This window comes from Microbulbifer elongatus (assembly GCF_020524885.1).
Classification (GTDB): Bacteria; Pseudomonadota; Gammaproteobacteria; order Pseudomonadales; family Cellvibrionaceae; genus Microbulbifer; species Microbulbifer elongatus_A.
Genome location: NZ_JAIVKJ010000004.1, coordinates 229,275 through 286,945, shown reverse-complemented (window position 1 = coordinate 286,945; position 57,671 = coordinate 229,275). Strand labels below are relative to the sequence as shown.

44 protein-coding genes (2 of these 44 cut by a window edge) are annotated in these 57,671 nt (G+C 57.8%); 30 read left to right on the top strand and 14 right to left on the bottom strand.

Annotation, left to right across the window (positions count from 1 at the left end; translation table 11 throughout):
- From LC059_RS15590 to LC059_RS15560, 7 genes are all read left to right on the top strand, one after another.
- Positions 1 to 474: the 3' portion of an RNA polymerase sigma factor gene (locus LC059_RS15590; RefSeq protein ID WP_226704795.1), read on the top strand. The gene continues 159 nt to the left of window position 1, outside the view; 474 of the gene's 633 nt are visible here — the last part of the coding sequence; its start codon lies beyond the left edge, outside the window; the stop codon is at positions 472 to 474.
- Complete coding sequence (locus tag LC059_RS15585) at positions 461 to 910, top strand: FecR/PupR family sigma factor regulator (RefSeq protein WP_226704794.1); 450 nt, start codon at positions 461 to 463, stop codon at positions 908 to 910. Before LC059_RS15590 ends, LC059_RS15585 begins: the two co-directional genes overlap by 14 nt.
- Positions 911 to 1,036: 126 nt before the next feature.
- Positions 1,037 to 3,943, top strand: coding sequence for a TonB-dependent receptor domain-containing protein (locus LC059_RS15580; RefSeq protein WP_226704793.1), 2,907 nt, complete (start codon positions 1,037 to 1,039; stop codon positions 3,941 to 3,943).
- A 105-nt stretch (positions 3,944 to 4,048) separates the two neighbouring features.
- On the top strand, positions 4,049 to 5,554 hold the full coding sequence (locus LC059_RS15575; protein ID WP_226704792.1) for an SLC13 family permease: 1,506 nt from the start codon (positions 4,049 to 4,051) through the stop codon (positions 5,552 to 5,554).
- A gap of 96 nt (positions 5,555 to 5,650) precedes the next feature.
- On the top strand, positions 5,651 to 7,069 hold the full coding sequence (locus LC059_RS15570) for a lyase family protein (protein ID WP_226704791.1): 1,419 nt from the start codon (positions 5,651 to 5,653) through the stop codon (positions 7,067 to 7,069).
- Positions 7,070 to 7,394: 325 nt separating this feature from the next.
- Positions 7,395 to 9,866 carry a TonB-dependent receptor gene (locus LC059_RS15565; RefSeq protein ID WP_226704790.1) on the top strand — a complete coding sequence of 824 codons (2,472 nt, stop codon included), beginning with the start codon at positions 7,395 to 7,397 and terminating at the stop codon, positions 9,864 to 9,866.
- 93 nt (positions 9,867 to 9,959) lie between these two features.
- Positions 9,960 to 11,534, top strand: coding sequence for a tetratricopeptide repeat-containing sulfotransferase family protein (locus LC059_RS15560; protein ID WP_226704789.1), 1,575 nt, complete (start codon positions 9,960 to 9,962; stop codon positions 11,532 to 11,534).
- 54 nt (positions 11,535 to 11,588) lie between these two features.
- Here the strand turns inward: LC059_RS15560 and LC059_RS15555 are convergent, their stop codons facing one another.
- The 9 genes from LC059_RS15555 to LC059_RS15515 all read right to left on the bottom strand — a co-directional run bounded on the left by LC059_RS15555 (position 11,589) and on the right by LC059_RS15515 (position 21,897).
- Entirely contained in the window at positions 11,589 to 13,772 is a 2,184-nt protein-coding gene (locus LC059_RS15555) for a M3 family metallopeptidase (RefSeq protein ID WP_226704788.1), read from the bottom strand.
- A gap of 225 nt (positions 13,773 to 13,997) precedes the next feature.
- Entirely contained in the window at positions 13,998 to 14,792 is a 795-nt protein-coding gene (gene trpC / locus LC059_RS15550) for an indole-3-glycerol phosphate synthase TrpC (protein WP_226704787.1), read from the bottom strand.
- Positions 14,793 to 14,796: 4 nt separating this feature from the next.
- Complete coding sequence (gene trpD / locus LC059_RS15545) at positions 14,797 to 15,831, bottom strand: anthranilate phosphoribosyltransferase (protein ID WP_226704786.1); 1,035 nt, start codon at positions 15,829 to 15,831, stop codon at positions 14,797 to 14,799.
- 205 nt (positions 15,832 to 16,036) lie between these two features.
- The gene (locus LC059_RS15540) at positions 16,037 to 16,615 is read right to left on the bottom strand and encodes an anthranilate synthase component II (protein ID WP_226704785.1); all 579 of its coding nucleotides are present in this window, start codon (positions 16,613 to 16,615) and stop codon (positions 16,037 to 16,039) included.
- Positions 16,612 to 17,466 (bottom strand): ion transporter, encoded by an 855-nt coding sequence (locus LC059_RS15535; protein WP_226704784.1) that lies wholly within the window; start codon positions 17,464 to 17,466, stop codon positions 16,612 to 16,614. The genes LC059_RS15540 and LC059_RS15535 overlap by 4 nt, the downstream gene beginning before the upstream one ends.
- A 36-nt stretch (positions 17,467 to 17,502) precedes the next feature.
- On the bottom strand, positions 17,503 to 18,984 hold the full coding sequence (trpE, locus tag LC059_RS15530) for an anthranilate synthase component I (protein ID WP_226704783.1): 1,482 nt from the start codon (positions 18,982 to 18,984) through the stop codon (positions 17,503 to 17,505).
- Positions 18,985 to 19,274: 290 nt separating this feature from the next.
- Positions 19,275 to 19,943: a ribulose-phosphate 3-epimerase gene (rpe, locus tag LC059_RS15525; protein ID WP_226704782.1), complete on the bottom strand. Its 669-nt coding sequence runs from the start codon at positions 19,941 to 19,943 to the stop codon at positions 19,275 to 19,277.
- Positions 19,944 to 20,071: 128 nt separating this feature from the next.
- Positions 20,072 to 20,779, bottom strand: coding sequence for an N-acetylmuramate alpha-1-phosphate uridylyltransferase MurU (murU, locus tag LC059_RS15520; RefSeq protein ID WP_226704781.1), 708 nt, complete (start codon positions 20,777 to 20,779; stop codon positions 20,072 to 20,074).
- A gap of 8 nt (positions 20,780 to 20,787) precedes the next feature.
- Positions 20,788 to 21,897 carry an aminoglycoside phosphotransferase family protein gene (locus tag LC059_RS15515; protein WP_226704780.1) on the bottom strand — a complete coding sequence of 370 codons (1,110 nt, stop codon included), beginning with the start codon at positions 21,895 to 21,897 and terminating at the stop codon, positions 20,788 to 20,790.
- A gap of 344 nt (positions 21,898 to 22,241) precedes the next feature.
- On the opposite strand from LC059_RS15515, the gene LC059_RS15510 reads away from it, so the two are divergent.
- The 6 genes from LC059_RS15510 to pulA all read left to right on the top strand — a co-directional run bounded on the left by LC059_RS15510 (position 22,242) and on the right by pulA (position 32,781).
- Positions 22,242 to 24,860, top strand: coding sequence for an LPS-assembly protein LptD (locus LC059_RS15510; RefSeq protein WP_226704779.1), 2,619 nt, complete (start codon positions 22,242 to 22,244; stop codon positions 24,858 to 24,860).
- A complete protein-coding gene (locus LC059_RS15505; protein WP_226704778.1) occupies positions 24,860 to 26,239 on the top strand; it encodes a peptidylprolyl isomerase in 1,380 nt (459 codons plus the stop codon). Before LC059_RS15510 ends, LC059_RS15505 begins: the two co-directional genes overlap by 1 nt.
- A 4-nt stretch (positions 26,240 to 26,243) precedes the next feature.
- Positions 26,244 to 27,245, top strand: a complete 1,002-nt coding sequence (pdxA, locus tag LC059_RS15500; RefSeq protein ID WP_226704777.1) for a 4-hydroxythreonine-4-phosphate dehydrogenase PdxA — start codon at positions 26,244 to 26,246, stop codon at positions 27,243 to 27,245.
- A 72-nt stretch (positions 27,246 to 27,317) separates the two neighbouring features.
- Positions 27,318 to 28,136, top strand: coding sequence for a 16S rRNA (adenine(1518)-N(6)/adenine(1519)-N(6))-dimethyltransferase RsmA (gene rsmA / locus LC059_RS15495; RefSeq protein ID WP_226704776.1), 819 nt, complete (start codon positions 27,318 to 27,320; stop codon positions 28,134 to 28,136).
- 12 nt (positions 28,137 to 28,148) lie between these two features.
- Complete coding sequence (locus LC059_RS15490) at positions 28,149 to 28,973, top strand: symmetrical bis(5'-nucleosyl)-tetraphosphatase (RefSeq protein ID WP_226704775.1); 825 nt, start codon at positions 28,149 to 28,151, stop codon at positions 28,971 to 28,973.
- Positions 28,974 to 29,316: 343 nt separating this feature from the next.
- Positions 29,317 to 32,781 carry a pullulanase-type alpha-1,6-glucosidase gene (gene pulA, locus LC059_RS15485; RefSeq protein WP_226704774.1) on the top strand — a complete coding sequence of 1,155 codons (3,465 nt, stop codon included), beginning with the start codon at positions 29,317 to 29,319 and terminating at the stop codon, positions 32,779 to 32,781.
- 81 nt (positions 32,782 to 32,862) lie between these two features.
- Here the strand turns inward: pulA and galE are convergent, their stop codons facing one another.
- Positions 32,863 to 33,891: a UDP-glucose 4-epimerase GalE gene (gene galE, locus LC059_RS15480; protein WP_226704773.1), complete on the bottom strand. Its 1,029-nt coding sequence runs from the start codon at positions 33,889 to 33,891 to the stop codon at positions 32,863 to 32,865.
- Between the two features lie 403 nt (positions 33,892 to 34,294).
- Here galE and LC059_RS15475 point away from each other — a divergent pair, with 403 nt between their 5' ends.
- The 3 genes from LC059_RS15475 to LC059_RS15465 all read left to right on the top strand — a co-directional run bounded on the left by LC059_RS15475 (position 34,295) and on the right by LC059_RS15465 (position 39,309).
- A complete protein-coding gene (locus tag LC059_RS15475; RefSeq protein WP_226704772.1) occupies positions 34,295 to 36,217 on the top strand; it encodes a PrkA family serine protein kinase in 1,923 nt (640 codons plus the stop codon).
- A 249-nt stretch (positions 36,218 to 36,466) separates the two neighbouring features.
- Positions 36,467 to 37,747: a YeaH/YhbH family protein gene (locus LC059_RS15470; RefSeq protein WP_226704771.1), complete on the top strand. Its 1,281-nt coding sequence runs from the start codon at positions 36,467 to 36,469 to the stop codon at positions 37,745 to 37,747.
- On the top strand, positions 37,747 to 39,309 hold the full coding sequence (locus LC059_RS15465; RefSeq protein WP_226704770.1) for a SpoVR family protein: 1,563 nt from the start codon (positions 37,747 to 37,749) through the stop codon (positions 39,307 to 39,309). Before LC059_RS15470 ends, LC059_RS15465 begins: the two co-directional genes overlap by 1 nt.
- A 75-nt stretch (positions 39,310 to 39,384) precedes the next feature.
- On the opposite strand, the gene LC059_RS15460 is transcribed toward LC059_RS15465, so the two are convergent.
- Complete coding sequence (locus LC059_RS15460; protein ID WP_226704769.1) at positions 39,385 to 39,948, bottom strand: helix-turn-helix domain-containing protein; 564 nt, start codon at positions 39,946 to 39,948, stop codon at positions 39,385 to 39,387.
- 496 nt (positions 39,949 to 40,444) lie between these two features.
- Between LC059_RS15460 and LC059_RS15455 the strand changes: the two genes are divergently transcribed.
- The 8 genes from LC059_RS15455 to LC059_RS15420 all read left to right on the top strand — a co-directional run bounded on the left by LC059_RS15455 (position 40,445) and on the right by LC059_RS15420 (position 48,811).
- On the top strand, positions 40,445 to 41,671 hold the full coding sequence (locus tag LC059_RS15455) for a multifunctional CCA addition/repair protein (RefSeq protein ID WP_226704768.1): 1,227 nt from the start codon (positions 40,445 to 40,447) through the stop codon (positions 41,669 to 41,671).
- Between the two features lie 55 nt (positions 41,672 to 41,726).
- Complete coding sequence (locus tag LC059_RS15450) at positions 41,727 to 42,452, top strand: pteridine reductase (RefSeq protein ID WP_226704767.1); 726 nt, start codon at positions 41,727 to 41,729, stop codon at positions 42,450 to 42,452.
- A gap of 34 nt (positions 42,453 to 42,486) precedes the next feature.
- Positions 42,487 to 43,062, top strand: coding sequence for a phosphoribosyltransferase (locus tag LC059_RS15445; protein ID WP_226704766.1), 576 nt, complete (start codon positions 42,487 to 42,489; stop codon positions 43,060 to 43,062).
- Positions 43,063 to 43,295: 233 nt separating this feature from the next.
- Positions 43,296 to 44,408: an NADH:flavin oxidoreductase gene (locus LC059_RS15440; protein WP_226704765.1), complete on the top strand. Its 1,113-nt coding sequence runs from the start codon at positions 43,296 to 43,298 to the stop codon at positions 44,406 to 44,408.
- A gap of 103 nt (positions 44,409 to 44,511) precedes the next feature.
- Positions 44,512 to 45,201, top strand: coding sequence for a response regulator transcription factor (locus tag LC059_RS15435; RefSeq protein ID WP_226704764.1), 690 nt, complete (start codon positions 44,512 to 44,514; stop codon positions 45,199 to 45,201).
- Positions 45,191 to 46,456: a sensor histidine kinase gene (locus tag LC059_RS15430; RefSeq protein WP_226704763.1), complete on the top strand. Its 1,266-nt coding sequence runs from the start codon at positions 45,191 to 45,193 to the stop codon at positions 46,454 to 46,456. Before LC059_RS15435 ends, LC059_RS15430 begins: the two co-directional genes overlap by 11 nt.
- Before the next feature lie 90 nt (positions 46,457 to 46,546).
- Positions 46,547 to 47,659: a type 1 glutamine amidotransferase domain-containing protein gene (locus LC059_RS15425; RefSeq protein ID WP_226704762.1), complete on the top strand. Its 1,113-nt coding sequence runs from the start codon at positions 46,547 to 46,549 to the stop codon at positions 47,657 to 47,659.
- Positions 47,660 to 47,896: 237 nt separating this feature from the next.
- The gene (locus LC059_RS15420; RefSeq protein WP_226704761.1) at positions 47,897 to 48,811 is read left to right on the top strand and encodes a dienelactone hydrolase family protein; all 915 of its coding nucleotides are present in this window, start codon (positions 47,897 to 47,899) and stop codon (positions 48,809 to 48,811) included.
- 16 nt (positions 48,812 to 48,827) lie between these two features.
- Here the strand turns inward: LC059_RS15420 and folK are convergent, their stop codons facing one another.
- Genes folK through tsaD form a run of 3 tightly spaced genes read right to left on the bottom strand, consistent with a single transcriptional unit; the run spans position 48,828 to position 50,772 of the window.
- Positions 48,828 to 49,325 (bottom strand): 2-amino-4-hydroxy-6-hydroxymethyldihydropteridine diphosphokinase, encoded by a 498-nt coding sequence (folK, locus tag LC059_RS15415; RefSeq protein ID WP_226704760.1) that lies wholly within the window; start codon positions 49,323 to 49,325, stop codon positions 48,828 to 48,830.
- A 3-nt stretch (positions 49,326 to 49,328) separates the two neighbouring features.
- Positions 49,329 to 49,697, bottom strand: coding sequence for a dihydroneopterin aldolase (gene folB, locus LC059_RS15410; protein WP_226704759.1), 369 nt, complete (start codon positions 49,695 to 49,697; stop codon positions 49,329 to 49,331).
- A 34-nt stretch (positions 49,698 to 49,731) separates the two neighbouring features.
- Complete coding sequence (gene tsaD, locus LC059_RS15405) at positions 49,732 to 50,772, bottom strand: tRNA (adenosine(37)-N6)-threonylcarbamoyltransferase complex transferase subunit TsaD (RefSeq protein WP_226704758.1); 1,041 nt, start codon at positions 50,770 to 50,772, stop codon at positions 49,732 to 49,734.
- 416 nt (positions 50,773 to 51,188) lie between these two features.
- Between tsaD and rpsU the strand changes: the two genes are divergently transcribed.
- The 6 genes from rpsU to LC059_RS15375 all read left to right on the top strand — a co-directional run.
- Positions 51,189 to 51,404, top strand: coding sequence for a 30S ribosomal protein S21 (rpsU, locus tag LC059_RS15400; protein ID WP_226704757.1), 216 nt, complete (start codon positions 51,189 to 51,191; stop codon positions 51,402 to 51,404).
- Between the two features lie 221 nt (positions 51,405 to 51,625).
- The gene (locus LC059_RS15395) at positions 51,626 to 52,069 is read left to right on the top strand and encodes a GatB/YqeY domain-containing protein (protein ID WP_226704756.1); all 444 of its coding nucleotides are present in this window, start codon (positions 51,626 to 51,628) and stop codon (positions 52,067 to 52,069) included.
- A 30-nt stretch (positions 52,070 to 52,099) separates the two neighbouring features.
- The gene (gene dnaG, locus LC059_RS15390; protein WP_226704755.1) at positions 52,100 to 54,151 is read left to right on the top strand and encodes a DNA primase; all 2,052 of its coding nucleotides are present in this window, start codon (positions 52,100 to 52,102) and stop codon (positions 54,149 to 54,151) included.
- Between the two features lie 243 nt (positions 54,152 to 54,394).
- On the top strand, positions 54,395 to 56,269 hold the full coding sequence (gene rpoD, locus LC059_RS15385) for an RNA polymerase sigma factor RpoD (protein WP_226704754.1): 1,875 nt from the start codon (positions 54,395 to 54,397) through the stop codon (positions 56,267 to 56,269).
- Positions 56,270 to 56,401: 132 nt separating this feature from the next.
- The gene (locus tag LC059_RS15380; protein ID WP_226704753.1) at positions 56,402 to 56,791 is read left to right on the top strand and encodes a diacylglycerol kinase; all 390 of its coding nucleotides are present in this window, start codon (positions 56,402 to 56,404) and stop codon (positions 56,789 to 56,791) included.
- A 206-nt stretch (positions 56,792 to 56,997) separates the two neighbouring features.
- Positions 56,998 to 57,671: the beginning of a hypothetical protein gene (locus tag LC059_RS15375; RefSeq protein ID WP_226704752.1), read on the top strand. It continues 1,126 nt past the right edge of the window; only the first 674 of its 1,800 coding nucleotides appear in the window; the start codon lies at positions 56,998 to 57,000; its stop codon lies off the right edge, out of view.

Below are 57,671 nucleotides of genomic sequence, written 5' to 3'. Positions count from 1 at the left end.
GAAGATGTTCTGCAGGAGGCCTACCTGAAGCTGTTTATCGCGCTGAAGGAAAAAAAGGCTCCAGAGCCACGGGCATTTTTGTTTCGTGTTGCCCGTAATATTGCCATCAGTCGACTCAGGCATCAGAAGGTAGTAGAGCAGCATGGCATTCGCGTGCAACTCTGCGCAACTTCCGCCACCTGCGAAGAGGCTCTTGAGAGCCGGGTGAGCCGAGAGCAGGAGCAGGCTGCGCTGCTGGCGGCAATCAATGCGCTTCCGCCGAAGTGCCGGCAAGTGTTTGTGATGCGCAAGATCGACGGCCAAACCCACGAAGAAATTGCCCAAGCTCTAGGCATCTCCAACAAAACCGTTGAAAACCACCTGGCCCGCGGCATGCGGCTGTGCCGTGCGCACCTGGTTGCCGGTATTACCGCTCAGCCCACCGGCAACAACGAGGCTGACCAGCAGGAGGGCACCCGACTTGCAGTTGGATGAATGGCTTTGCATCGGTATTCCTGACGACATCATGGAGCAAGCATCAGCTTGGCTCGCGCGTCTGGATGCCGACCATGTCAGCCTTGCTGAACGGCGGCAGCTCGCGGTGTGGCTGGACGAAGATCCCCTGCACCGCTGGGCCTTCGACGAGTTGTCGCAACTTAATGCCCGGGTAGCATCACTGTCCCATGTGCGAGGCCAAATCCATGCACCCAAGGTAATGCTGTTCCCGCAGGCCGTTACCCCGCAATATCAACCCGCTATTGAAACTGGTACCGCTTCCAGGACGCAAAACCGCTGGCAGTCTCTGGCCACCCTGCTGCTGATTGCGGTTGGCATCGGTCTCGCGCTGAATGCACCGACCAAGGCCCCCGGCGATACCCACCAATTTGAACACAGCCCGGCTGCTGAATACTTCCTGATCAACGGCGAATAAAGTTTTTGCCACCGTAGGGGATTTCTCTACCTCACGCGTTGAGATTGTTAGAAGTAAAACGGTAAACCCGACTCTAACAATAAAACCGCTCATAAAACGAGCAAATATGCGATAAGGGAGAGATCCATGAAGCGATCCATGATCATGCTGTCCAGCATGCTGTTAAGTCCGCTGGCGCTGGCGATTCAGGAACAGACTACTGCCGCTCCGGCAGATACCACCAAACAGGAATCCATCGAACAGGTGACCGTGGTCGGCACCCAGATCAAGGGTGCTGATATCAGTGAGGCCCTCGCCGTATCGGTCCTGAACGCGGAAACCATCGAGAGCATGGGCGTGGACTCCGGGGATGAGCTGATGGCCCTGATCCCGGAAAATGGCCAGAACTATTTCAACGAGGGCGGCACCATCAGCGGCGGTGTCAACGCGGCGCGCGGTGACGTGGGTGCGTTCAACCTGCGCAACCTGGGCACCGGCAACACACTGGTGCTGCTGAACGGACGCCGGGTCGTCAACTCTTCCACCTTTCAGACTGAGATCGTCGGCGGCAGCTTTGTGCCGGTGGTGACCGTGAACTCCAATGTGCTGCCCACCGCAGGTCTCGACCGGGTAGAAGTCCTGCGGGACGGCGCCTCGGCGATTTACGGTGCCGACGCGGTCGCCGGTGTGGTGAACAATGTACTGAAAACGGATTACGACGGTTTCAGCATTTCCGTGAAGCACAAGGAATTCGACAACTTCGACCGCGATGATCAGACACTGACCATCGAGTGGGGGGAAACCTTCAACGGCGGCCGCACCAATGTGAGCGCCTTCTTCAGCCACTACCAGCGCGATCGCCTGCCGGCCTCTGCAGACCCCCGCTGGGCAACGTCCGACCATTCTGAATTGCTGCCGGAAGACTCCCCCTGGTATGGCGACAGTGCCTTCCGTGGCGACAGCGCCAACTCCCTGTACCCGCAGCTGGATATGGTCTCTGGCAACCTGCAGGATGAAGGACTGACCGACAGCCGCGGTGAAATGGAGATTTACCCGTTTGGTGACGACCGTTGTACCTTCGCCATCAACCAGTATGTGTGCGGCGCTCCCGACGGCCAGGGCACCGAACGCTACAACCTGAACGAGTGGCGCGACGTCAGCTCCGAGCTGGACCGCAGCAACCTGTTCGTGTTCATCAACCACGAGCTGGCCAATGGCATGGAGAGCTTCTCCGAACTCGGCCTGTACCGCTCCACCACTACCGCGCGGCGCCACCCGTCCGCGTCTTTCTCGTCTTCCGAGCTGATCTTCTCCGCGGACAACCCCTACAACCCCTGGGGTGTGGATATGACGCTGGACAACTATCGCTTTGCGGAAGTGCCGCGGATCGTGGATAACGACGGCGAGAACTTCCGCCTGCTGCAGGGCCTGCGCGGCGACCTCGGCGACTGGAGCTGGGACGGTGCGCTGATCTGGTCCAAAGACAAGCGCGAGGACGTAACCCGCAACCGGGTCTCCAACATCCTGATGCAGGAAGCGCTGAACGACACCACCCTGGACGCCTACAACCCGCTGAGCGGCGGCGTGGACAGCAATATCGAGCGCGCCCTGATCGATGTGCGCCGGGATACCGAGAGCGAGCTGAAGAGCTTCGATATAAAGTTCTCCAACAACGGTATATTTGATCTGCCGGCCGGTCCGGTGGCAGCCCTGGCGGGCTTCGAGTACCGTGAGGAATCCTTTGTCGACGACCGCGATGACCGTCTCGACGGCACCATCCAGTTCACCGACGCCGATGGCGATACCTATCCCTTCGTTTCCGACGTGGTGAACTCCAGCCCGACTCCGGACAACCGCGGCGATCGCTCGGTGACCTCCCTGTTCGGCGAACTGCAGGTGCCAGTGTTCGACAACTTCGACATGCAGCTGGCGCTGCGCTACGAAGACTTTTCCGACTTTGGCGACACCACCGTGGGTAAAGTGGCCTTCGGCTACCGTCCGATCGACCAGCTGCTGCTGCGCGGCTCCTGGTCCGAGGCGTTCCGCGCGCCGAACATGGTTACTATCAACGAAGAAGTTGTCGCGCGCACCGGCAACAACATCGACTGGGTCTGTGAGTACGCCAATGACAACGGTCTGGCGCCCGGCCAGGAGCCCATCGACTGCGAATACTCCATGCAGCGTATTGCCCAGGGCAGCGAGGAACTGGAGGCTGAAGAATCTACCAATACCTCACTGGGACTGGTATTCACTCCCCTCGACGGCCTGACCGTGACACTGGACTACTGGACCATCGAGAAGGAAAACACGATCGGTCTGCTGGGTGAGGAAAACCACTCACTGCTGGACCTCTACTACCGCCTGCAGAACGGCACCGGCAACTGCGCCAGCGTGGGTAACAGTGCAGTGGTCCGCGACGAGGCCGATGCAGAGGCGGCAGCTATCTATGAGGCCGCAGGTATTTGTGCCGCTGGCGAAATCGCCTATGTGGATGATCGCTACACCAACCTCGACACTCGTACCCTGGCCGGCCACGACGTGGGCGTTTACTACGACCTGCCCACGGGAATTGGTGAGTTCAGCCTGCGTTACAACGGCTCCTTCACCACCAAGTTCGAGCAGGAAGCCGGTGGTCGTGCCGCATTGCTGGTGGAGGCACAGGAGAACGGTGACATCCCGGCCAACTACCCGGTGGAAGGCTTTGCCGACCTGATCCAGCGCGACGGCAACCAGAAGGAGCGCCATTCCATGACCGTGAGCTGGCGTTACGACCAGTTCGGCGCGTCTCTTGGGGGTTACAGCATCGGCAGTTTCTACCAGGATGAGCTCACCCTGGAAGACGGCCGCCGTTACGTGATTCCGTCCATGACCACCTACGACGCGACCGTCGATTACCGTTTCAACTACGCGGGCGCAGACAATCGCGTGCGTCTGGGTGTCAAGAACCTGACCGATGAGCGCGCACCGCTGGCCGCGGAAACCTACGGTTACTTCAACGATGCGCACAGCGACCTTGGGCGCTACTTCTACCTGAGCCTGAAGTCCAGCTTCTAAGATCTCGCCACTGGCTGGTCGGCATCCTGTAGTGCAATACTGCGGGCTGCCGACCCTGCCAGCCTCCCCAAATTCCGAGGCCTGCGCATATTAGAGGTAAGATAAATGAGCAATTCTCACAACCTGGCAGACGTCCCGACCGCAACGGTCAAGGAAGTTTCCAGTCCCGGGTATCAGACCATTGGCCTGCTCCTTGGTCCCGCGCTATTCGCGGTGATGATGGCGTTTGTCGACATCCAGACCACCATGAATCCGGTGGCCTGGAAAGTTGCCGCTATCGGCCTGTGGATGGCCGCCTGGTGGGCGACCGAAGCTGTACCCGTGCCGGTCACCGCACTGTTGCCGATCGCCACCTTCGAGCTGGTGGGCATCACCGACATGAAAGCGGCCACCGCGCCCTATGCCAACCCCATCATCTATCTGTTTATGGGGGCCTTCGTGCTCGCACTGGCGGTGGAGCGCTGGAACCTGCACAAGCGCATTGCGCTGTTGATCCTGAGCCGCACCGGTACCGATGGCCGCCGCATGATCGGTGGATTCATGCTGGTGTCGGCCCTGCTGTCCATGTGGATGACCAATACATCCACCACCATGATGCTGTTCCCCATTGCCATCTCGGTAACGGCGATCATCCTGGACAATGTTCAGGGCCTGTCGGAGCGCGCCAAGTCGCACTTCCAGATTGCCATGCTGCTGGCTCTCGCCTACGCCGCCACCATCGGCGGCCTCGCCACACTGGTGGGCACACCGACGAACGCCCTGCTGGCCGCCTTTATGGCGGAAAATTACGGCATCGAGATCGGCTTCGCGCGCTGGATGCTAGTGGGCGTTCCGGTCGCTCTGCTGCTGTTACCGGTCGGCTGGCTGTTACTCACTCGCTGGGTCTATAAAGTCGAGATCCCGGAAAGCGAGGAAGTGAAAACGCACCTGCAGCAACTCAAAGACGACCTCGGCCCGATGAGCAAGCCGGAAAGCCGGGTGGCCATCATCTTCGCGCTGGTGGTGCTGGCGTGGATGCTGCGCCGACCGGTTTCATCCGCACTAGGACTGGAAGGATTGTCCGATGCGGGTATCGCCATGGCTGCCGCACTGTTGCTGTTCCTGGTCCCCAGTGGAGACAACAAGCAGGAACAGCTGATGAGCTGGCACGATGTCGGCCGCCTGCCCTGGGGCGTACTGATCCTGTTCGGCGGCGGCCTTAGCCTGGCCGCGCAGGTCTCCGCCTCCGGTCTCGCCGACTGGCTCGGTCAGAGTCTGTCTCTGCTGACCGCGATCGGCGTGGTCGCCCTCGTCATTGCCGCAACGGCACTGGTGATTTTCCTCACCGAACTCACCAGTAACCTGGCCACCACCGCCACCTTCCTGCCGGCGGTCGCGGCGATCGCGGTACAGGCGGATATCTCGCCGCTGCTGCTGTGTGTCCCCGTCGCCCTTGCTGCCAGCTGCGCCTTTATGCTGCCGGTGGCGACCCCGCCGAATGCGATCGTCTATGCCTCGGGCATGCTGACGATCCCGCAGATGGTCCGGGCCGGTGTGGCACTGAACCTGTTCGGCCTGATCGTGCTGGCCGTCGTCGCCATCGTCTGGGTGCCGAGAGTTCTCGGCCAGTAGTGTCGAGTTGCGTTGCCGGGCCAGTCCAAACAGCGACTGGTCCGGTAAACCCTCAGCGCGACCCGCAACGTGCAAACACAGAGAACACACTTCACCATGTCAGCCATTCGTAAACTCGTCGCTACCACCATTCTGCTCTGCTTCAGTGGTACCTCCGCCCTCGCCAGTTCCAGCGATCCCGTACCGGCAATGAGCGCTATTTTCTCGCCGGAAAATGAAACCCAGAAGGTGCTCGATATCGAGGCCGCACTGGCGTCGGCACAGGCCGACCTGGGCATCATCCCCCGCTGGGCCGCCAGCGAGCTGAAGGCCAAGGCCAGCACACAGTATGTTTCCCAGGAAGATCTTGCCGCGGAATACAGCGTGGTCCGCCATCGCATGGTCGCGCTGTTAAATGTCTGGCAGCGCTCGCTAAAACCCGAAGCCGCCGAGTACATGCACTTCGGCGCGACCACAGTGGATATCTACGATACCGCGCTGGCCCTGCAACTGGCGGAGTCTTCCCACGCACTGATCATCCAGTTGCGCGCGCTGGAAGCGATCATGATACGGCTGGCGAACGAGCACAAAGGCACCGTGATGGTCGGCCGCACGCTGGGACAACATGCGCTGCCCATCACCTTCGGCAAGAAAGTAAGCACCTGGCTGGGAGAAAACCGCCGCAATATCGAACGGCTCAAAGAGGTGCGGGGACGGATTCTGCGCTCGGCCATCCTCAAAGGTGCCGTAGGCAGTTACGTGGGCCTCGGTGATAACGGCATCGAGCTAGAGCGCGCTTTCGCCAAGCATTTAGGGCTGCAGACTCCCTACCCCGACGACTGGCATGGAGCACGGGATGTGTTCGCCGAGTATGCCTACACCCTGGGGCTGATCAGCAAGTCCTACGGTCGTATCGGCAATGAGCTGTTCTTGTTGCAGATGACAGACATCGGCGAAACGGAAGAGGTACGCAGCCGGACTGCCGTGGGCAGCAGCACCATGCCACACAAGAAAAATCCCAGTAAATCCGAAGCGTTGATTTTTTATTCGCGCAGCATTCCCAGAACCGCCGAAATTATTGCCGATGACATGATCAATGTGTTCGAGCGGGACAACACCTCACGGACCAACCGGTTATTCGCAGACATCTCGATTGAAGCGGAAGACATGCTCAGGGACGCAGCAGGACTACTCGACAACCTCCAGGTCAACGCGGCCGCGATGAGCGACAACCTGGGAAAGACCCGCGGCATGATTCTTTCCCAGCGCGTCACTTTTGCGCTGGCAGACAAGATTGGCAAAACAACAGCAAACAGTCGAATGCATGATCTGGCAGTGGAGGCAACAGCAGAGGGCATCAGTCTTCGGCAGGCTATCGAACGCTCCGCCGAACTCGCGCAGTATTTCAGTGGCCGCGAGCTGAATGCGCTGTTTGACAGTTCAACCTATATTGGTCTTGCGCGGGAGCAGGTAGAAGCGGTCATTGCTTACTGCCAAAGTGCGCGCAAACACGACCTGCCCGTTAAACAGGATTAGCCATCGACACATCCGTTCTGGCTAAAGCCATGGTAGTTTACGGAACGCGAAAGCCTTCTCTTAAAACCGTCGAAGAAAACCGGGCAAGACGCCCGGTTTTTTTATGCCCATGCAAAATAACGAGACGGCCGTCCGATATTTTTCACTAGCCCCGCCTCATTTCGGTGCTTCAAACGCACAAAAATCAGCATCTCGCACCAAATAGGCTCAGCACCACAAAATTATCCGCTGCTTTGTCACGGTTTTTAGCGACATATTCTTCTCTTCACTGGTACGTTGGTTGCAGTCATCTCAACATAACCAAAACCAGTCTTAGGGAGAACACATGAGAGACAACAACAAGCACTATCGCAAACTCAAGAAATCCCACCTGGCTCTCGCCATTTCCTGCGCTGCACTGCCGCTACCGCAACTTGCCGCTGCTCAGGATGCGGAGACAAAGAACAAACCTGCATTTGAAGAAGTTGTGGTTACCGGCTCCCGCCGCGAAGAAAACGTGATGGACATCCCCATCAACATTTCTGCTGTGGGTGGTGAACAGATCGAGGACCTGCGTCTCGACAGTATCGCCAAGATTGCCTACTACACTCCGGGCCTGACCGTGGTGGACCGCGGCCCCCGAGATGAGGTTCCAGATATTATGGTGCGCGGCCTCAATACTGGCGGCCTGGGCCCGGGTTTCAGCAGCAGTACCGTTGCCATGTACCTTGGCGATATTCCGCTGCAGGTAGACCTGAAGCCCATCGACCTTGAGCGTGTGGAGGTCCTCATCGGCCCCCAGGGCACTCTTTATGGTCAGGGCACCATGGGCGGCGCCATTCGCTATATCCCCGCCAAAGCGGACCCATCTGGCTATAGCGCCACCTTCCGTGGCAGCGCCAGCAGCAACAGCGAAAGCTCCAGCCTCGGCCAGGAGTACGGCGCGACCCTGAACTTCGCGCTGACCGACACCCTGGCCGTGCGCGTCAACGCCGACAGCGTGCAGGACCCGGGCTTTATCGATTACAACTACGTGGTGCGCGAGTCCGGCGTATCCAACCCGGATCCCGACTTCAGCAACCCCGATGACGTGGCGGCAAACCTGCGCCGGGTGAAAGACGCCAACGGCGAAGACACCACGTCCGCTCGTATCAATGTGCGCTGGCTCGCCAATGACTGGCTCGAAGCCAACCTCTGGCACTACTACCAGGACACCAAAGCGGAAGGCCGCCAGCTGGCTCACCAGCTCTCGTTCGGCACCGGGCCCTACGAGTCAGGCATGCGCTACGAGGAACCCAACCACTACACCAACAAGCTCACCAGTATTGAGCTGATCGGTGATCTTGGCTTTGCGCAGGCCACCATGGTGTACGGCCAATCCGAGTACGAAGAACTTGGCCAGCGCGACCAGACCGACCTGCTGCTGGACCTGGACTACGGCTACGACTCTTTCCCCTCTTTCTCCGCCTACACGCGCGAAGAGGTAAAAGATAAGTCCGATACCTTTGAGTTGCGCATGTCGTCCCAGCACGAAGGGCCATTCAAGTGGGTCGCCGGCTACTTCCAGAACGAGTACGTTTCCGATGCCATCAGTGAAGAGTTCACGCCCTACTTCGACCAGTTTGTTGTGGATAACTGGGGCGGAGTACAACTGCGACCCGACAATCTGGAATATATCCAGCTCACGGATATCGACGAGAAAGAATCCGCGTTTTACGGTGAGCTGACCTACAACCTGACGGATACTCTTGCGGTTACCGGTGGCTACCGACGCTACAAGTTCGAGACCGATATCACCGGCGGCTTTGGTCTGCCGCTGTTTGAAACGGTGTTTCTCGGCGAGCCACAGGACGCCATCAATGTAGACCTGGGCCGCAACCAGGGCGAGGATGAAGGTGACCTGTTCAAATTCAACGTCGCCTGGGATGCTACCGAATCCGGCATGGTGTATTTCACCTACTCCCAGGGCTACCGCAACGGTGGTGTCAACTCGGTACCGGAATGTACCCCAGAGCAAATTGCCAGTGATAACCAGCAGTTGTGTGCACTGGCGAGTGAAGTGTTGATCGATCCAGATAAAATCGACAACTACGAGATCGGCTACAAGGGCCTTGTGGGCGATAGCGTGAGCATCAGTACTGCGCTGTACTACATCGACTGGACCGATCTTCAGGTAGCCACGACCACCACAAATGGCTCGCTGCCGATCACCGGTAACGGTAGCGCCGCGACCAGCCAGGGCGTCGAGTTGCAGGGTCGCTGGCTGATCACTGACAGCCTGGATCTGGCGTTCACCTATGCGTATACCGACGCGGAGCTGACCGATGACGCTCCAGGGCTGGTTGGACCCTTCGATGTTTACGCCGGCGCCCGCCTGCCGGGACATGCGGAGCATCAGGGCTCCCTGAACCTGAATTACGCGACTACGGTAATGGGCACTTACGATCTGGATCTGAACTACGGACTCGTATTCGCCAGTGATGTGTACAACATGGTTGGCGGCCCGGAAGACCCGCTTTATATGGTCGAGGAAGATGGCAGTATCACCGCCGGTGATCGCGGTGGTGAAGCCATACCGGGCTATGCGGTACACCATCTGTCCGCAACCCTGACCATGGAAAACTGGACGGTGCAGGCGTTTGCCGACAACCTGTGGGATAAGTACTACATCACCGGTACTCGCACCAGCCGTCGCAATCTGCAGGACGAAAACAACGGCCCGGGTATCGAGTGGGGCAATGGCTTCACCCAGCGCTCCTACGGTCAGTACGTAGGTACTCCGCGCACCATCGGCGCCCGCTTCACCTACAGCTTCTGATTTTTAGCTCGCTATAGAAGCTTCATATCAAGCCGGCCTGGGATACACTGTCCCGGCCGGCTTTTCTATTTGTTGACCCTTTCGTTGTTACCGATGCAGACACCTTCCATTTCGCAATTGCACAGTGCCGCAGAGCAGGCTCTCAACAGGGGGGACATGCGCGCGCTGCACCACTATTGCCGACAGATACTGCAAGTCGAGCCGGAGTACAGTGATGCCTGGTTTCTTGTAAGTATCGCCGCCGCAGCCGCCGGGCAAATGCACAAGGCCGTGCAGATGGTGGAACACGCATTGGAGGGTCATCCGAACAATGCAGAGTATTTAACACAGAAGGCGCGCTACTGCGCCCAGCTCAACCTCTACCCCGCGGCCATGCAGGCCGCAGAGGCGGCCATCGCACTAACGCCACAGTCGGCCCTTATTCTCGACACACTGGGCGTCGTCTACGCCAAGTTCGACGAGCATGAGAAAGCAATCAAGCCACTGCGCCTGGCCACTTCCAAGACGCCGGACAACGCCCAGTTCCAGTTCAACCTCGCCTCCACCGAGCAGTTTCTCGGCAATGTGAGTTCAGCGCGCGAGGCTTATAAAAAAGCCATAGCACTTCAGCCGCATTTTGCCCGTGCGCGCTGGGCTCTATCGGAACTTGGAAAAAACGACGAGGACGTTGTTAGTTCTGAAGAACTAAAACTGCAGCTGCAGCGACCAGGGCTAAACACCGAAGATCAGCTGTACTTGAGCCACGCGCTCGCGCGTGACTATGAGCGCGAGGGCGATTATACAAAGGCATTCGAATGCCTTGATGAAGCTAAACGCCGGCACCGGAAGAAAATCGGCTATTCCTTTGAGCAAGATGCAGAACTGTTCAACACCCTGAAATCCGCTTTCCGTGCCGACTCACAGGGCTGCGCGACAGATCTCGGCGAGGAATCCCTGTTTATTGTGGGAATGCCACGTTCTGGCACTACGCTGGTAGAACGTATCCTCGCCAGTCATTCTCAGGCCGAGTCGCTGGGAGAGCTGCACGAGTTCCCACTGGCCATTAAACGCCACTCCAAAACCGCGTCCTCGCGAACGCTGGATCCGCAGGTTATTACCGAAGCGCTCAAAGCGGCTCCGGAAATCATCGGGCAGGATTATGAGACCCACTGTCGCGCGCGCGGTAAGCATGCCAGGTACCTGATCGACAAGCTGCCGATGAATTTTCTTTATCTTGGATTCATTCTGCGCAGCCTGCCGAAGGCAAAAATCGTAGTGCTCGACCGGCACCCGCTAGATGTATGCCTGAGCAACTACCGCCAGCTTTTTTCCTTTAACTTCCGCTACTACCACTATCACTACAGTCTCGAAGATACCGCGCGCTATATCTGTGCCTATCGGGATTTGATGGATTACTGGAAAACACTCTTCGGAGACCGGATCCATACGGTAAATTACGAAAAGCTCACCGAAAATTCGCAGCAGGAAGCCCGCGACCTGGTGGACTATGTGGGATTACCCTGGGAAGAAGGGTGCCTTGAGTTCTACCGAACCGATGCGGTAGTTTCCACTGCAAGCAGCGTACAGGTGCGCCAGCCGATTTATCGGGACGCGGTACAGCGGTGGAAAAAGTATGAAAGGGAATTAACACCGGCCATCGAGATATTTCACGAGGCCGGAGTTATTTAACCGTAAACAGACAGTCCGCACGTCACCGCGCGAACCATCCATTGATTGGCTTGGTTATTCGCCGGCAACCGGCTGCAGGCCGCGACGGATAAGCAGCGCATCGGTGGTCGGCTCCTTGCCGCGGAACTTTACATAAGACTCCATGGGGGCGCGGGAGTTACCTACCTCCAGGATATTCTTTCGGTACAGGTCACCATTCTTGCGGGTCAGGCCGCCGCGTTCGCGCAGATAAGCAAACGCGTCTGCCGCCAGAATTTCACTCCACATATAGGCGTAGTAGCCGGCGGAATAACCACCACCGATGGAGTGGGCAAAGTAGGTGGACTTGTAGCGCGGCGGTACCGCAGCCAGGTCAACACCGTGCTTGGCCAGCGCCTCAGCTTCAAACTTCTGTACGTCCTGTTGTTCCGCATCCGCGGGCAGGGAGTGCCACTCCATATCCAGCAATGCGGCAGACATATACTCCAGAGTGTCGAAGCCCATGTTAAAGTTTTTTGCCTTCAGCACTTTTGCCAAAAGCTCTTCGGGAATGGCTTCACCAGTTTTGTAGTGGTAGGCGTAGTTTGCCAGCACTTCCGGATGGCTCGCCCAGTCCTCTTCAAAGGTGGACGGGAATTCCACGAAGTCGCGGGAAACCGCCGTGCCCGCCAGGCTCGGGTAGTGCACACTGGAGAGCATGCCGTGCAGACCGTGGCCCAGTTCGTGGAACATGGTAGTAACGTGGTCGAAGCTAACCAGAGTCGCTTCACCTTCCGGCCCTTTCGGGATGTTCATGACATTCACCACGACCGGCTTTTGCTCCAGCAGCCCGGACTGGCCAACAAAGGAACTCATCCAGGCACCGCCGCGCTTGCCTTCACGGGCAAAATAATCCGCGTAGAAAATGGCCAGGCTTTCGCCGTCGTGATCGAACAGCTCGAACGCCTGAACGTCCGGATGGTACACGGGCAGGTCCGGGCGCGGCTTGAAGGTGATGCCGTACAGACGGTTCATGGTGTAAAAGAGGCCGTCTTTCAGCACACGATTGAACTCGAAGTACTCACGCACTTCGCTCTCATCCAGCTCGTATTTTGCCTGACGCACTTTTTCCGCGTAGTAAGCCCAGTCCCAGGGCTGCACTTCGAAGTCGCCACCTTCAGCCTCAATCATGGCCTGGATATCGGCCTGCTCCGCCTTGGTGTTGTTTACCACCGCCGGCACCATGGAACTCAGCATGCTGAACACGTTTTCCGGCTTTTCCGCCATGGTGCTGGTGAGCTGATATTCTGCCCAGTTGCCGTAACCCAAGAGGTCGGCCTTCTGTGCGCGGATCTGTACCAGGCGTTTTACCAGGGGGCGGTTATCCAGCTCACCGGAGGTACCGCGGTTCGCGGAAGCTTCCCAGATACGCTGGCGCAGCTCGCGGTTTTTCAGGGAGGTCAGCACCGGCTGGCGGGTGGTATTGGTGATACTGATCAGATACTTGCCTTCGTGACCGGCAGCAGTGGCGGCCTCAGCAGCGGCCTTGATCTGGTTTTCCGTCAGGCCGTCCAGCTCGCTCTTCTCGTCCACCACAACGGCAATGTCCTTACTGAGCTTCAGCAAGTTCTGGCTGAACTGGGTGGTGAGGGTGGAGTGCTCTTCGTTCAGGGCACGCAGAGTAACTTTCTGCTCTTCCGACAGCTTGGCGCCGGCCTTGACGAACTTCTCGTAGGTGTTTTCCAGCAAACGCGCAGACTCCGCGTCCAGTTCCTTTTCAACGCGCTGGTTGTACAGCTGTTCCACACGGGCAAACAGGTCGCCGTTCAGGTAGATGCTGTCGGAGTGGGCCGCCAGTTTGGGGGCCAGCTTGCTCTGTAGGGCGCGACGCGCTTCGTTGCTGTCGCTGCCCACCAGGTTGAAGAAAATACGGGATACGCGGGTCAGCAGCTCGCCGGATTGCTCCATCGCCACGATGGTGTTGTTGAAGCTGGCGGGCTCCGGGTTGTTTGCGATGGCCTGAATTTCCTTCAGGTGCTCATGCATGCCCTGCTCAAACGCCGGCTCAAAGTGGACGTCCTTGATCTGGCTGAAGTCCGGCGCCTGGTATTGCAGACTGCTGGGCTTCAGCAGCGGATTGTCCTGCGCATTTGGGGTGGCCAGATCAGCCACTGACTGGGTCTTCCCCACATCCGCTGACTGTGCGGTCTTGTTCTCGTTGGGTGCCTCGGAACAGGCGGCAACCGCCACGATGGCTACGGCGAGCAGGGATTTGCGCATTTCGATCTCCGATAGATGTTCCAGGCCCGGATACCTCGCGGGTATCGGGCCAACAAAGATGTCTAACGCGCCAATATATCATCTTGTGCCTGACTGGGAATTCAGCGAAATGCCGCTTATCTTGCGAGCGTAACCAGTCATCCCAATTGGCTGCCAAGCGATCCCCAAATACGAAAAAACCGGGACATGCCCGGTTTCAGAGTCACCTTCGCCCCAATGGAGACGCTAGTTAAACAGCTCTATCAGACGGCGGCCCGGCTCTTCCTCGCGCATAAAGGCTTCACCCACCAGGAAGGTATCCACGTTGTGGCCGCGCATGGCCGCCACATCATCGGTGGTGTGAATGCCGCTTTCGGTGACCACGATGCGATCTTCGGGAATCAGGTCGAGGAGAGCGAAGGTGGTCTCCAGCTGTACCTCAAAGTTGTGCAGATTACGATTGTTGATTCCGATCAGGCGGTTTGGCAGTTTCAGCGCGCGCTCCAGCTCCTCGCGATCGTGCACTTCTACCAGGACGTCCAGCCCCAGCTCTATGGCCAGGTCATTCAGACTGGTGAGCTGTGCATCGTCCAGGCAGGCGGCAATCAGCAGGATACAGTCGGCACCGATGGCACGGGCTTCGTACACCTGGTAGGGATCGACAATAAAGTCCTTGCGGATCACCGGCAGGCGCACTGCATTACGGGCCTGCTGCAGGTACTCATCGGCGCCCTGGAAAAAGTCCACATCGGTGAGCACCGACAGGCAGGCGGCACCACCCTTCTCATAGCTGGTAGCAATTTCTGCAGGAATAAAATCCTCGCGGATAACGCCTTTGCTCGGGGAGGCTTTCTTGATTTCGGCAATGACCGCCGCTTCACCGGCGTTACGCTTGGCTTCGATGGCATTCACAAAACCGCGACAGGGTGGCTGCTGCAGGGCCCGCTGTTGCATTTCATCCTGACTGACCAGCTTCTTGCGCTCGGCCACTTCTTCCCATTTGCGCTCGACGATGGTTTTCAGAATTGTTGGCGTACTCATTACTTCACTCTCTGAATGCGCTGGTAAAGGCGGCCAGCTCGTTGATCTTCTCTCCGGCGAGGCCGCTGTAGATGGCGTCCTGCGCCATGCTTACCCCTTCCGCCCGGCTCGCGGCCACCCCGCTTACGTAGATGGCCAAGCCGGCATTCATGGCAATGATATCAGCTGCCTTGTCCCCTGCGGCGGTTTCGCGCTTGCCGAGGGCATCGCGTATCAGCGCCAGGGATTCTTCAGAACCCTCTACACACAATCCGTCCAGACTCTGCCGCTCAATACCGAAATCTTCCGGCGCAATGGTGACCTTTTTCAGCTCACCATTCTTCAGTTCCCAGCCGCGGGTATCCGCTGCCAGGCTCACTTCGTCCAGGCCGTCATCACTGTGCAGCACCAGTACATGTTCGGAACCAAGGGTCTGCAGCACCTCTGCCAGCATGCGGCAGTAGTGTGGGTCGAACACCCCGATGACCTGACGCTTTACCCCGGCGGGGTTGGTCAACGGCCCCAGCAGATTAAAAATCGTGCGCAGCCCCAGGGCCTTGCGCGGGCCAATGGCGTGGCGCATGGCGCTGTGATAACTGGGCGCAAACATAAAGCCCACCCCCACGCCGTCGATACAGCGGGCGACCTGCTCGGGTGTAAGGGGAAGATAGATACCGGCTTTTTCCAGCAGGTCTGCCGCACCGGAGGATGAGGACACGGAACGGTTGCCATGCTTGGCCACCCGCGCACCTGCAGCGGCGGCGACAAAACTGGAAGCACTGGACACGTTGAAGAGATTGGCACCATCACCGCCGGTACCAACGATATCCACCGCGTTGGTGTGGTCGATCTCAACCTTGGTGGCCAGCTCGCGCATTACCTCCACGGCACCGGTGATTTCCTCCACGGATTCACCAGCCATACGCAGGGCCACCAGAAACGCACCTATCTGCGCATCTTCCGCCTCCCCACGCATAATCTGGCCCATGGCCCCGCGCATTTCCTTGCGGGTGAGATGCTCACCCTCGACCAGTTTTCCGATGGCCTGCTGGATATTCATTATTCTTGCTCCCCCAAGACTGTTTCCTTGGTCTTTCGGTGGCTTTAAACAGGTTCCTTGGCGGCCCTGCTGCCGGTGACTGTTTGCGAGACACGCCGTAAACCCATCCCTGGGGGCTCTTCCGCGAGGTCCCTCTCGCGGAAGGTCTCGCAAACAGTCCCCGGCATCAGCGCCTTCGCATCAGGTATTCGAGCGCTGTTCCAGTTCAGCTCTCCAGAAAGTTTCTCAGCATATCGTGCCCGTGCTGAGTCAAAATCGACTCAGGGTGGAACTGCACCCCTTCGATCGGCAACTCGCGGTGGCGAATTCCCATAATCTCATCGATCTCGCCATCTTCCGTTTCGGTCCAGGCAGTAACTTCCAGGCAATCCGGCAGGCTGCCCTTCTCCACCACCAGGGAGTGGTAGCGGGTCGCCTCGAACGGATTGGACAGACCGTTAAACACGCCGAGATTGTTGTGGATGATCGGCGAGGTCTTGCCGTGCATCACCTCGCCGGCGCGTACCACGCGACCGCCAAATACCTGACCGATACTCTGGTGACCAAGGCAGATTCCAAGAATAGGCAGTTTGCCCGCATAAGCACGAATGGTATCCATGGAGATACCCGCTTCGTTCGGCGTGCACGGCCCCGGAGAGATCACGATCTTTTCCGGATTCAGCTTCTCAATATCCGCAACGGTAATTTCGTCATTGCGCTTGACCACAACCTCCGCGCCCAACTCCGCCAGGTACTGCACGATGTTGAAGGTGAAGGAGTCGTAGTTGTCGATCATCAGGATCATGATTCGCTTCCTTTCTCATCTCCCATGTCTCCAAGGCGCTTCTGCAAGCGTGCCAGGGATTCCTGAGTTGCGCGGAGTTCGCGCAGAATTTCGGTCTGGCTGGGCGGCATTGCCAGCTCATCCAGGCGGCGCAGTTTGGCCTCTTCCAGGTTGTTCAACACCACCCCGATAAACAGGTTGATCATCACAAACGCGCCCATGACCACAAAGCTGAGGAAATAAATCCAGCTATAGGGCATAGACTCCATCGCGGTGTACATAATGTCCGTCCAGTCCTCGAAGGTGACGATACGGAACAGGCTCAACAGTGCGATGGGCAGACTGCGCCAGTGGGTGGGATCGATCTCGTGGAACAGGAAGTAACCGGCCACCCCGTAAATGTAAAAAATAATCCCCATCAGCAGACTGATATGGAACATGCTGGGCAGGCTGCGCAGCAGTGTGTCCACCAGCAGGCGCAGCTCCGGGAATGCCGATACCAGGCGCAGAACCCGCAGTACGCGAACCAGGCGCGCCAACGTGGCCATCGGCCCCGCCGCCGGGATCAGGCTCAGCACAATGATGGAGAAGTCAAAGCAGTTCCAGCCGTTGGCGAAGTAACGCCAGGGGCGGTTGCCATGCGCTGCAATCTTGATCGCGGCCTCAACCATAAACGCCAGCAGGATCAGTTGGTTGATACCGTGCAGGGTACTGCTGAAACGCTCCAGCACCCAGGTGGAGGTCTCGAGTCCCACCACCACGGCATTCACCGAAATCAAGGCGATAATCACCTGGTTGAACACCGGTGCATCCACCAGGCGGCGACACTGCTCTGCGAAACCACGCTTTTGTGTTACTGAAATTTCACTCATCGGTCTTACTGCTTCCAATGGATCAAAATAATTTGGTTATTGCCCGGTAGCGATGGCCACAGCGCGGAACAGAGCCCGCGCCTTGTTCATGGTCTCGTCCCACTCGGATTGCGGATCGGAATCCGCTACCAGGCCGGCACCGGCCTGCACGTATACTTTCTCGTCCTTGATCACCGCGGTGCGAATTGCGATGGCGGTATCCATGTTGCCGTTCCACGCCAGATAACCCACAGCACCGCCGTAGACACCGCGCTTTTCCGGCTCCAGTTCATCAATAATTTCCATAGCGCGGATCTTTGGCGCTCCGGACAAGGTGCCCGCGGGGTGTGCCGCGCGCAGTGCATCGATGGCGTGCAGCTCCGGCTTAATCTTGCCGGTCACGTTTGAGACGATGTGCATCACGTGGGAGTAACGCTCAACCACCATCTTTTCCGTGACCTGTACGGTACCGGTCTGCGCTACACGGCCAACATCATTGCGACCGAGGTCGATCAGCATCAGGTGCTCGGCAATTTCCTTGGGATCCGCCAGCAGGTCTTTTTCCAGCGCCTGGTCCTGTTCTTCGGTGGCGCCGCGGCGACGGGTACCGGCGATCGGGCGTACGGTCATATCGCCATCTTCCAGATGTACCAGGATCTCGGGGCTGGAGCCCACTACCTGGTGGTCGCCCAGGTCAAGGAAGTACATATATGGCGACGGATTCAGACTGCGCAAGGCGCGGTACAAATTCAGAGGCGGCACGGTAAAGGGCGCGGACAGGCGCTGGGACGGCACCACCTGCATGACGTCGCCGGCCAGGATGTAGTCTTTGACTTTGTGCACGCCCTGCTTGAAGGCCTCTTCGCCAAAGTGCGAAGTGAAAGCTTCCTCTGCGGTGTGCTCACCGTCGATGCCCAGCGGCTCAACGCTGGCCAGCGGTTGAGACAACTGGCCCACCAGTTCATCGAGGCGGCGCTGGGCAGATTCAAAGGCGCTTGCCTGCTGCGGATCCGCGTGCACGATAAACAGCACCGCGCCGGCCAGATTGTCGAACACCACCAGCTCGTCGCTGACCATCAGCAGTATATCGGGGTTGCCCAGGGTATCCGGCGGGCAGCTATCGGCCAGTTTGGGCTCGATATAGCGCACCACGTCATAGCCGAAGTAGCCGACGAGGCCACCGTTGAAGCGAGGCAGTCCATCGATTTCCGGCACCTTGTAGCGGCTTCTAAATTGCTCAACAAATTCCAGCGGGTCTTCGACCGTCTTCTGCTCGACGATTTTGCCATCGCGCTCGACCACTACGTCATGACCGGTCACCTTCAGTACGGTGCGCGCAGGCAGCCCGATAATGGAATAGCGCCCCCACTTCTCCCCACCCTGTACCGATTCCAGCAGGTAGCTGTAGCGGCCGCCGTCGCGGGCTGCAAGCTTCATGTAGGTGGTAAGCGGGGTTTCAATGTCGGCCAGTACACGGCGGACAAGAGGTATGCGGTTGTATCCTGCAGACGCAAGCTGGGCGTATTCGCTGGGGGTCATGGCGACTCCGGTCTGTGCAATGCTTCGTTTTTTTGTTCGGGCCTGGATTGCGCATCGTTTGAGGAATCCTACCCGCGGGAAAGGCGCCCGTCGGACCTCATTTGTGGGTCTTCAGGCTTCAGCGGTTCAGTGGCGCCATCGCCAGCTGTTCATGTGGGGGGCAGTGCAGTTCAATTTCAGAATCTCGCAGCGTCGAGTTGCTTCCCTGTATTCCGGCGAGCAAGTGTACAAATCTCTGGTAGAGGCGGCAAGCGCCGGCATGCCAGCGCCTGCCTCCACGGTCATACGCTTCAGGCCTGCGCTAACTCCGCACGCATCACCTTGATAACTTCCGCATAGTCATCCGCATTGAAGATTGCGGAACCCGCGACGAAGCTGTCGGCACCGGCCTGGGCGATTTCACGGATGTTGTCTTTGGTTACACCGCCGTCGATCTCCAGGCGGATATCGAGGCCGGAATCGTCGATGAGTTTGCGGGCTTCCTTGAGTTTACCAAGGGTGGCGGGGATAAATTTCTGGCCGCCGAAGCCGGGGTTAACGGACATGAGGAGGATCATGTCGAGCTTATCCAGTACGTATTGGGCGGCATCGAGGCTGGAGGCGGGGTTAAAAACCAGGCCAGCTTTACAGCCGAGGGACTGGATCAGCTGCAGGGAGCGATCGACGTGTTTGCTGGCTTCCGGGTGGAAGGTGATGTAGGTAGCACCGGCGTCGGCAAACATGCGGATCATGTCATCGACGGGTTCGACCATAAGGTGAACGTCGATGGGCGCTGTTACACCGTGGTTGCGCAGAGCCTTGCAGACCATGGGTCCGATAGTGAGGTTGGGAACGTAATGATTATCCATTACGTCGAAGTGCACCCAGTCGGCGCCAGCGGCGAGGACGTTGTCGACTTCTTCCCCCAGGCGGGCGAAGTTGGCAGAGAGGATGGAGGGTGCAATTTTGTAATCCGGCATTTTCTCTTCTCGGTACTTGGAGGTTTTTGCCCTGGAGCATTATTTTCGCTCGGTGGAGGCCAGTCACCGGGCGGGGCCCGGCCTTCTATTTGGGCTGTTTTTGCTTCGCGCTTAGATGGATAAGCAAATTAATTCGTTGTTAATCTCTCTTCCAGCTTCTTCAGTCGCTCTGGCGTTCCCACATCACACCAGCCACCTCGGTAAACTTCCGCCTGCATGATGTCCTCATTGTGCGCGAAAACTTCCCCAAGTCCGTAGCGTTCACGAGCATTCGGGTAGCCGGTGAGGATCTGAGGGCGCAGGTAGCTGATACCGGCAAAGGTGTATCGCGGTTTGGCACTTCCGGATAGCAGGCCCTTGTCGATACCCCCCTCTATACCAAAGTCCCCCTCCGGGTTGTGCGGGGGATTGGGGACCATAAGTAGTCGGCCGGGGCAGCTTTCTGGTAGCGGGTTTTCTATCCAGGCGGTGAAATCGAAATCGCACCAGACATCGCTGTTCACGACGAGGAAAGGCTCACTTCCCAACAGCGGCAGAGCTTTGGTGATGCCACCCGCCGTTTCCAAAGGTTCGCTTTCTACCGAGTATTGAATGCTTAAGCCAAATCTTTCGCCACTGCCCAGACGCGCACGGATCTGCTCGCCGAGGTAGGCGGTATTGATAACCACCTGTTTGACGCCTGCTGCCGCCAGACGCTCGAGGGTGTATTCAATCAAAGGTTTTTCCAGCACCGGGACCAGCGGTTTGGGCATGCTGTCCGTAAGCGGGCGCATACGTTTGCCGAATCCGGCGGCAAGAACCATGGCAACGGGAGCGGGATTCTGTCTGGATGTCATCTTCGCGCTTATTCGGGGATATCGGTTTCTGTGGCCTGGCGCTCGCCTGCGGTGTGGTAGTCGCGGTACCAGTCTTGCTTTTCGACCAGCGGCAATATCTCTTTACGGAACCAGTCCGCAAAGGGCTGCAACTCCGGATATTTGTCACAGACCTCAAGAGTGTAACGGATCACCAGCGGCAGGTCCGGAAGGTAGCCGTGTTTTCCATCCCGCAGATACAGGCGAGGGAACAGACCGAGCACTTTGAAGTGGCGCTGCAGGCCAATCCAGTCAAACCAGCGCAAGAAGGTCTCCGGCTCGACTTCGGGGATGACACCCGCGTCCACGGCGATGGCGGCATAGGCCAGCGCCCAGTTTTCCACCTGCTCGCGGGGCCAACGGATGTAGCAGTCGCGCAGTAGCGATGCGAGGTCATAGGTGACCGGGCCCCACACAGCGTCCTGGAAGTCGACCACGCCAGGGCGCTCGCCCTCGAGGATCATCAGGTTGCGGCTGTGGTAGTCCCGGTGCACCAGCACTTGTGGTTGGCTGCTCGCGCTGTCCAGCAGATGGGCGAAGGTGCGCTCGATTAACTGGTTTTCTTCCTCGCTGACTTCCCGCTGCAGCAGTTTGCCAATCAGCCACTCCGGCAAGAGGCGCATTTCCATGTGCAGCAGCGCCCGATCGTAAGGCGGAAACATGCCTTCCGGTCGACTGATCTGTTGCAGGCACAGAAGTTCATTCATGACTTCGGCGTAAAGGCCGGACACGCTGTCGGAATTCAGCTCACGCAGTAGCTGCGTATCGCCCAGGTCTTCCAGCAACATAAAACCCTGCTCTATGTCGGCGGCAATCACCAGAGGAGTGTGAATGCCATTGCGGCGCAGGTAGTCGGCCAGGGCGACAAAGCGATTGACGTTGGTTTTGCTGGGGGGGGAATCCACGGCAATCAGTGCCGGGCTGGTGTCAGTGCGAAAGTAGCGACGGAAACCGGCGTCACCGGACAGGGGCAGTAGACCCAGCGTGCTCGCCAGGGGCGGCACCTGCAGCTCGTCGTGGCCAGACTCGAGGGCGCGGGCGGCCCACAGGCGCAGCTGTTCGCGTCGCTCGTCAGGGACCTGGGTTACACATTCGTTCATCCGCCACCTGTTTACATCGTCACATCATTAAGCAGACCCGGAGCCCGCCCGGCGCTCCGGGCGCCTAAAAACTGCGCATTGTAACTGCGCCAGCGCCCCGGTTCACCCGCTATTGTTTCCAAGGGTGCAGCCATTCAAGTAGAATCGACCGCTGATTTTTGCGCATCCGACTTTGCCTGCAGCCTGGCTCGCAGCTTAGTCCGCAGCCATTGATTTTGCGGACTTGGCCGCAAATTCTGTCAAACTGGCTGCAGATTGCCTCAAAACCGGGCTGCGCGCTGCGATCTGATCGCACATTCTCGCCAACGGAACAGACTCTAAAGATAGCTGGAACCATTCACTCGATGCTGGAAGCTTCCCGCTGGCGCCGCCTTGCGCTGGCTATTGGACAATTATCACGCCCGCGCTCTCTCGCTTTCGGCCTGCTCGCTGCTCAGCCACTTTGGGTTAGCGCGGCCGAGACCGATGCGCCCGAGGCAGCCGCTACAACGCACAGCTCCGTCTCGGGTAACCCCTACCTGTACCTGGACTGGTTCCCAAAAGCCCAGCTGGATCCTGCCTACAGGCACACATTGGCGCCGGTTTGTGGCGGCGCTTTCATTGAGCCGCCGCGGCTGTACCCCAACTCGGATCTGCTACCGGAGCAGGCGCCACTGCGCGCCACCGCTGACAGCTCCAACTGGCTGGAAGATGGCACGGCGCAATTGCGCGGCAATGTGCACATCACCCAGGGCTCTCGCCAGCTGTTTGCCGACCAGGTCGATGTGAACCGCGAAGAAAGCACCGCCTACCTGAGCGGCGCCATCGAGATGCGCGAGCCGAGCCTGCTGGTGCGTGGCAAGGCCGCCGAAGTGCACACCGACAGCAAGGCGGCCTCGATCGAAGACGCTACCTACGTGGTGCACGATGAGTTTGTACACGGCTCAGCGCGCTTTGCCTCCCGCGAGGCGAGCGGGGAGCTGATTCTGACGGAAGGCAACTACACCCGCTGTGAACCGGACGACGTTTTTTGGCGAATGAGTGGCGGCGAGATCGCTATCGACAACGTGGAACGTCAGGGAACCGCCCGCAATGTACGCCTCGAGATCGCCGATATACCGGTGTTCTACTTCCCCTATTTACGTTTTCCGGTGGGCGACGACCGCATGTCCGGCCTGCTATTTCCCAGTATCAGCAATAGCGACGAAAACGGCTGGGATATTGCTATTCCTTACTACTGGAATATCGCTCCCCAGCTGGACGCCACCATAGTGCCGCGCTACATACAGTACCGCGGCACCGGTCTGGAATTGGAAACCCGCCACCTGAGCAGATCATTCAGCACCGAAGCACGCGTTGCCGGGCTGCCCAATGACAAAGGTGGCGATGATGAAGACGCCCGCCGCCTTATTAACGACGGCTTCCCTGAAGATCTGGTACTCCCCGCCAAGGGTGAGGACCGCTGGTACCTAAACCTGGACCAGGTGGGGGGCAACGGGGGTGTCTGGCGCACTCGTATCGACTACTCCAAGGTCAGCGACCCGGACTACTTCCGCGACCTGGACAACGCCGAGCTCAAGGTTCCGCAAAACGTCAGCGCGCGTGCGCTCACCGACCTCAACCAGGCCGCGGAAGCGAGCCTGACCACGGAGCACTGGCGCGCCAGCATTCGCGCCCAGGAATACCAGCAACTGGCCAAGGACCGCTTCGACACCTACAGCCAGCTGCCCCGTCTGAACGTGGTTGGCAATTACAAATGGGGCGACTGGCAGCTGCTGATGAGCCACGAGGTAACCAGCTTCGACCACTCAGACACCCAGACCATCCGCTTTATTGCCGATGTGGACAACCCCAACAGCGTCACCACGAGCACCCGGAATTTTGTCAACGCCGAGCGTTCCCGTGTGGACTACAGCTTCGGCTGGGACAAGCAGTGGCTGTGGGGCTTTTTCAACCCGGAGATCCGCGGCATCTATCTGGGCTACGAGCTGGCGGACACCTTTCTGGCCGACACCGCCACGGATACCCCGGAGGCCTCCGCGGGCCAGCTCACCATCGACAGCGGCCTGGCTTTCGAGCGCTACGGAAACCTGTTCAACTACGAGTATGTGCAGACTCTGGAGCCGCGCCTGTTCCTGATGGCCAGCAGCGATGCAGACCAGACAGATTTCCTCAATGTGAGCACCAGTAACAGAGACGGTGGCAACGACCTGCTCTACGATACCTCGCTGTTTACGTTTAGCTACGACCAGCTGTTCCGCGACAGCCGCTTCAATGGCAACGACCGTATCGACGATGCCGACCGCGCCGCGCTCGGCCTCACCACGCGCTTCGTGGATCCGCGCAGCGGGCGGGATATTTTTTCCGCCAGTGTCGGACAGATTTTCTATTCCGAGGCCAGCCGTATCGAACTGGCGGAATTTATTCAGGACGTGCCAAGGTCCGAGTTTGCCGCGCGCCTGGAGAGCCGCCCGACGGACTCCCTGCGCATCAGCAGCGAGCTGATCTACCACGACACCGACAACACCATCAATCGCGGGAACTTTACCGTGCGCTACCTGGATGATGATTTCCGGCTGTTCAATGTCGGCTATCGGTACCTGCGCAAGGAAGAGGTCTTCGACGCCACCGATACCTATCTGATCCAGGGACCGGTGCGCCAGGCCGATATCTCCACCGCGTGGCCCATCAATGACCGGCTTTCCATCCTCGCCCGGGCCAACTACGATTTCACCTTCGACAGGGAACTGGAGTACCTTGCTGGACTCGAATATGACACTTGCTGCTACCGCACTCGCGTGCTGTGGCGGCGCGAGCTGGATAACGACCTGGCGGATGTAGTACCCCCGGAAGAGCTGGAGTTCGATGAAGGTATCTATATTGAACTGCAACTGAAGGGCCTGGCTGGCCTCGGCGGTTCGGTTACCCGTATCCTGAGCCAGGGCATTGCCAACTTTGAACAAAGAGAAGTACTGAAAAAGTGATGACAATAATGCAGATGTTCACCCCTTTGCGCCGCGGCCTGCTCGCTTGCGCGGCCCTGTGCGCGATTTGCGCCGTTACCCTTCCCGCCAGCGCGCAAGTACAGAAACTCGACCGGGTGGTGGCGGTTGTCGACGACGACGTGGTAATGGCCAGTGAGCTGCACCAGCGCATGAACACCATCACCCAGCAGATTGCCGCGCAGAATGTGCAGGCGCCCCCCGTAGATATCCTCCGCCGCCAGGTCCTTGAGCAGCTGATCGTCGAGCGCCTGCAACTGCAGATGGGCGCCCGTGCCGGTGTCACCGTTTCCGAGGAAGAACTGGACCAGGCTATCGCGCGGGTTCAGCAGAACATGGGCGCCTCCCCGGAGCAATTTCAGCAGAAACTGGAGGCGGACGGCATATCCAACAACGCCTTTCGCCAGCAGATCCGCCAGGAGCTGATTATCCGCCGGGTCGAGCAGGGCAGCGTCGGCCGCCGCATCCAGATCACCGACCAGGACATCAATAACTTCCTGCGCTCCAAAGAGGGCGAGTTCTGGAAGTCTCCCCAGTACCAGCTGGGTCATATCCTGATCCCGGTCAGCTCCAGCGCCCCTGCGGAAGAAGTGACCCAGGCTCGCGAAAAAGCAGAGTCCATCTATGAAAAGTCCAGTAATGGTGAGGACTTCCGCGCACTGGCGATCTCCAACTCCGCCGGCCAGAACGCCCTGCAGGGCGGCGACCTGGGTTGGCGCAAAACCGTAGAGCTTCCCACCCTGTTTGCCGATGCACTGGAAGGCCTGAGCGTGGGTGATACCACCAAGCCGTTCCGAAGCGACGCGGGCTTCCACCTGCTCAAGATCCACGAACAGCGCGGCGCCACCGAACAGGTGGTGGAGCAAACCAAGGTTCGCCACATTCTGGTGAAAACTTCCGCCATCCGCGACGATGATGCCGCCTACAAACTGCTGACCGAACTGCGCGAGAAAATCGCCTCCGGGGAACTCAAGTTTGAAGACGCCGCACGGGACAACTCCGAAGATATCGGCACCATGCTGCAGGGTGGCGACCTGGGCTGGTCCAACCCGGGCCAGTTCGTGCCGGAATTCACCCAGGCCATGAACAACACGCCAGTGGGTGAGATCACCATGCCGTTCCGCAGCCAGTTCGGCTGGCATATTTTGCAGGTGGAAGGCCGTCGCCAGCAGGACATGACCGATCAGTACATCCGCAATCAGGCCGCCAACCTGCTGCGCAACCGTCGCTACGAGGAAGAGCTACAGAACTGGCGTCAGGAAATCCGCGACCAGGCCTATGTGGAAATCAAACTGCCGGAACTGAAAGACCCGTCTGCGAACTCTCCTGAAAACACTGAGAGCGAGAGCGAAAGCCAGTAAACGGATGACTCCACGCATTGCTTTCACCCCCGGCGAGCCCGCCGGGATAGGCCCGGAACTGGCAGTGAAACTGGCCTGCTCCGGGCGCTCACCGGATATCGCCCGGGCGCAAATTGTCGCCATCGCCGATCCCGAACTTTTGCAACAGGAAGCTGCCCGGCAGGGAAAACAGTTGCAACTGCTGCCGTTTGACCCGGCACAACCTGCCGAAGCCACCCCAACCGGGGCACTGCACCTGCTGCCGGTTTCCCTGACCGCCCCTGCCACTCCCGGCCAGCTCAATACCGCTAACGGCGCCTATGTGCTGGAAACCCTGCAACGAGCGGCCGACGGCTGCAGAGACCGCACCTTCGACGCGTTAGTGACTGGACCGGTCCACAAGGGGGTGATTAACCAATCCGGCGTGCCGTTCAGCGGCCACACGGAATTCTTTGCCGAACAGGCAGGCGTGGAAAAAGTGGTGATGATGCTCGCCGCCGACGACCTGCGTGTGGCGCTCGCGACTACCCATATCCCACTCAAGGAAGTGAGCAGTGCCATTTCTGCGGAGTCCCTACAGCAGATACTGACCATCCTGTACCGCAGCCTGCAAACCCAGTTCCGCATCGAGAATCCCCGCATCGGTGTCTGCGGCCTCAATCCCCACGCCGGAGAGGGTGGCCACCTTGGGCGGGAAGAGATCGAGGTGATCGAACCTGCGCTCGATACTCTGCGTGCCCTCGGCATGCATCTGATTGGCCCCCTGCCCGCAGATACCCTGTTTACGCCGCCGCAACTGGCACGCTGTGACGCCGTTTTGGCCATGTACCACGACCAGGGCCTGCCGGTGTTAAAATTCAAGGGATTCGGGCGCGCGATCAATATCACCCTCGGGCTGCCGTTTATCCGCACATCCGTGGATCACGGCACCGCGCTCAACATTGCCGGCCAGGGCATAGCCGATACCGGCAGCCTGATCGCCGCCATGCACCAAGCCATCGAACTGGTTCAGCTGCGTCACTGTTAACTGAACCAATGGTAACTGCGCCAAATTTAACTGAACGTGGCGCGCGCTAATCCAATTCAAACGAACATATTCATGGACAATTTTTTCCAACACAAAGCGCGCAAGCGTTTCGGCCAGAACTTTCTTGTCGACGAAAATATTATCGAGCGCATCGTACGTGCGATTGGCCCTAAAGATACCGATAAGCTGGTAGAGATCGGCCCTGGCCAAGGAGCGATTACCGCCCTGCTGCTGGACAAGTGCCCCTCACTCACTGCGGTAGAGCTGGACCGCGATTTGATCCCCATGCTGGAATTCAAATTCCGTAGCTACCCCGATTTCACCATCATCGAAAAAGACGCACTGAAGTTCGATTTTGGCAGTCTGGCAGGTGACGGCGAACAGCTACGCATCGTCGGCAACCTTCCGTATAACATCTCCACGCCACTGCTTTTTCACCTGCTGAGCTTTCGCGGCAAAATTCAGGACATGCACTTTATGCTGCAGAAAGAAGTGGTGGACCGCCTGAGCGCGGTGCCCGGAGTCAAATCTTTTGGCCGGTTGAGTGTAATGGCTCAGTACTTTTGCCGCGTACAAGGGTTGTTCCCGGTACCGCCGCAGTCCTTCCGTCCGGCCCCGAAAGTTGACTCCGCCATCGTGCGTTTGGTGCCTCACCAGACGCTGCCGTATCCGGCAGAGGACGAACACCTGCTGGAGCGTATTGTTAGCGTTGCCTTCCAACAGCGCCGCAAGACCCTGCGCAACGCACTGAAACCCCTGTTCCCGGATCTCGATCCTGAGCAGTTACCGGTAGACACCAGTCGTCGCCCGGAAACTCTGAGCGTCAAAGAGTATGTGGAACTCGCCAATTTCTGCAGCACACTTGCGCCGCAGCAACAAAAGTCGCAGTAAACGGGGAACGCTTTGGCCACCTACGCAATCGGCGATATCCAGGGCTGTCTGGAACCACTGCAAAAATTGCTGGAGAAAGTCCGCTTCAAATCGGACAAGGACAAACTGTGGCTGGCGGGTGACATGGTGCACCGCGGCCCCGACAGCCTCGGAACCCTGCGCTTTCTCTACGAGCACCGCAGCCAGGTGACCGCCGTACTCGGCAACCACGACCTGCACCTGCTGGCCATCGCCCACGGCGCCAAACGCCTGACCGACAAGGAATATGACCTCGCCGAAGTACTGCGCGCAAAAGATGCCGACAAACTACTCAGCTGGCTGCAAAAACAGCCACTGATGGTGCACAAAAAGGTAAACAACAAATACTTTTCCATGGTGCATGCGGGCATCCCCCCAATTTGGAGCATGAGCAAGGCACTGGAGCTGGCGGGAGAGGTCCACCACGCCCTCCAAGACCCGTCTATGGCGGAGGCGTATTTCTTCGGCATGTACGGCAACGAACCGCACAAGTGGAGCGATCATCTGATTGGCGTAGAGCGACTGCGCTCCATCACCAACTATTTCACACGCATGCGCTTCTGCAAGGAGGACGGCACCCTCGATCTCGTCACCAAGCAGGGACCGCTGGCCGCACACCACGATTACAAACCCTGGTTCAGTTACAAAAGCCGCAAGACAAAAGATGACCGGATTATCTTCGGGCATTGGGCAGCACTGGAAGGAGAGGCGAACACCAAAAACGTGTACGCGCTGGATACGGGCTGTGTGTGGGGTGGTTACCTCACCGCGATGAAACTCGAGGACGAATCTTTTTATTGCACAGACTGCACGCTATAAACTCGAATGCCTGCGCGGTTCACGCGCAGGTTAATGAACCCTGCCAACCGATTGCCGCAAAATAGCTCGGCCGGCCAATCTGTCTATCGACCAATATCGCCCCATATCGGTAGCGTATCGCGCCCTCCTCCCCCGACTACTCCCCTTTACTTTTTTCTCCTCCCCCAGTGGGTGGGATGCTGTTTGTCAGCCCCTGACCTCTAATCAAGACTCCGTTTTTGTACATGCACTAAGCCACCCGTCGGTTTGAGGGGGGCGCATGTAACGATGGTGATCCAGCCCGCTACAAATCAAAAAACGGGCTGATAGAGAATCGATAATAGAAACAATAAGGTCTTCGAGCATGCAAGCATCCTCTCATACGCGGGAGCACGCCGGCCGTGCCCGCCGCGCTCAAATCACTTCGTTTTTGGCGCTGGCCATCGCCGCCGCTACCCACAGCGCCGCTCACGCAAGTACTAACTCCGAGCTTTCCATGGCCAATATTCCCGGCACCATCCAGCCTGCAATCGGTTGCGGTGGAGAATGGGATCCAGCCTGCGAAGCGTCACAACTGACCTATGACGCCAACGATGATCTCTGGCAGGGTTCCTACACGCTGCCCGCGGGCGACTACGAATATAAAGTCGCGATCAACGGTAACTGGGATGAGAACTATGGCGCATATGCAGACGCAAATGGCGGCAACATTTCACTGAATGTAGCCGCCGAGCAAGTGGTTAAGTTTATTTACGACCACGAATCTAACTGGATTGCAGATAACTTACGGCACACCATCGTTACCGCAGCGGGAGATTTCCAGAGCGAACTGGGGTGTCCAGGTGACTGGCAGCCGGACTGCCTGCAAAGCTGGCTGCAAGATGTGGACGGCGATGGTGTCTACACCTTTATCACCAGTGAAATCCCGGCTGGCACCTATCAAATGAAAGCCGCACTGAATGAGGGGTGGGACGAAAGCTACGGTCAAAACGGCAACAATATCGAGTTCACTGTTGAAGCAGGTAAAGATGTTTACTTTGCGTTTGACAGCAATTCCAAAAGTGTTGTGGTCAGCACCGATGGCGTGCCGCGCGGCGACCTGAGCACCGACAAGGCGCACTGGGTGGATGGCAGCACCATTTTATGGCCGGTTTCCCTGCCTGAAGGTGGCAGCGCAAAACTGGTAGCGAGCGAAAGCGCCGCGCTCACCCTTGGGCCAGAGGGAGTAGGCGGCGATGTTGAAGTAGCGCTGACGCTAAACGCAAGTGGCGCCTCCGCAGCCACCCTCGGCAAATTTCCACACCTGGCCAATGCCACCGCATTTACTGTACCTGCAAGCGCGGACATAGCCGCCCTGGTGAAAGGCCAGCTGGCGATTGCCATTTTTGATGCCGAAGGTGCAATCGTCGACGCCACCGGTATTCAGATGCCTGGCCTGCTGGATGCGGCTTTCGCATACGACGGCACCCTCGGCGCAACTGTTGCCGAAGATGCCATCGAATTTGCGCTGTGGGCGCCGACCGCCAAATCAGTCAAGGTGCACCTGTTCAACACTGGCGACCAGTACGAACCCACCACACACGTGGAGATGACCGAAGACAACGGCGTCTGGACCGCCTCCACCAGCATCGACTGGGATCGCAAGTTCTATATGTACGAGGTGGAGGTCTACTCTTATGCAACGCGGGAGATCGAGAACAACTGGGTTTCTGACCCCTACTCTCTCAGCCTTTCTACCAATTCCTACAAGAGTCAAATCGTAGACCTGAATGATGAGGACCTGAAGCCAGAGGGCTGGGACTCGGTAACGAAACCATCGCTGTCGGCCGCCGAAGACATCTCCATTTACGAGCTGCACGTGCGCGACTTCAGCATTGCGGATGATATGGTCAGTGAAGCGGCGCGTGGCACTTTCGCGGCGTTTGCCGAAGACGGTCGCGGCAGCCTGCACCTCGCAGAGCTAGCGGCAGCCGGCCTCACCCATGTACACCTGTTACCGGCGTTCGACTTCGCCACCGTGAATGAGGATCGCTCCGCACTCAAAACTACCGAAGACATCAGCGTCTACGCTGCGGACAGCACCGAGCAGCAGGCCGCGGTAAATGCGATCCGGGATGAGGATGGTTTCAACTGGGGTTATGACCCACTGCACTTCACCGTACCGGAAGGCAGCTACTCCACCGACCCGAACGGTGTGCAGCGGATTATCGAATTCCGCGAAATGGTTCAGTCTCTCAGCGATATGGGACTGCGGGTGGTGATGGATGTGGTGTACAACCACACCAGCTCTTTTGCCCAGTACGACAACTCCATTCTCGACAAGATTGTTCCCGGCTATTACCACCGCCGCAATGGCGAGGGCGCAGTGGAAATGAGCAGCTGCTGTGCGAACACCGCCAGCGAGCACACCATGATGGAAAAGCTGATGCGCGATTCCATGAAGACCTGGGCCACGGCCTACAAAGTCGACGGCTTCCGCTTTGACCTGATGGGGCATCACAGCAAGGAAAACATCCTGAATGTTGCCGCAGACCTTGAGGCCCTCACCACCGAGACGGATGGCGTGGATGGCTCTTCCATCTACCTGTACGGCGAAGGCTGGAATTTTGGCGAAGTCGAGAACGATGCACGCTTTATTCAGGCTCGCCAGGCAAACATGGCCGATACCGGCGTGGGAACCTTTAACGACCGCCTGCGCGATTCCGTGCGCGGCGGCAATCCGTTTGGCGGCTTCGAGGAACAGGGCTTCGGTACCGGACTGTTCACAGACAGCAACGGCAAATTCGGCGGCGACGACGAACGCGCTACGCTGCTGACACTGGCAGACAAGGTACGCATCAGTCTTGCGGGCAACCTTGCGGACTACGTGCTTGAGACATCCGATGGCACCGAACTGACCGGCGCGGAGCTGCTGTACAACGGCCAGCCCACTGGATACACCGGGGACCCGCAGGAGTCGATCAACTATGTTGCCGCGCACGACAACGAGACCCTGCTCGATGGCATCCAGATCAAGGCCAATAGCACCACCAGCCTGGCTGACCGCGTGCGCCTGCAAAACTTCAGCAACTCGCTGGTGATGCTCGCCCAGGGTGTACCGTTTATCCATGCCGGCCAGGAAATCCTGCGCTCCAAATCCATGGATCGGGACAGCTACAACTCCGGTGACTGGTTCAATGCCCTCGACTTCTCACTCGAAACCGACAACTGGGCCGCTGGCCTGCCGATTGCGGACAAGAATGAGGATAAGTGGGCCCTGATGGCACCGCTGCTAGCAAATCCGGACATTGCCCCGCAGAAATCCGATCGCGAGTTTGCTCTGGCGGTATTCAAAGAGTGGTTGCAGATTCGCGCCAGCAGCGGCTTGTTCCGCCTGCCCACCAAGGAGGCGGTACAGTCAGTCGTTTCGTTTGCCAACACCGGTCCGGAGCAGATCCCCGGCCTGATTGTTATGCATCTGAATGATCCGGTCGGCGATTACGATGAGGACACCTCACAGATCCTGGTACTGTTCAATGGCAGTGCTGAAGTCCAGGCGTTCTCTCTGGAGTCGGCCGCAGATCTGCCATTTGCGCTGCATGCGGTACAGCAGGAGTCAGCGGATGCGGCTCTGGCCGAGGCTTCTGTAGAGGCAGGTGTGTTCACCATTCCCGCGCGAACGACTGCAGTCTTCACTCTTTCGCGAGCGGACGACAGCTCTATCACGGTTGAAGAGGAAGACGAGGGAGAAGACCAGGAGGATGAAGACAACGGATCCAACGGGGGTGCCACCGGCTTTGCACTACTGGTCCTGCTCGCCGCTGCATTGTTGCGTCGCCGTCGCTTCTAATCTTTAAGCCATCTTTCAGGCAATAAAAAACCCGGCTTCTGCCGGGTTTTTTATTGCTGTATTTTTTGGCATTCACCAGGGTTATTTTTCTGCGTAACCCTGTGGATTCTGCGACTGCCAGCGCCAGGTATCCTCTACCATGCGCTTGAGATCAAATTCCGCCGTCCAGCCCAGCTGGCTTTCCGCATACGCTGGGTCGGCGTAGCACTCGGCGATATCGCCCGGACGACGAGGGACAATCTTGTAGGGGATCTCCCTGTCTGCCGCTTCGGCAAAAGCCCGCACGATTTCAAGAACCGAACTGCCGCGGCCAGTGCCCAGATTGTAGGTGTAACACCCGGCTTCAGTATCCGCATTGCCGAGCTTGTTCAGTGCCGCCAGATGACCGCGAGCCAAATCCACTACGTGGATATAGTCACGTACGCCGGTACCGTCGGGCGTATCGTAGTCATCTCCAAATACCTGCAACTCAGGCAAACGCCCTACTGCCACCTGGGCCACATAGGGCAGCAGGTTGTTGGGGATACCGGCGGGGTCTTCGCCAATGGTGCCGCTCTCGTGAGCGCCGATAGGGTTGAAGTAGCGCAGCAGGCTGACCTTCAGTTGATTACCCGGCGCCTTGCACACGTCGTGCAGGATATCTTCCACCATCAGCTTGCTGGCACCGTAAGGATTGGTGGCGCCAGTGGGGAAATCTTCCTGAATCGGAACCGTTTCCGGGTCACCGTATACGGTGGCGGAGGAACTGAAGATTAGCTGGTGTACGCCGAACTCCTCCATCACTTCACACAGGGTCAGGGTGCCCGCAACATTATTCTGGTAATACCGCAGCGGTTGGGAAACAGATTCGCCAACAGCCTTAAGCCCGGCAAAATGAATCACTGCAGAAATATCGTACTGACGGAATACTTCCCGCAGACCAGCCGCATCCTGAATGTCCACCAGATGGAACGGAATGGATTTTCCACTGATGGCTTCAACGCGACGCAGCGCCTCCTCGCTGCTATTGCAGAGGTTATCCACCACTATGGGCTCAAAGCCCGCCGCCAACAGTTCCACACAAGTGTGGCTGCCGATATAGCCGGCCCCGCCGGTTACCAAAACTTTCATAATCTTCCTGTTTTGTTGTATTCACTGCCGCTTATGGTGAAAAAGTAGCCACACGGCACTGCGATCATCGCCCACGCGGGCCGGCCACCGCTTTGTGGGACGCATTCTACGCCGTAAACCGGCTTCGCAAAACTGACAGCCTTTTCAACCCATCTTGAACCTATCTTCCATTGAAGCCCGTAGCGCTGACTATCCTGAAAGTGCGGGACCTGATAGCAGGCCCCCTGTTGCGACAGCAGCATCGTCGCGCAATCAATAGGTATAAAGAGAGCGTTCTCGCGCGTCAGCGCTTTTCAGCATTCGTTGCGAGATGTATTCGCGATCATCACACGCTGCAGCGCAGTAGGTACTCCAAGGCAGGAGGCCAGCTACTGACGCGGTACGCTACAGGGAGTCGTAAACCATGTCGATATTCAATCACTATCTGGAGCGCTATGAGTCGATCCAGGAGGAAGAGCTCACTATCCAGGAATACCTGGAACTGTGTAAAAACGATCGCAGTGCCTATGCCTCACCCGCAGAGCGTATGCTGATGGCCATCGGTGAGGCCGAATTGATTGACACCTCCCGCGATCCACGACTCTCGCGCATTTTTTCCAACAAAGTGATCAAGCGCTACAAGGCGTTTAGCGAATTCTACGGCATGGAGGAGGCCATCGAGCAGATCGTTTCCTTCTTCCGCCACGCTGCGCAGGGTTTGGAAGAGAAGAAGCAGATCCTGTATCTCCTTGGACCGGTAGGTGGCGGTAAATCCTCCCTCGCAGAACGCCTCAAGGCACTGATGGAGCAGGTGCCCATTTATGCCATCAAAGGTTCGCCTGTATTTGAATCTCCCCTTGCCCTTTTCTCGCCCTCTGAAGATGGCCAGATACTCGAAGAGGACTACGGCATACCCCGCCGCTACGTGAACACCATCATGTCGCCCTGGGCGGTAAAACGCCTTCATGAGTACAACGGCGATATTACAAAGTTTAAGGTTGTAAAAGTCCGTCCATCCATCCTCGACCAGACTGCCATCGCCAAAACGGAACCCGGTGATGAAAACAATCAGGATATTTCCTCCCTGGTGGGCAAGGTGGACATTCGCAAGCTGGAAGATTTCCCGCAGAATGATCCCGACGCCTACAGTTTCTCCGGCAGCCTGTGCCGCTCCAACCAGGGGTTGATGGAGTTTGTGGAGATGTTCAAAGCGCCGATCAAGGTGCTGCACCCACTATTGACCGCCACCCAGGAGGGTAACTACAACAGTACCGAGGGGCTGGGCGCGATTCCTTTCAACGGTGTGATCCTTGCGCACTCCAATGAATCCGAGTGGCAATCATTCCGCAATAACCGCAACAACGAGGCATTCCTTGATCGTATCTACATCGTCAAGGTGCCCTATTGCCTGCGGGTAAAAGAAGAGATCAAGATTTACGACAAACTCCTGGAGCACAGTTCGCTTTCCAGAGCTCCCTGCGCGCCCGACACCCTGCGCATGCTGGCCCAGTTCTCGGTACTTTCGCGTATCAAGAATCCGGAAAACTCCAGCGTGTTTTCCAAGATGCGTGTGTACGACGGTGAAAACCTGAAGGACACCGACCCCAAAGCGAAGACGATTCAGGAGTATCGCGACAACGCCGGTGTGGACGAGGGCATGAATGGCCTCTCGACCCGTTTCGCATTCAAGATCCTATCCAAGGTGTTCAACTTCGACGCGACGGAGGTGGCGGCCAACCCGGTTCACCTGCTTTACGTGCTCGAACAGCAGATCGAACAGGAGCAGTTCCCACCGGAAGTTCAGGAGAATTACCTGGGCTTTATCAAGGAATATCTGGCTCCGCGCTATGTAGAGTTTATTGGCAAGGAAATCCAGACCGCTTATCTGGAATCATACGCAGAGTACGGCCAGAACCTTTTCGATCGCTACGTGACCTACGCGGATTTCTGGATTCAGGACCAGGAATACCGCGATCCGGAAACTGGCGAGATTCTCGACCGCGCAGCCCTGAACGAGGAACTGGAAAAAACCGAGAAACCAGCGGGCATTTCCAACCCCAAAGATTTTCGCAACGAGATCGTCAATTTTGTTCTGCGCGCCCGTGCCGGCAACCAGGGCAAGAACCCGGACTGGAGATCCTACGAGAAGCTGCGCTCGGTTATTGAGAAGAAAATGTTCTCCAACACCGAGGACCTGCTGCCGGTTATTTCCTTTAACACCAAGGCCTCAGCCGATGACCAGAAGAAACACGCCGACTTTGTCGCACGCATGGTCGAGCGGGGGTACACCGAGAAGCAGGTACGCCTCCTTTCCGAGTGGTATCTGCGAGTAAGGAAATCCCAGTAATCGTCAGGGATTTGTGTCTCGAAGTCTTGCGGTGGTGGCCCTGCCACCGGTGGAGCTCTTCGAGACACGCCGTAAACCCATCCCTGGGGGCTTGTCCGTCGGCCCCCCCCGACGGACAGTCTCGAAGAGCTCCACCGGTGGCAGGGCCTTCAGACAACCCTTCCAGCCCTGTGGATATTCAGGCTGGAATAGATTGCCGAACATGTCGGATTCTCTGATTGGCATGGCAAAGCAATATAAGGCAGTACTATGAGTTACATCGTCGACCGTCGCCTGAACGGCAAAAAGAAAAGCACCGTCAATCGTCAGCGTTTTTTGCGGCGCTACAAGTCTCACATCAAGAAAGCCGTCGGCGAAGCCATGAATAGCCGCTCCATCACCGATATGGGCAACGGCGAAAAGATCAGCATTCCCACCCGAGATCTCAATGAACCCATTTTCTCCAATGGCCGCGGCGGCCATATGGAACAGGTTCTGCCTGGCAACAAAGAATTTGTTACCGGCGACCGCATTCCCCGACCTGGGCAGGGCCAAGGACAGGGTAGCGGCGGCAGTGGTGCCAGCGACAGCGGCGAGGGAATGGACGAATTCGTATTCCAGATTTCCCAGGAAGAATTTCTCGACTTCATGTTCGAGGGACTCGAATTGCCGAATATGGTCAAACGCAAACTGGCAGGCAATGATTCCTTCCAGGTCGTCCGCGCCGGCTTCTGCAATGAGGGGTCACCCGGGAGGCTCAATGTAGTGCGCTCGATGCGCGCAGCCAACGCACGCCGGATTGCGCTCAGCGGCGGCAAACGTCGCAATTTGAAACTGCTAGAGAAAGAGCTGGAACAAGAGGAAACCAAGGATCCCGCCCTGCGCGATCAACGCAAGGTTGACCAGCTGCGCCTGCAAGTGGAAGACCTGAGAAGTCGCATCAAGCGCATTCCCTTCCTAGATGACTTCGACCTCAAGTACAACCTGCTGGTGAAGCAGCCACGTCCCAGCTCCAAAGCGGTCATGTTCTGCCTGATGGACGTATCAGGCTCCATGAACCAGGCCACCAAGGATATGGCCAAGCGGTTCTTCCTTTTGTTGTACCTGTTTCTGCAGCGAAGTTATGAATACACGGAAGTAGTATTCATCCGCCATCACACCAGCGCCAAGGAAGTGGACGAGCAGGAGTTTTTCTATTCGCGCGAAACCGGTGGCACCATAGTATCCAGCGCACTGAAAATGATGCGCGACATCATGCGCGAGCGGTACCCGGCCAGTGAATGGAATATTTACGGTGCTCAGGCGTCAGACGGCGACAACTGGAACGACGACTCCAGCACCTGCCATAAAATTCTGATCGACGACATCATGCCCCATGTACAGTACTACTCCTATGTGGAAATCACCCCAAGAGACCACCAGGCGCTGTGGGATGAATACCGCAGTGTGGAACAGGTGTTCCCGGAGCACTTTGCCATGGAGCAGATTGTCGATGTAGGGGATATCTACCCGGTATTCCGCCAGTTATTTACCCAAAAGGTTGCAGCCTGATGCTCGATACAGCGATCAACACAAAGCAGCCCATCTCCACCACTTCCGAGTGGACTTTCGAACTCATCCAGGAGTACGACCGGGAAATCGCGCTGCTGGCCAAGGAATTTGGCCTGGACACCTACCCCAATCAGATAGAAGTCATCAGCTCCGAACAGATGATGGATGCCTACTCATCGGTGGGCATGCCGGTAGGCTATAACCACTGGTCCTTCGGCAAGCAGTTCATCAGCGTGGAAAATAATTACCAGCGCGGGCTCATGGGGTTGGCATATGAAATTGTGATCAACTCCAACCCCTGCATTGCCTACCTGATGGAAGAAAACACCATGACCATGCAGGCGCTGGTCATTGCCCACGCCAGTTACGGGCACAATTCATTTTTCAAAGGTAATTACCTTTTCCGCACCTGGACCGATGCCAGCAGTATCATCGACTATCTGTTATTTGCGAAAAACTATATCGCGCGTTGCGAAGAGCGACACGGTGTCGACGAAGTGGAGGCGTTACTGGACAGCTGCCACGCACTAATGAACTACGGGGTGGACCGCTATAAGCGCCCCTACCCTATTTCCGCACACGAGGAAGAGCGCCGCCAAAAAGAGCGCGAAGAGTACCGCCAGCGGCAATTGAACGACCTGTGGCGAACCATTCCCAAAATGGGCGACGCCGAGGAGCAGGCGCAGCAGCACCGGTTCCCGGAAGAGCCACAGGAGAACATCCTTTATTTCATTGAAAAGAATGCGCCGCTGCTGGAAAACTGGCAGCGGGAGCTGGTGCGCATTGTGCGTAAACTGGCACAGTACTTTTACCCGCAACGCCAGACTCAGGTAATGAACGAGGGCTGGGCCACATTCTGGCACTACACCTTGCTCAACGAATTGCACGCCCGTGGCAAAGTGACCGATGGTTTTATCCTGGAGTTTTTGCAGAGCCACACCAGCGTCATCTATCAGCCGCCCTACGACAGCCCGTACTACAACGGTATCAATCCCTACGCACTTGGCTTCAGTATTTTCACCGACCTGCGCAGGATCTGTGAAAACCCGACGGAGGAAGATCGGGCCTGGTTCCCGGACATCGCCGGCAGCAACTGGAAAGAGACCCTGCAATTCGCGATGCGGGATTTCAAGGATGAGAGTTTCATTCTGCAGTTTCTGTCACCCAAGGTGATGCGGGATATGAAGCTTTTCTGTATTTCCGATGACGATCGGGAAAAAGAGATTGAGGTGGGAGCCATTCACAACGAGGAAGGCTATCGGGAGCTCCGGGCCAAGCTGGCGGGGCAATATAATCTGGGTAATCGAGAGCCAAATATTCAGGTCTACTCCGTCGACACCCGCGGCGACCGCTCCATCACGCTGCACCATACCCAGCACCAACGCAGGCCACTGGGCAAGGACACCAGCGAAGTGCTGCGACACCTGCATCGCCTGTGGGGCTTTGACGTGCACCTTCACAGCCTGAATGGCGACGAGATCACCGCGAGTTTCCACTGCCCGGAGCTGGGTAGGGATCGATCGGAAGATGAAGAGTCCATGCTGGTACCCAAGCCGATCTGAGATCGGCCTGTGGCCCCAGCCTGGTGATCAGGCGCCTCGAACAGACACCCTGTCAGTAACCGGAATTTGAACGGATCAGGCGTCCAACAGTAAGTTGATACGACCTACCAGTTCATTGCGGTCACAATTGGCGGCAACCACGGCATCTGCCCCGGCGTCGAGCCAGCGCTGCTGGTTCACCTCACCACTCGGCGCGATCACCAGCACCCCCAGGGATGCAAACTCACTGCGGGAGCGCAGGGTATCCAGAACCTGGAAACCATTGACGCCTTCCAAGTTGGTATCCAGCACCAACATCGCCGGCTTGCTGGTAACCAGCATCGCTCCGGCACTGAAGCTGTCTCCGGCAATATCCACTTCCACCCCAGCCTGCTGCAACAGCGGACGACTGGCGGCAAGTTCGGGAGAATCCGCCATCAGCAGCACCTTGCGCGTGGCACTGCCCAGCTCCGCAGGCACCGGCATGGCGTTATCACGCAGGAAAGCAACAAAGTCCTCCACACAGATGCGGTGGTCACCGCGCCCGGGAAGTTTGTACGCCTTCAGCTGACCGCGTTCAATCCAACGGATTACAGTACGAAAATTCACTCCGCAATACCGGGCGGCTTCCCCGGTAGTGAGCACATGCACTTCGCTCATTTTATTACTATCCCCCACGAATCGCGCATTTCGTTATTAATTATGCTGAATTAAACCAAATAAACAGGCGTTAATTCCATGCCTATATATGTTTAACGAACCAACTGGCACATCCCTCAATAAAAGTTTGATTGCCACGGTTGACAGCTAAGTCAGGTTAAATACAATGGGATTTATGTTGCGATAGGTCATTTAACCATCTGTAACAAGCGCTATCTGCCCTGACTCTGTAGCCTTTTGTAACCAACTACAGATATATGGGGCATCCAGGCGCATACGAGCTTGTTGGGATTCTCTCTTCACGAATACCCTAAGACCCTGGGCCCCCTTGTATTTTCGGGGCCTTTTTTTTATCTTCCCGCCACTTAAATTTCCTACTATTTACCTGATCCTTCGCCATTTTTGGCGGAACCGACTCAGGTTCAGCAGCTCTTATGGCCACACCCGCCTCCATACCCTTCGCCGTCACGACCATATCGTGCCTGGGATTAAGGCCATGAAATGCTACCTGGTGGGCGGCGCCGTCCGCGATCAGCTGCTTCAGCGCCCCGTGCATGAGCGCGACTGGGTCGTAGTCGGCGCCACGGAAGACGAGATGCTGACCAATGGCTTCCGTCCCGTGGGCAAAGACTTCCCCGTGTTTCTGCACCCCGACAGCGGCGAGGAGTACGCTCTCGCCCGCACCGAGCGCAAAAGTGGTCACGGCTACGGTGGTTTTACCGTTTACGCCAGTCCCGACGTCACCCTCGAACAGGACCTTCAGCGCCGCGACCTTACCGTCAATGCCATGGCGGAGACCGAAGACGGCAACATCGTCGACCCCTATGGCGGCCGGGCGGATCTGGAAGCCCGCAAGCTCCGTCACGTCTCTCCCGCTTTCAGTGAAGATCCCCTGCGTATTCTGCGCGTGGCGCGGTTTGCTGCCCGCTATGCGCCGCTGGAGTTTTCCGTAGCGGATGAAACCATGACGCTGATGCGGGGCATGGTGGATGCAGGGGAGGTAGAACACCTGGTCCCCGAGCGGGTATGGAAGGAGGTCAGCCGAGCGCTGACCGAGCCGCGACCCGATGTTTTTATTGAGGTCCTGCGGGAATGTGGCGCCCTCAAAGTATTGCTGCCGGAGGTAGACCGCCTCTTCGGTGTGCCCCAGCCGGAGCTGCACCATCCGGAAATTGATACCGGTGACCATGTGCTGCGCGCCTTGCGCCAGGCCCCGGCCGAACTACCAGTGCGCTTCGCGGTATTGGTACACGACCTCGGCAAAGGTATTACTCCGGATGACGTATTACCCAGCCACCGCGGCCATGAGTCCGCCGGCTTGCCGCTGGTGAAGGATGTGTGCCGACGGCTGCGTGTACCTAACCCCATCACTGCATTGTCGCTCGGCGTGTGTGAATACCATCTGCACTGCCACAAGGCCTTAGAGCTGCGCCCCAATACCCTGCTGAAAATGCTGCGCACCCTCGATGCCCTGCGCAGGCCGGAACGATTTGAACAGTTCCTACAAAGTTGTGAGGCGGATGCCCGCGGCCGCCTTGGCCTGGAAGATCGGGAATACCCACAGGCAGACTACCTGCGCGCTGTTCGCGAAGCCGCCGCCAATGTGGATCCGCAGGCGCTGATTGCACAAGGGTTCGAGGGGGCTGAACTGGGAAAGGCGCTCGACCGGGCACGCCTGAATGCCATCACCGAACTGAAAAACACCTACGGCAAGCCCATTTAACACTGACAACACCGTCGCCCTGAACATCCCCACTCACACTGACCGGATCATCAAAATGGCCACCGCCCTGATTACCGGCGCCGCCGCCCGCCTGGGCCGAGCGATCGCCGAAGAACTGCATCGCGACCACAATATTGTGGTGCACTACCGCCACTCGCAGCAGGCCGCCGAAGCACTGGTCCAGGAACTTAATAGCCGACGCGCCGAATCCGCGCAGGCGGTGCAAAGCGACCTGGACGGCGTCGACAATTGCCGGCAACTGGCAGAGACGGCCCTCGCCTGCTTTGATGAAATTACACTACTGGTCAACAACGCCTCCGCCTTTTACCCCACCCCCATTGGCGGCGCTGACGAGCAACAGTGGGTAGAACTGATGGGCAGCAACCTTAAGGCGCCCTTCTTTCTCAGCCAGGCGCTGGTGCCGGCCCTGAAAAGTCGACAGGGCTGTATCATCAACCTCGCCGATATCCACGCAGAAAAGCCTATGCCCGCGCATACCGTATATAGCGCCGCCAAGGCGGGCCTGGTGATGATGACCAAAAGCCTGGCGCTAGAGCTGGCACCGGATGTAAGGGTCAATGCCGTGGCACCCGGTGCGATTCTGTGGCCGGAACAGGAGAGTGAAGGCTATAACAAGGAACAGATACTGGGGCGCATCCCAATGCAGCGCAGCGGTGACCCGTCAGACATCGCACGCACGGTGCGCTTCCTGGCTACAGACGCCCCCTATATCACCGGTCAGGTTATCGCCGTAGATGGCGGTCGCAGCCTGAACATTTGAAACTGAACCGCCATTCGAAGCTCGAGGTAATGCAGTGAGCGAAAAACAGTTTATTTCCGCCCAGTCCCTGCTGGACGACTCCTACTCCCTGGCCCTGAAGGTGGTCGAAAGCGGCTTTCGCCCGGACTACATAGTCGGCGTATGGCGCGGCGGTGCCCCCATCGGTATTGCGGTGCAGGAGATGTTCGACTTCCTCGGTTTCCACGCCGACCACATCGCAATTCGCACGTCGTCCTACTACGGTGTCGACCAGCGCCAGAAGGATGTGAAGGTGCACGGACTGACCTACCTGATCAAACAGGTGGAGTCCCATGAAAAAATGCTGATCGTGGACGATGTGTACGATACGGGATTGAGCATTCAGCAGGCCATCAAGGATATGCAGAAGGCGTGCAAGAAAAACACCCCGGAAATCCGCATCGCCTGCCCCTATTTCAAACCCAGCCGCAACCAGACGGATATGGAACCGCACTACTACCTGCACGAAACCGACCAGTGGCTGGTGTTTCCCCACGAGCTGAAAGGGCTGAGTGAGGAAGAAATCCTGGAAAACAAACCGGAACTGCGCAAACACGAGGTGCTGCTGCGCACGCTTAAAAACGGCGACTGACCACCCCAGAGCTCCCCCAGTAGGAGCCTGCTTGCAGGCGAACGATCAAGCACTCCGAACTGTTCGCTTGCAAGCAAGCTCCTACAACAACACCTTCTCCCACTACCTTTCCCCCGAGACCGAAAATATCAATCCCCTTTACGCCTAAGATAATCCCCTGACCATTGGGTACGCGTTAAAGTGCTCCGCCTGAATAGCCATTATTTAAGTGCAACATCAAACCGGAGCCATCAATGACCCACTCCCTGGACAGCCTGCTGCGCCCGTTCGAGCACAAATCCCTGAAACTGCGCAACCGCGTGGCCATGGCCCCCATGACCCGAACTGCCTCCCCGGGCTATGTGCCCAATGATCAGGTGGCAGGCTACTATCGCCGCCGCGCCGAAGGTGACGTGGGCCTGATCATTACCGAAGGCACTTTTGTTGGGCACCCCGCCGCCAACGGCTACGAGAAGGTTCCGGCCATCTACGGCGACGAAGCCATGGCCGGCTGGAAGAAGGTCGTGAACGAGGTGCACCAAGCCGGCGGCCAGATCATTCCACAGCTATGGCACGTGGGCGCGGTGCGCAAAGAAGGAACCGGCCCGGACAAGTCCTACCCGGCCCACTCCCCCTCTGGCCTGTTCAAACCCGGCAAGCCCAACGGGCACACCATGACCAAACAGGATATCCGCGACACGGTCAAAGCCTTTGCCGATTCCTCGCGCGCGGCCAAACAAGCCGGCTTCGACGGGGTGGAAATTCACGGTGCCCACGGTTACCTGGTGGACCAGTTTTTCTGGGAAGGCACCAATGTGCGCGACGACGAGTACGGCGGCTCGCTGGAGAATCGCACACGCTTTGCGGTGGAAATTGTGGAAGCGGTGCGCGATGCGGTCGGCGAAGACTTCGCCATTGTGCTGCGCTACTCCCAGTGGAAACAGCAGGATTACGAAGCCCGGCTGGCACACAACCCGGCTGAACTGGAGCGCTTCCTGAAGCCGCTGGTCGACGCCGGTGTGGATATCTTCCACGCGTCCACACGCCGCTTCTGGGTGCCGGAATTCGAAGGCTCTGATATGAACCTGGCGGGCTGGACCAAGGAGCTCACGGGCAAGCCGGTTATTTCCGTGGGCAGCGTTGGCCTGGATGACGACTTTATTGGCGGCAACAACCAGGGCATGGGTGGCACCGCCAACCCCACAGGTATCGATGAACTGCTGCGTCGCATGGAGCGCAACGAGTTCGACATGATCGCCGTGGGCCGCGCGCTGCTGCAGGATCCGAACTGGCTGCGGAAAATGATGCAAGGCCGCGAAGAAGAGATTGTGCCGTTTACCAAGGAGGCACTGGCAAGTCTGAGCTGATAAATATCCAGACCGAAATTCAGCTTCGGCATATTTCACTTCAAATTCACCGGCAGCTTGTCACAATGTCCACTTACTCGGATATGTGGACAGGCGGCTGCCGGTGAACCGACTCAAAATTCTTCTTGTAGAAGACAATCCTACGCTCGCGCGCCAGACCGGTGAGTTCCTGGAGGGCCACGGCTGGCAAGTGGATTTCGCCAATTGTGGACAACTCGGCCTGCAACTGGCCCTGTCAGAAATCTACGATCTGATTCTGCTGGACCTGAATCTGCCGGATATCGACGGCATCGAGGTTTGCCGCGAGCTGCGCCAGCAGTCACCCGTCGCCACCCCGATACTGATGCTTACCGCCCGCGATGCCTTTGCCGACAAGGCGCAAGGCTTTCACTCGGGTGCAGACGATTATCTTTGCAAGCCATTTGACCCGCGCGAACTCGCCCTGCGCTGCGAAGCGCTTGCACGCCGCCGGGAACTCCATCGCAATGATGAGATTAGTATCGGCGCCTTGCGCATTTCCGGGCGTCGTCGCGAGGCGACTCGAAGCGGAGAACCGCTAAAGCTCACCACGATCACATTCAATATTCTGTGGGAGCTCGCCTGCGCCTACCCGGAGCCACTCAGTCGCAGTGAACTGAGCCATCGCATTTGGGGCGACAACCCACCGGACAGCGATGCCCTCAAATCGCATATCTACAGTCTACGACGCCAACTGGATCGCCCGTTTCCCGAACCCATGCTGCGCACCATCAGCAGTATCGGCTTCCAGCTGGAGCAACCAAATGCGCACTGAATCACCCCGTAGCAACCTGCAACGTAAAGTGTTCACCCTGTTCGGTGGCTTTACCCTGCTGCTGTGCCTGATTTATTCCGGTATAGGGCTGGTCACGGCCTATGTCATCGAAGACCAGCTGCTCGAAAACCTGATCAATGAAGAGGCGCGCTACATCGAGCAGTCATTTCGCGATCACGGCACCCTGCCCAGCCCGCGGCTCCCAATGTTTACCCTCTATTCATCGCCCACCGAAACCCCGCAAGATTTCCTCACCGCATTAGCTGGAGAACAACGCAGAGCCGAATACTTTGTTGACGGCCACCAACATTTTCATTTGCATGAACTCTCAGCCGGCACCAATGCAATACTTGCCGCTGAAGTTGGCAACCTGCTCACCGTTTCCAGCCAGTCAGACCATCTGATCTGGCTGCCATTATCCGCCTTTCTGCTCACCACTTTCCTTGCATTGTGGCTTGCCTACCGGCTTGTAACGACCGCCATTCGCCCCATCCTCAACCTTGCGCGAGAGGTTGAGTCACAGGCAAAGAGCCAATCACAGCTAGCGCTGAGCACCAGTAGCCGCCACGATGAGATCGGCTTTCTCGCGCGCACCCTGCAACGCAACGTGCACGAACTCAAACAAGCGCGACAGAGAGAAGCCGAGTTCACTCACGATGTCAGTCACGAACTGCGCACAAACCTCGCCATCGCCAGCAATACCCTGGCCCTTGCGCGCGATCAAGGATTGGGCATGGAAGAATCTCGCGAGCTTGGCAACATTTTGGCGACAATGAACAGAACGGTCAGCACGCTGTTAGCGCTGGCGCGATCCGAGTCCTTCGAACAGTCAAGCTTCGACCTGCGCCCACTTGTGGAAGAACGCCTGCTCGCGCGTCGCGAGATCACCATGCGTCCAGATTTCCAACTGGACGTAAGGCTACCGGACACTTTACCGGTACTGGGACATCCACACCTTGCGGCATCACTGCTTGATATTCTCTTCGACAATACCACCCAGCATGCATCGCATCCCGCGTTAGAGATTCGCCACGAGGATGGCGTACTTATTTTCGAAAACCCTGTAATGAAGGACTTCAGCACTGATTCGCTGTTTAATACCGGCGCGCGGGGACCGGACAGCGAGGGCTTTGGGCAGGGCCTTTACCTGGCCAGCAGAATATTTACCGCTCTGGGCTGGCGCTTTTCTTGTACTTGCGAGAACGGCAAATTTTCGCTTTCGATATTTCCTGTGTCGGGCAACAACGGTAAGTAACGCCTCGTTTAATCAAGTTAGGCCCATTATTTCACCCGCCCTTCACCTCATGTCAGACAAGATCTCCTCACCATACAAAGGAGATCCACCATGCTCAAAAAGATACTGGCAACCACTCTTTGCACCGCAGCAATTTTGTTCGGCACCGTCTTCTGGCTAAAAAGCCTTATACCACCGGCACCCGATCACGAAGCGCTGGCACGGACTACCATCGCAGACGTCCCCTATCTTGCTCAGATTCCCGAAGAAAAACCACGCGGACGTATACTCGTAGTTGTTAGCAGCGCTTCCGAACTCGGCGACACCGGCAAAAAAACCGGCTATGAATTCACCGAACTTGTGCGCCCCTACTACGTCTTTAGTGCCAATGGCTTTGCCGTGGATATCGCCAGTCCACTGGGAGGAGAACCGCCTGCGGTGATGGACAATGATGATATGGGGCCGTTCGAATACGCCTTTCTCAACGATGACGCAGCAATGGAAAAGCTGCGCAACAGCATTCCACTGAACAGCGTAATCGCGGATCACTATGCAGGCATCTTCTTCGTTGGAGGCAAAGGCGCCATGTTTGATTTCCCGGGTAACCCAGCCATTCGGGACCTGGTTGTTGCACTGCATGAGAACGACGGGGTGATTGGTGCAGTCTGCCACGGCCCGGCCGCGCTGGTGGATATCACTCTCGATTCCGGTTCTTCTTTTCTCGACGGGCGTCGCATCAGCAGTTTCACCAATGACGAAGAGCTGTTCCTGATACCGGATGCCGAACAGGTATTCCCTTTCTTGCTGGAAACCCGCTTGCGCGATAATGGCGCAGTGTTCGATAAAGGCCCACTCTACCTCAACCAGGTCAGCGTCGATAACCACCTGATCACCGGACAAAACCCCTGGTCGTCATGGCACGTCACCGAGGCCATGGTACGCGCGCTGGGCTATGCACCCGCACCACGTACAATCACGGAAACCGAAAAAACCGTGGAAATACTCCTGACCTATGAGAGTAAAGGCCACGGCGCAGCCAATGAAGCGCTGCAGGTTTTTTTGCAGAATACAGAAGGTGATGAGGAAGCGATTGACCGACGTCTACTGGCCATGCACGCTATTGTAGCGACCATGATGGGAGAGCCGAAGAAAGCACTGGACCTCGTGCGACTTCTTGCCAGCGCGAAACCCAGTGCGACCGACGCTAGCCTTACGGCCAGCTGAAAGGCACGGGTCAGAGTTTCCGGAACGCTTTTGGGTAGCCCTTTCAGGGCCACTGACAGGCTTGCTTCGCAACTGGATATGCGGCTTGTGGGGCAGGCTCCGAGAATGGCAGCTACACAAGGGCGTTCTTGAGGATATTTCCGCTCGGCACAAAGTCGACCTGAAATCCTTGCGATTTTCACCTGGATTTCACCAACCACCTTGTAGAGTACCTCCATCAATTAGGAGGTATTCGTTATGAACAAAAAATTTTCTAAACCCGCTAAAGCATGTGCACTTTCAGGGCTAGCTTTGTGCACACTCACCTTACTCTGGTATGTCTTTTTTGCATTAAAAGAGCAGCCGATACCACAGCAAGAAATTTTGGATTCCTACAGGTTCCAAGCGCCGGAAGATATTGAAATGACCTTAAAAGACATTGGCGAAGGTCAGTTCTCTTTCTCCTACCGGAGTTTTGACGGTGCCGTGGTCAACGGAAGAATCAGCTACCCAGCGGTAGAGCAGGAAAGCTACCCGGTATTGATCGGCATCTCTGGAATGGGCAGGAGCTACCTGCGCTGGTGGACGGACGCATTCAAGGGGCGCCCTACAATAACCCGGGTCAACGAGATTGCCCGCGCCGCCACTGATAAAGGCTATGTAGTGGTAGCCATCGACGCTCGCTACCACGGCACCAGAAAGGACCCTAACAAGCCACTCGCCTCAATCATGCGAGACCTCCATTTTTTTGGCGACAAAACCGACTATGAAGCGATGATTCGGGATACCGTCCTGGATTACCGTGTTCTTATCGACTGGATTCGCGCCCAGGACAATCTGGACGATAACAACCTCAACCTGGTGGGGTATAGCATGGGCGCGCAGATCGCTCTGCTGACCGGAGGGCTCGACGTACAGATAAACAGAATCATCGCGGTGGTCCCCCCTCACCTGGATGACAAAACGGCGTCCGTCGCGCCAAAGAATCTTGCCTCACGTATTGCGGAACCCTCAGTGCTTCTGATTACCGCGAGCGATGATGAATTTGCGTCGCCGGAAGAGAACCAACGCCTCTACAGTGCGATAGCAAGCAGGGAGAAGGAGCACCTGATTTTTGCAGGAGGTCACATCCTTCCAGCCGATTACATCAACTCACTGGTTAATCGACTGTAGGCGCCCACAGCTTGTTTTAGGCGGCGGGCCAATCAAACTCCACCGGCCACAATTTCTGTGAATCCTGATCGTACTCATCCCACAGTTGCAGGTATGTTTTACCTGTGACGGGATGTAGAGTTTCCGGCGCGAGCTCAGACATCGGCAATAGCACAAAAGCATTCTTGAGGATCTCACCACGCGGCAGTTTTACACCGTCGACTTCACCGCTGAGATCGTCATAGGTCAGGATATCAATGTCCAGGGTACGCGCGCTGAACTTGGGACCGCTGCGCAAGCGACCATTTTCGTCCTCGATATCTCGCAGCTTTAGCGCCAATTCACCAACGGGCAGGTCGGTTTCGATAGCAGCCACCAGGTTATAGAAATTGTCGCCGTCGAAGCCCACGGCTTCACTTTCGTACACCTGCGACATTTTCAGGTCCCCAAACGCCTCTACCAGCGCGTCCAAGCCAGCACTAAGGTGTTTGTTGCGATCAATGTTGCTGCCGAGACTCAGGTAAACGGTTGCCATGGCTCAGACCTCCGATGCCTGTTTTTTGCCGCGTTCAATGATTACGCCTACATCCCGCGCACCGCGCACCGCGCCGGGTTTGGACAAGCGCAAGCGCAACCAGCTTACATTGAACTCCGTGCGCACTATGTCCGCGGCCTGTTCCGCCATGGTTTCCACCAGCAGAAATTCACTGCCCTCGATAAACCCGATCAGGCGCTTGGCTACCGCCTTGTAGTTGAGGGTATGCTCGATATTGTCGGTGCGCGCCGCTTCGCGGATATCAAACGCCATTTCCAGATCCAGACTGACGGTCTGGCGCACTTCCCGCTCCCAGTCGTAGATGCCGATAATGGTGTCGACCTTGAGATCGCGGATGTAAACGATATCCAAAACCCGTCTCCTTTATTTTGTGTTTAGGCGGCGCTTATTTAGTGCCCAGGGCGCCAGTCAGCTCGGTCAACGGCCAGCGGGGGCGCACATCAATGTCCAGGTCCGCACGCTGCCCGGCCTTGAGCCTCAGGCAACCGGCATAGGCGATCATGGCACCGTTGTCAGTACAGAACTCCTGGCGCGGGTAATACACGCTGCAGCCATCATCTGCCAGGCGGGCTTCCAGCCGCTGGCGCAGCAGTTTATTGGCGGACACGCCGCCGGCAATCACCAGGGTTTTACGCCCTGCCTGCTTTAACGCGCGACGGCATTTGATCACCAGAGTATCGACCACTGCTTCCTGAAAGGCCGCGGCGATATCCGCGCAGGTCTGCTCGTCCGGCAGGCCGTCTTCCAGCGCGTGTTTCTGTACCGTGGTCAGGGTAAACGTTTTGAGGCCGGAGAAGCTGAAGTCGAGACCGGGGCGATCGGTCATGGGGCGCGGGAAGGTAAAGCGCAGGGGGTCGCCCTGCTCGGCCAGGGCCGCGAGACGCGGACCACCGGGGTAATCCAGGTCCAGCATCTTAGCGGCCTTGTCGAAGGCCTCGCCGGCGGCATCGTCGAGAGACTCTCCCAGTAGCTCGTACTGTCCCAGGCCCCGCACATCCACAAGCTGGGTGTGGCCGCCGGAGACCAGCAAGGCCACGAATGGAAACGCCGGTGGATTTTTCTCCAGCATAGGCGCCAGCAGATGCCCTTCCATATGGTGCACACCGATCGCGGGCACTCCCCAACCATAGGCCATGGCACGGCCAGCACAGGCCCCCACCATGAGAGCGCCGATCAGCCCAGGGCCGGCAGTGTATGCCACACCATCGATATCGTCGGGGGTGGAATTGCTCTGGGACAGAACTTCGCGAACCAAAGGCAGTAATTTGCGCACATGGTCGCGACTGGCCAGTTCCGGCACCACGCCACCGTAGTCCGCATGCAGCTTTACCTGACTGTAAAGGGTGTGCGCCAGCAGCCCCTGTTCACTGTCGTAAAGGGCAACACCGGTTTCATCACAGGAGGTTTCTATTCCGAGTACTCGCACGGGCTTCAAGGATCCTCAGCATAAGCGTCCGGCAGAATACAAATAACGGACAAATGACCGCTTCTGACCGGGTTTCAGGGGCGCTATCATACTCTGTGGAGCCATCTCCTTCTAAGGAGATTTACCCCGGAGCTCTACCCGGGCACAGCCCAGAGCGGTGACCGTCAAAGCGACTATAGTTACCAGCCGGCGCTATAGCCCGGTTCCAGCGCCGGAAAAGCCCGCAAGGTGCAAAAACGAATGCACCGGCAGGCTTGCGAAGGCCAGTTCATCTGTATAGAATTTGCGCCCTCGCTGTGAACCGGCCTCCGGATTGCATCTGCGAGAAGAGCAATTTGCCGGAAAGGCCGCCAGGATCCAGACCCGCCTCAAGCGCAGGCATCTGGCCGAGAGAAACGAATTTTACAGGTAATCTAATGCCATCAGTACGCATCAAAGACAACGAACCTTTTGACATCGCACTGCGTCGCTTCAAGCGCTCCTGCGAAAAAGCCGGTGTACTCTCCGAAGTACGTCGCCGCGAGTTTTACGAAAAGCCCACCGCTGTTCGCAAGCGCAAGGCTGCCGCTGCTGTTAAGCGTCACGCCAAGAAAATGCAGCGCGAAAACCGCAAGTTCCAGCGTCTCTACTGAGCTCTAGGCTCAAGCGGAGCCTTCTCTCTCGCTCACAGCACGCTGGCGCGAATACGGTTCGCAGCCTGAAACGGCGCCCGAGTTTACTCGCGCGCCGTTTTTTATTGCCCGCATTCGCAGTGCAAGCCTCGCACTTATATGTTGAATTTGGGCTCCGTTCCTCCAATATTGACCCCCTGACCGTCAACCACCCAATCGCCAATTAACCCGGAACACTCGCAATGAGCACACTCAAGGAAACCCTCGCCACCGCCACCAAAGACGCCATGAAAGCCCGCGAAAAGGCCCGACTGGCAACCCTGCGACTGATCAATGCTGAGATCAAACGAGTAGAAGTGGACGAGCGTATTGAGCTCGACGACGCACGCATCCTCGCCCTGCTGGACAAAATGACCAAGCAGCGCCGCGACTCCATCGCCCAGTACGAGAAAGCTGGCCGCCCGGAACTGGCAGAAGTCGAGCAACAGGAAATCGACGTCATCCAGGAGTTCCTGCCTGAGCAGCTGTCCGAAGCGGAGATCCAGGAGATCGTCGCCGCCGCGGTTAAAGAAACCGGCGCCAGCAGCATGGCGGATATGGGCAAAGTGATGGCACTGGTTAAACCCCAGGTGCAGGGGCGCGCCGATATGGGCGCAGTCAGCAAGCTCGTTAAGGCTTCATTCTAAAAGCCCGCGATAGCAGGCTGAAGGCTCCTTATGGCAGGAAAGATTCCGCAGTATTTTATCGACGACCTGTTGGCCCGCGCCGACATCGTTCCGGTCGTCGATAGCCGGGTCAAACTGCGCAAGACCGGGAAAAACTATTCCGCCTGCTGCCCGTTTCACGACGAAAAAACACCCTCTTTTACCGTAAGCCCAGACAAGCAGTTCTACTATTGCTTCGGCTGCGGTGCCAGCGGTAATGCGGTCGGTTTCCTGATGGAATACGACCGCCTGCCCTTCCCGGAAGCCGTTGAAAAACTCGCCGCCAGCCTCGGCCTGGAAGTACCCCGCGAGCAACTGGCACCGGCACAGATCAAGCGCCAGCAGGAGAGCCAGTCCCTCTACCAGCTGACCGATAAAGCCGCCGAGTTCTACCGGGAAAAGCTGAGAGACCACAAGGTCTCCACCCCCGCTATTACCTACCTGAAAAACCGCGGACTCTCCGGTGCGGTGTGCAAGGAATTTGGTATAGGTTTAGCGCCACCCGGTTGGGACAACCTGCTCAATCACCTGGGCACCAGCGCGGAAAAAGCGGAACAGCTGGAACTGGCCGGCCTCACCATCCGCCGCCAGGACAGCGATGGCAAGCCGGGGAAAGTCGAGCCCGGCAAGCGCCACCACTACGATCGCTTCCGCAACCGCATCATGTTCCCCATCCGCGACCAGCGCGGGCGCACCATTGCGTTCGGCGGCCGGGTACTGGGGGACGACAAGCCCAAATACCTGAACTCCCCGGAAACCCCGATCTTCCACAAGGGCCGCGAACTTTACGGCCTGTGGGAGGCGCGCCAGGCCAACCGTGAGCTCAAGCGCCTCATCGTGGTTGAAGGCTATATGGACGTGGTGGCCCTGGCCCAGTTCGATATCCGCTGCGCCGTTGCGACCCTTGGCACCGCGTGCGGAGAAGATCATATCCAGCTCGCCTTCCGCCACACCCAGGAGCTGGTGTTCTGCTTCGACGGCGACCAGGCAGGCCGCACTGCCGCCCGCCGCGCACTGGAAGCCGCGCTGCCGCACATGCAAGACGGCCGCAGCCTCCGTTTCCTGTTGCTGCCGGAAGGCGAAGACCCGGACACACTGGTGCGCCAGATCGGTGGCGAGCGCTTCGATCAGCTGATCGACGAGCAGGGCCGGCCGCTGGAAGATTTCCTGTTCGATCTGCTCAGCGAGGGCATCAACATCCAGACCATGGACGGCCGCGCACGCCTGTCCAAGGCGGCGGCCCCCCTGCTCGACCTGCTCCCCGCCGGCGTTTACCGGCAGCTAATGTTCCAACAGCTGGCCCGCCGCACCGGTCTTGAGCAGGACATGCTCGAAGAGATCATCGCCGCGGAAAAAGCGCGCAGCGCCGAACTCGCCCGTCAGGCCCGCCCACCGGCGCCACCGCAGCCAAAACCCGCGGCAAATATCCCGGCAGCAAGCGGTCCATCTACCGAGCCTTCAGGTGAGTACTCGCACACTCCGGAGGAGCCGGGGTTTGAAGGCCCGCCACCGGATTACGATGAAAGCGAATTCCCGCCGGACTACCTTCAAACCGCCGGAGCGCCAGAATCGGGGTTCGACGACACCAATCAATATCGGGAGGCGCCTCGCCGACGCAGCGGCCAGTACCGCCTGCCGGCCGAACGCATGCTGATCGCCCTGCTGCTGCACCACCCGAAACTCGCGGAACTGATCGATGACAGCGCGCGATTCCGCGACAGCAGCGATGCCGATTTGCAGCTATTCGGCGACGTTTTGCAGGTCTTGCACAAGAACCCCGGCCTAAACAGCAACCAGCTGTTCGGTCGTCTGCTAAACCTGGAAAGCAAAGAGGCCCGTGAGCTTCTCCCCCGCCTCGCCATGAGCCACCCCATCGTCGGTGCCGCTGGGCAGGGCATGGACTATGATCCTCAGACCGAATTCAGCGACTGCCTGCGCACCCTGGACCTCGCCGCCGAACGTCAGCGCAAGCGGGGGCTGGTGGATCAACTCAAGAACAACGGTAATCAGCTGAGTGAAGAGCAACTAGCGCTGTTGGCGCAGTTTCGCCGCAAACAAGACTGAAGCCGAAGTGAAGGCGCTGATGCCCCCTTGAATTCTCAGGCATCAGCACCATATACAGAAACCCGCCCCAAACCCGGCGGGAAACCGTTAGACAAGCGCGCCCGGACACCTTGAACCACGCCTCCTGCCTTGACAGTCACAGTGGTTATTGCTATCGCATATACGCTATAATCCCGCGTCTTTGTCCAAAGAAAAGCCCAGACAAAAGTCCCGACTATCAATCCCCAGAATTCAGGGTTGTGCATGACCGACAAAACCCAGCAGCAAAAGACCACTTCCCGCATCAGAGAGCTGATCGCCCGCGGTAAAGAGCAGGGCTACCTCACCTATGCGGAAGTGAACGATCACCTGCCAGAAGATATCTCCGATCCCGATCAGGTCGAAGACATCATCGGCATGATCAACGACATGGGCATCAAGGTGTTTGAACAAGCACCGGATGCCGAAGAACTGTTGATGGCCGAAGGCGACAGTTCCGCCGACGAAATCGCCGCCGCCGAAGCCGCCGCCGCGCTCGCCGCCGTAGAATCCGATGTGGGCCGCACCACCGACCCAGTGCGCATGTACATGCGTGAAATGGGCACCGTGGAGCTGCTGACCCGCGAGGGCGAGATCGCCATCGCCAAGCGCATCGAAGAAGGCCTGCGCGAGCTGATGGCCGCCCTCGCCTACTGGCCGGGTGCCGTACAGCATGTGATCGACGAGTACGCGCTGATTGAAAAAGAAGAGCGCCGCATTCCCGATGTGATCGCTGGCTGGCTTGACCCCGCCGACGAAGTGCCCCCGGGTGCCCAGGCCGGTCAGGCCGCTGAAGCGAACAAATCCGACAACAAGGACGATGGCGAAGAGTCCGACGGTGACGATGAAGACGATGACGATTCCTCGGAAGAGGAAGAAAACGTCGGCGGTATCGACCCGGAAGAGCTTGCCGAGCGCATGAATGCGCTGATCGCCGCGCAGAAGAAGGCCGACGCCGCAATCAGCAAGCACGGCCGCGACTCCAAAGAAGCCGGCGAAGCCATGGAAGCCGTGGGCGAAGTGTTCCGCTTCTTCAAACTGGCTCCGCGTCAATTCGACCCGCTGTACAACCAAGTACGCAGCATCCTCGACGATGTGCGCGCGCAAGAGCGCCTGGTGATGAACCTGTGCATCAAGCGTGCCCGTATGCCGCGCAAGACCTTTATCAAGGAATTCCCTGGCAACGAAACCAACGTCGAATGGATCCCCGCGATCATCAAGAAAAAGCGCGACTACTCCGACGCCCTGCGCCAGGTAGCCGACGAAATCCAGCGCGCCCAGCGCAAACTGCAGCAGGCCCAGGATAAGGCCCAGCTGGACGTCGGCCAGATCAAAGAGATCAACCGCCGCATGTCCATCGGTGAAGCCCGTTCCCGCCGCGCCAAGAAAGAAATGGTCGAGGCCAACCTGCGTCTGGTTATTTCTATCGCCAAGAAGTACACCAACCGCGGCCTGCAGTTCCTGGACCTGATCCAGGAGGGCAACATCGGCCTGATGAAGGCGGTGGACAAGTTCGAATACCGTCGCGGCTACAAGTTCTCCACCTATGCCACCTGGTGGATTCGCCAGGCGATTACCCGCTCCATTGCAGACCAGGCGCGCACCATCCGTATTCCGGTGCACATGATTGAGACCATCAACAAGCTCAATCGCATCAGCCGCCAGATGCTGCAGGAAATGGGTCGCGAGCCGACTCCTGAAGAGCTGGGCGAGCGCATGGAAATGCCGGAAGACAAGGTACGCAAGGTCCTGAAGATCGCGAAAGAACCGATCTCCATGGAGACACCGATTGGCGACGATGAAGACTCCCATCTGGGTGACTTTATCGAAGACCAGAACCAGTCTTCCCCGATCGACACGGCGACCTCCACCGGCCTGCACGACGCCACCCGCTCCGTGCTGTCCGGCCTGACCGCACGGGAAGCCAAGGTCCTGCGTATGCGTTTCGGTATCGACATGAACACCGACCACACCCTCGAGGAAGTGGGCAAACAGTTCGACGTTACCCGTGAGCGTATCCGTCAGATCGAAGCCAAGGCGTTGCGCAAACTGCGCCACCCTTCGCGCTCCGAACACCTGCGCAGCTTCCTAGACGAGTAATTCCCTATTGCGGAAATGTCGTTCATACTGAAAAAGCCCGGCTCGCCGGGCTTTTTTTTGGATATCAGAATTGTTACAAACCGATGAAACCACGTGAATCTCACGTAAACCCAGGGGAATTTTCAGAGAGCAATGGAAGACCAGTTTGTGAATAAGCCCGGAAAAACCGGAATATCCCGCCTTATCGACGCCACCGAATACTCACGCCAGGGCTTGCTTGCCACCTGGCGCAACGAGGCCGCCTTTCGCCAGGAAGTTTCCCTCGCGATCTTTCTGATTCCCGCCGCGATCTGGCTGGGCGAGACTGGTGTTGAGCGCGCCCTGCTGATCGGCGTGACCTTGCTGGTCATGATTGTCGAGCTGCTAAACAGCGCTGTGGAAGCCGTGGTTGATCGTGTGGGCCCGGAAAAACACCCCCTGTCCAAAATCGCCAAGGATACCGGCTCCGCCGCCGTGTCCATTTCGTTACTGCTGTGGGTCTCCACCTGGGCCTGCATTCTGTTACCGCGCTGGATCAGCTGACCTGTTGTTCAGGCGAGATTGCCTGTCAAAATTTGTGACCGCCGGACGCAAAGTCCGGCAAGCCGCACCCGCTCAACTAAAATTCCCGAACCAAAGTACTACCCCCAACCAAAGTATTCACTGGTGCACGCAACGGATCTGCGTGCGAATGGCTTGCCGCATCGCCCAGTCGAGCCACCCAAAAGAAACGTACCAGGGACGGAATCATGTGGTATCCCCGCGCGGGTCGTGCGCTTTACGCCGGCGCAGTTAGGTTTTTCTCACTGACACTGCCGGCAACCCTGATCCCATTGGGGCCCACCGGCGCTGTCGCCCAAGTCGTTCTGGGGAGTGGTGACGACCACTACATCCTCAACCAGAACAGCCTGAGCTCCAGTCCGCTAAACCGCAGCCTGAACGACACCTTCGACGGCGGTAGCGGTCACGACACCCTCATCATTCAGGGGCTCTCTCTGGATAACCCTTCGCGTTTTCGCCGCTGGGAAACCATCTCCCTGGAGCAGGGCACCTACCTCACCCTGAACAACAACCTGATGTTCGGAGACGCAGAGCATCGCCCCGGGCACTTTGAGATCAGTAGTGACAGCGCCCTGCTCCTCCCACACTACAGCGCGGGTCTGCTGACCAGCGGAGGCCAGGCGTTGACCGCGATCAATCAAGGCCTCATCGATATGCGCGGGAGAACCGCGAACCAACTGCTAATCCGGGGCAACTATACCGGTGGTGCCAACAGCGCTATCCGTATGGATCTGGTGGCCGGCGGCGACGACAGTCTCTCGGACCGCCTGATCATCGACGGCGGCCACGCCAGCGGCAACACCCAACTCACATTCAATCGCCTCGCCGGCAGCGGCGCGAATACCACCGACGGGATTCTGGT

Coding starts and splice junctions, on each gene's coding strand:
- LC059_RS15580 (WP_226704793.1), top strand. CDS start 1,037: ATGAAGCGATCCATGATCATGCTGTCCAGCATGCTGTTAAGTCCGCTG.
- LC059_RS15575 (WP_226704792.1), top strand. CDS start 4,049: ATGAGCAATTCTCACAACCTGGCAGACGTCCCGACCGCAACGGTCAAG.
- LC059_RS15570 (WP_226704791.1), top strand. CDS start 5,651: ATGTCAGCCATTCGTAAACTCGTCGCTACCACCATTCTGCTCTGCTTC.
- LC059_RS15565 (WP_226704790.1), top strand. CDS start 7,395: ATGAGAGACAACAACAAGCACTATCGCAAACTCAAGAAATCCCACCTG.
- LC059_RS15560 (WP_226704789.1), top strand. CDS start 9,960: ATGCAGACACCTTCCATTTCGCAATTGCACAGTGCCGCAGAGCAGGCT.
- LC059_RS15555 (WP_226704788.1), bottom strand. CDS start 13,772: ATGCGCAAATCCCTGCTCGCCGTAGCCATCGTGGCGGTTGCCGCCTGT.
- trpC (WP_226704787.1), bottom strand. CDS start 14,792: ATGAGTACGCCAACAATTCTGAAAACCATCGTCGAGCGCAAATGGGAA.
- trpD (WP_226704786.1), bottom strand. CDS start 15,831: ATGAATATCCAGCAGGCCATCGGAAAACTGGTCGAGGGTGAGCATCTC.
- LC059_RS15540 (WP_226704785.1), bottom strand. CDS start 16,615: ATGATCCTGATGATCGACAACTACGACTCCTTCACCTTCAACATCGTG.
- LC059_RS15535 (WP_226704784.1), bottom strand. CDS start 17,466: ATGAGTGAAATTTCAGTAACACAAAAGCGTGGTTTCGCAGAGCAGTGT.
- trpE (WP_226704783.1), bottom strand. CDS start 18,984: ATGACCCCCAGCGAATACGCCCAGCTTGCGTCTGCAGGATACAACCGC.
- rpe (WP_226704782.1), bottom strand. CDS start 19,943: ATGCCGGATTACAAAATTGCACCCTCCATCCTCTCTGCCAACTTCGCC.
- murU (WP_226704781.1), bottom strand. CDS start 20,779: ATGACATCCAGACAGAATCCCGCTCCCGTTGCCATGGTTCTTGCCGCC.
- LC059_RS15515 (WP_226704780.1), bottom strand. CDS start 21,897: ATGAACGAATGTGTAACCCAGGTCCCTGACGAGCGACGCGAACAGCTG.
- LC059_RS15510 (WP_226704779.1), top strand. CDS start 22,242: ATGCTGGAAGCTTCCCGCTGGCGCCGCCTTGCGCTGGCTATTGGACAA.
- LC059_RS15505 (WP_226704778.1), top strand. CDS start 24,860: ATGACAATAATGCAGATGTTCACCCCTTTGCGCCGCGGCCTGCTCGCT.
- pdxA (WP_226704777.1), top strand. CDS start 26,244: ATGACTCCACGCATTGCTTTCACCCCCGGCGAGCCCGCCGGGATAGGC.
- rsmA (WP_226704776.1), top strand. CDS start 27,318: ATGGACAATTTTTTCCAACACAAAGCGCGCAAGCGTTTCGGCCAGAAC.
- pulA (WP_226704774.1), top strand. CDS start 29,317: ATGCAAGCATCCTCTCATACGCGGGAGCACGCCGGCCGTGCCCGCCGC.
- galE (WP_226704773.1), bottom strand. CDS start 33,891: ATGAAAGTTTTGGTAACCGGCGGGGCCGGCTATATCGGCAGCCACACT.
- LC059_RS15475 (WP_226704772.1), top strand. CDS start 34,295: ATGTCGATATTCAATCACTATCTGGAGCGCTATGAGTCGATCCAGGAG.
- LC059_RS15470 (WP_226704771.1), top strand. CDS start 36,467: ATGAGTTACATCGTCGACCGTCGCCTGAACGGCAAAAAGAAAAGCACC.
- LC059_RS15465 (WP_226704770.1), top strand. CDS start 37,747: ATGCTCGATACAGCGATCAACACAAAGCAGCCCATCTCCACCACTTCC.
- LC059_RS15460 (WP_226704769.1), bottom strand. CDS start 39,948: ATGAGCGAAGTGCATGTGCTCACTACCGGGGAAGCCGCCCGGTATTGC.
- LC059_RS15455 (WP_226704768.1), top strand. CDS start 40,445: ATGAAATGCTACCTGGTGGGCGGCGCCGTCCGCGATCAGCTGCTTCAG.
- LC059_RS15450 (WP_226704767.1), top strand. CDS start 41,727: ATGGCCACCGCCCTGATTACCGGCGCCGCCGCCCGCCTGGGCCGAGCG.
- LC059_RS15440 (WP_226704765.1), top strand. CDS start 43,296: ATGACCCACTCCCTGGACAGCCTGCTGCGCCCGTTCGAGCACAAATCC.
- LC059_RS15430 (WP_226704763.1), top strand. CDS start 45,191: ATGCGCACTGAATCACCCCGTAGCAACCTGCAACGTAAAGTGTTCACC.
- LC059_RS15425 (WP_226704762.1), top strand. CDS start 46,547: ATGCTCAAAAAGATACTGGCAACCACTCTTTGCACCGCAGCAATTTTG.
- LC059_RS15420 (WP_226704761.1), top strand. CDS start 47,897: ATGAACAAAAAATTTTCTAAACCCGCTAAAGCATGTGCACTTTCAGGG.
- folK (WP_226704760.1), bottom strand. CDS start 49,325: ATGGCAACCGTTTACCTGAGTCTCGGCAGCAACATTGATCGCAACAAA.
- rpsU (WP_226704757.1), top strand. CDS start 51,189: ATGCCATCAGTACGCATCAAAGACAACGAACCTTTTGACATCGCACTG.
- LC059_RS15395 (WP_226704756.1), top strand. CDS start 51,626: ATGAGCACACTCAAGGAAACCCTCGCCACCGCCACCAAAGACGCCATG.
- dnaG (WP_226704755.1), top strand. CDS start 52,100: ATGGCAGGAAAGATTCCGCAGTATTTTATCGACGACCTGTTGGCCCGC.
- rpoD (WP_226704754.1), top strand. CDS start 54,395: ATGACCGACAAAACCCAGCAGCAAAAGACCACTTCCCGCATCAGAGAG.
- LC059_RS15380 (WP_226704753.1), top strand. CDS start 56,402: ATGGAAGACCAGTTTGTGAATAAGCCCGGAAAAACCGGAATATCCCGC.